This is a genomic window from Nonomuraea jiangxiensis, assembly GCF_900099965.1.
GTDB classification, from domain to species: Bacteria; Actinomycetota; Actinomycetes; order Streptosporangiales; family Streptosporangiaceae; genus Nonomuraea; species Nonomuraea jiangxiensis.
Genome location: NZ_FNDJ01000048.1, coordinates 1 through 54,447 on the forward strand (window position 1 = coordinate 1; position 54,447 = coordinate 54,447).

At 69.2% G+C, this 54,447-nt stretch carries 47 protein-coding genes and 5 pseudogenes; 31 read left to right on the plus strand and 21 right to left on the minus strand.

Annotated features, from left to right (window positions below; all coding sequences use genetic code 11):
- The 3 genes from BLS95_RS51420 to BLS95_RS51430 all read right to left on the minus strand — a co-directional run.
- Positions 1-214 (minus strand): VOC family protein (locus tag BLS95_RS51420; protein WP_342742855.1); only part of this gene is annotated, 214 nt, incomplete at its 3' end.
- A 258-nt stretch (positions 215-472) separates the two neighbouring features.
- Positions 473-694, minus strand: coding sequence for a hypothetical protein (locus BLS95_RS51425; protein WP_090946956.1), 222 nt, complete (start codon positions 692-694; stop codon positions 473-475).
- A gap of 337 nt (positions 695-1,031) precedes the next feature.
- Positions 1,032-1,982 carry a zinc-binding dehydrogenase gene (locus BLS95_RS51430; protein WP_342742856.1) on the minus strand — a complete coding sequence of 317 codons (951 nt, stop codon included), beginning with the start codon at positions 1,980-1,982 and terminating at the stop codon, positions 1,032-1,034.
- Positions 1,983-2,050: 68 nt separating this feature from the next.
- On the opposite strand from BLS95_RS51430, the gene BLS95_RS51435 reads away from it, so the two are divergent.
- Positions 2,051-2,701, plus strand: coding sequence for a TetR family transcriptional regulator (locus tag BLS95_RS51435; RefSeq protein ID WP_090946958.1), 651 nt, complete (start codon positions 2,051-2,053; stop codon positions 2,699-2,701).
- 884 nt (positions 2,702-3,585) lie between these two features.
- Here the strand turns inward: BLS95_RS51435 and BLS95_RS51440 are convergent.
- Positions 3,586-4,425 (minus strand): TIGR03620 family F420-dependent LLM class oxidoreductase, encoded by an 840-nt coding sequence (locus BLS95_RS51440; protein ID WP_090946959.1) that lies wholly within the window; start codon positions 4,423-4,425, stop codon positions 3,586-3,588.
- 91 nt (positions 4,426-4,516) lie between these two features.
- Between BLS95_RS51440 and BLS95_RS51445 the strand changes: the two genes are divergently transcribed.
- The 3 genes from BLS95_RS51445 to BLS95_RS51455 all read left to right on the plus strand — a co-directional run bounded on the left by BLS95_RS51445 (position 4,517) and on the right by BLS95_RS51455 (position 6,428).
- The gene (locus tag BLS95_RS51445) at positions 4,517-5,377 is read left to right on the plus strand and encodes a LysR family transcriptional regulator (RefSeq protein WP_090946960.1); all 861 of its coding nucleotides are present in this window, start codon (positions 4,517-4,519) and stop codon (positions 5,375-5,377) included.
- A 182-nt stretch (positions 5,378-5,559) separates the two neighbouring features.
- Positions 5,560-5,892 (plus strand): hypothetical protein, encoded by a 333-nt coding sequence (locus tag BLS95_RS51450; protein WP_143044272.1) that lies wholly within the window; start codon positions 5,560-5,562, stop codon positions 5,890-5,892.
- Complete coding sequence (locus BLS95_RS51455) at positions 5,889-6,428, plus strand: TetR/AcrR family transcriptional regulator (RefSeq protein ID WP_090946962.1); 540 nt, start codon at positions 5,889-5,891, stop codon at positions 6,426-6,428. The genes BLS95_RS51450 and BLS95_RS51455 overlap by 4 nt, the downstream gene beginning before the upstream one ends.
- A gap of 113 nt (positions 6,429-6,541) precedes the next feature.
- Here the strand turns inward: BLS95_RS51455 and BLS95_RS51460 are convergent, their stop codons facing one another.
- Positions 6,542-7,378 carry an enoyl-CoA hydratase/isomerase family protein gene (locus tag BLS95_RS51460; protein WP_090946963.1) on the minus strand — a complete coding sequence of 279 codons (837 nt, stop codon included), beginning with the start codon at positions 7,376-7,378 and terminating at the stop codon, positions 6,542-6,544.
- 305 nt (positions 7,379-7,683) lie between these two features.
- Between BLS95_RS51460 and BLS95_RS51465 the strand changes: the two genes are divergently transcribed.
- The 6 genes and pseudogenes from BLS95_RS51465 (at position 7,684) to BLS95_RS58750 (ending at position 11,757) form a co-directional block, all read left to right on the plus strand.
- Complete coding sequence (locus BLS95_RS51465) at positions 7,684-8,889, plus strand: MFS transporter (protein WP_090946964.1); 1,206 nt, start codon at positions 7,684-7,686, stop codon at positions 8,887-8,889.
- 245 nt (positions 8,890-9,134) lie between these two features.
- Positions 9,135-9,362, plus strand: coding sequence for a hypothetical protein (locus tag BLS95_RS51470; RefSeq protein ID WP_143044273.1), 228 nt, complete (start codon positions 9,135-9,137; stop codon positions 9,360-9,362).
- Positions 9,363-9,521: 159 nt separating this feature from the next.
- A pseudogene (locus BLS95_RS58735) lies at positions 9,522-10,037 on the plus strand (NB-ARC domain-containing protein); the annotation flags it as partial.
- Positions 10,038-10,478: 441 nt separating this feature from the next.
- Positions 10,479-10,646 (plus strand): annotated as a pseudogene (locus tag BLS95_RS58740) (IS256 family transposase); the annotation flags it as partial.
- Positions 10,568-11,391 (plus strand): annotated as a pseudogene (locus BLS95_RS58745) (alpha-L-rhamnosidase-related protein); the annotation flags it as partial. The pseudogenes BLS95_RS58740 and BLS95_RS58745, both read left to right, overlap by 79 nt.
- 45 nt (positions 11,392-11,436) lie before the next feature.
- Positions 11,437-11,757, plus strand: a complete 321-nt coding sequence (locus tag BLS95_RS58750; RefSeq protein WP_245765792.1) for an alpha-L-rhamnosidase C-terminal domain-containing protein — start codon at positions 11,437-11,439, stop codon at positions 11,755-11,757.
- A gap of 119 nt (positions 11,758-11,876) precedes the next feature.
- On the opposite strand, the gene BLS95_RS51485 is transcribed toward BLS95_RS58750, so the two are convergent.
- Genes BLS95_RS51485 through BLS95_RS51495 form a run of 3 tightly spaced genes read right to left on the minus strand, consistent with a single transcriptional unit; the run spans position 11,877 to position 15,392 of the window.
- Complete coding sequence (locus BLS95_RS51485; protein ID WP_143044274.1) at positions 11,877-13,340, minus strand: hypothetical protein; 1,464 nt, start codon at positions 13,338-13,340, stop codon at positions 11,877-11,879.
- Positions 13,341-13,373: 33 nt separating this feature from the next.
- Entirely contained in the window at positions 13,374-14,507 is a 1,134-nt protein-coding gene (locus BLS95_RS51490) for a metallopeptidase domain-containing protein (RefSeq protein WP_090946968.1), read from the minus strand.
- 3 nt (positions 14,508-14,510) lie between these two features.
- Positions 14,511-15,392, minus strand: a complete 882-nt coding sequence (locus BLS95_RS51495) for a hypothetical protein (RefSeq protein WP_090946969.1) — start codon at positions 15,390-15,392, stop codon at positions 14,511-14,513.
- A gap of 158 nt (positions 15,393-15,550) precedes the next feature.
- Here BLS95_RS51495 and BLS95_RS51500 point away from each other — a divergent pair, with 158 nt between their 5' ends.
- From BLS95_RS51500 to BLS95_RS56540, 5 genes are all read left to right on the plus strand, one after another.
- On the plus strand, positions 15,551-16,321 hold the full coding sequence (locus BLS95_RS51500) for a helix-turn-helix transcriptional regulator (RefSeq protein WP_090946970.1): 771 nt from the start codon (positions 15,551-15,553) through the stop codon (positions 16,319-16,321).
- Between the two features lie 324 nt (positions 16,322-16,645).
- A complete protein-coding gene (locus BLS95_RS51505) occupies positions 16,646-17,170 on the plus strand; it encodes a pyridoxamine 5'-phosphate oxidase family protein (protein WP_090946971.1) in 525 nt (174 codons plus the stop codon).
- A gap of 610 nt (positions 17,171-17,780) precedes the next feature.
- The gene (locus tag BLS95_RS51510) at positions 17,781-18,287 is read left to right on the plus strand and encodes a GNAT family N-acetyltransferase (protein WP_090946972.1); all 507 of its coding nucleotides are present in this window, start codon (positions 17,781-17,783) and stop codon (positions 18,285-18,287) included.
- A gap of 722 nt (positions 18,288-19,009) precedes the next feature.
- Positions 19,010-19,909, plus strand: coding sequence for a hypothetical protein (locus tag BLS95_RS56535; RefSeq protein ID WP_176993872.1), 900 nt, complete (start codon positions 19,010-19,012; stop codon positions 19,907-19,909).
- Positions 19,910-20,102: 193 nt separating this feature from the next.
- Complete coding sequence (locus BLS95_RS56540; protein ID WP_176993873.1) at positions 20,103-20,399, plus strand: hypothetical protein; 297 nt, start codon at positions 20,103-20,105, stop codon at positions 20,397-20,399.
- Positions 20,400-20,428: 29 nt separating this feature from the next.
- On the opposite strand, the gene BLS95_RS51520 is transcribed toward BLS95_RS56540, so the two are convergent.
- Positions 20,429-21,046 carry a CGNR zinc finger domain-containing protein gene (locus BLS95_RS51520; protein WP_090946974.1) on the minus strand — a complete coding sequence of 206 codons (618 nt, stop codon included), beginning with the start codon at positions 21,044-21,046 and terminating at the stop codon, positions 20,429-20,431.
- A gap of 93 nt (positions 21,047-21,139) precedes the next feature.
- On the opposite strand from BLS95_RS51520, the gene BLS95_RS51525 reads away from it, so the two are divergent.
- Both BLS95_RS51525 and BLS95_RS51530 read left to right on the plus strand, forming a co-directional pair.
- Complete coding sequence (locus BLS95_RS51525; protein ID WP_090946975.1) at positions 21,140-21,889, plus strand: metallophosphoesterase; 750 nt, start codon at positions 21,140-21,142, stop codon at positions 21,887-21,889.
- Positions 21,886-22,503: a LysE family translocator gene (locus tag BLS95_RS51530; RefSeq protein ID WP_090946976.1), complete on the plus strand. Its 618-nt coding sequence runs from the start codon at positions 21,886-21,888 to the stop codon at positions 22,501-22,503. Before BLS95_RS51525 ends, BLS95_RS51530 begins: the two co-directional genes overlap by 4 nt.
- 429 nt (positions 22,504-22,932) lie before the next feature.
- Here BLS95_RS51530 and BLS95_RS51535 read toward each other — a convergent pair whose 3' ends face one another.
- Both BLS95_RS51535 and BLS95_RS58755 read right to left on the minus strand, forming a co-directional pair.
- Entirely contained in the window at positions 22,933-23,154 is a 222-nt protein-coding gene (locus BLS95_RS51535) for a hypothetical protein (RefSeq protein WP_090946977.1), read from the minus strand.
- Between the two features lie 441 nt (positions 23,155-23,595).
- Entirely contained in the window at positions 23,596-23,793 is a 198-nt protein-coding gene (locus BLS95_RS58755) for a hypothetical protein (RefSeq protein ID WP_143044276.1), read from the minus strand.
- A 140-nt stretch (positions 23,794-23,933) separates the two neighbouring features.
- On the opposite strand from BLS95_RS58755, the gene BLS95_RS58760 reads away from it, so the two are divergent.
- Both BLS95_RS58760 and BLS95_RS58765 read left to right on the plus strand, forming a co-directional pair.
- Positions 23,934-24,377 (plus strand): MFS transporter, encoded by a 444-nt coding sequence (locus tag BLS95_RS58760; RefSeq protein WP_245765789.1) that lies wholly within the window; start codon positions 23,934-23,936, stop codon positions 24,375-24,377.
- Positions 24,377-24,571 (plus strand): hypothetical protein, encoded by a 195-nt coding sequence (locus tag BLS95_RS58765; RefSeq protein WP_245765790.1) that lies wholly within the window; start codon positions 24,377-24,379, stop codon positions 24,569-24,571. The genes BLS95_RS58760 and BLS95_RS58765 overlap by 1 nt, the downstream gene beginning before the upstream one ends.
- A gap of 153 nt (positions 24,572-24,724) precedes the next feature.
- On the opposite strand, the pseudogene BLS95_RS60125 reads toward BLS95_RS58765, so the two are convergent.
- The 6 genes and pseudogenes from BLS95_RS60125 to BLS95_RS51575 all read right to left on the minus strand — a co-directional run.
- Positions 24,725-25,249 (minus strand): annotated as a pseudogene (locus tag BLS95_RS60125) (MFS transporter); the annotation flags it as partial.
- Positions 25,222-25,401 carry a hypothetical protein gene (locus tag BLS95_RS51550; RefSeq protein ID WP_090946978.1) on the minus strand — a complete coding sequence of 60 codons (180 nt, stop codon included), beginning with the start codon at positions 25,399-25,401 and terminating at the stop codon, positions 25,222-25,224. The pseudogene BLS95_RS60125 and the gene BLS95_RS51550, both read right to left, overlap by 28 nt.
- Positions 25,402-25,424: 23 nt before the next feature.
- The gene (locus BLS95_RS51555; protein WP_090946979.1) at positions 25,425-25,925 is read right to left on the minus strand and encodes a hypothetical protein; all 501 of its coding nucleotides are present in this window, start codon (positions 25,923-25,925) and stop codon (positions 25,425-25,427) included.
- A 1,160-nt stretch (positions 25,926-27,085) separates the two neighbouring features.
- Positions 27,086-28,039: a phage baseplate protein gene (locus BLS95_RS51560; protein WP_090946980.1), complete on the minus strand. Its 954-nt coding sequence runs from the start codon at positions 28,037-28,039 to the stop codon at positions 27,086-27,088.
- A 78-nt stretch (positions 28,040-28,117) separates the two neighbouring features.
- Entirely contained in the window at positions 28,118-28,303 is a 186-nt protein-coding gene (locus BLS95_RS51565) for a hypothetical protein (protein ID WP_090946981.1), read from the minus strand.
- A gap of 310 nt (positions 28,304-28,613) precedes the next feature.
- Positions 28,614-29,483, minus strand: coding sequence for a helix-turn-helix transcriptional regulator (locus BLS95_RS51575; RefSeq protein WP_090946997.1), 870 nt, complete (start codon positions 29,481-29,483; stop codon positions 28,614-28,616).
- A 441-nt stretch (positions 29,484-29,924) separates the two neighbouring features.
- On the opposite strand from BLS95_RS51575, the gene BLS95_RS51580 reads away from it, so the two are divergent.
- From BLS95_RS51580 to meaB, 7 genes and pseudogenes are all read left to right on the plus strand, one after another.
- Positions 29,925-30,488, plus strand: coding sequence for a nuclear transport factor 2 family protein (locus BLS95_RS51580; RefSeq protein WP_090946983.1), 564 nt, complete (start codon positions 29,925-29,927; stop codon positions 30,486-30,488).
- Positions 30,489-30,951: 463 nt separating this feature from the next.
- A complete protein-coding gene (locus BLS95_RS51585; RefSeq protein WP_143044277.1) occupies positions 30,952-34,440 on the plus strand; it encodes a LamG-like jellyroll fold domain-containing protein in 3,489 nt (1,162 codons plus the stop codon).
- A gap of 45 nt (positions 34,441-34,485) precedes the next feature.
- Complete coding sequence (locus tag BLS95_RS51590; RefSeq protein WP_143044278.1) at positions 34,486-41,373, plus strand: polymorphic toxin-type HINT domain-containing protein; 6,888 nt, start codon at positions 34,486-34,488, stop codon at positions 41,371-41,373.
- Positions 41,370-41,723, plus strand: coding sequence for a hypothetical protein (locus BLS95_RS51595; protein ID WP_090946986.1), 354 nt, complete (start codon positions 41,370-41,372; stop codon positions 41,721-41,723). The genes BLS95_RS51590 and BLS95_RS51595 overlap by 4 nt, the downstream gene beginning before the upstream one ends.
- Positions 41,724-41,746: 23 nt before the next feature.
- Positions 41,747-42,241: pseudogene (locus BLS95_RS60130) on the plus strand (polymorphic toxin-type HINT domain-containing protein); the annotation flags it as partial.
- Positions 42,242-42,244: 3 nt separating this feature from the next.
- On the plus strand, positions 42,245-42,682 hold the full coding sequence (locus tag BLS95_RS55195) for a hypothetical protein (RefSeq protein WP_143044279.1): 438 nt from the start codon (positions 42,245-42,247) through the stop codon (positions 42,680-42,682).
- 190 nt (positions 42,683-42,872) lie between these two features.
- The gene (meaB, locus tag BLS95_RS51605; protein ID WP_090946998.1) at positions 42,873-43,829 is read left to right on the plus strand and encodes a methylmalonyl Co-A mutase-associated GTPase MeaB; all 957 of its coding nucleotides are present in this window, start codon (positions 42,873-42,875) and stop codon (positions 43,827-43,829) included.
- A gap of 32 nt (positions 43,830-43,861) precedes the next feature.
- Here the strand turns inward: meaB and BLS95_RS51610 are convergent, their stop codons facing one another.
- A complete protein-coding gene (locus BLS95_RS51610) occupies positions 43,862-44,479 on the minus strand; it encodes a TetR/AcrR family transcriptional regulator (RefSeq protein ID WP_090946988.1) in 618 nt (205 codons plus the stop codon).
- 125 nt (positions 44,480-44,604) lie between these two features.
- Between BLS95_RS51610 and BLS95_RS51615 the strand changes: the two genes are divergently transcribed.
- Both BLS95_RS51615 and BLS95_RS51620 read left to right on the plus strand, forming a co-directional pair.
- The gene (locus tag BLS95_RS51615) at positions 44,605-46,050 is read left to right on the plus strand and encodes an MDR family MFS transporter (RefSeq protein ID WP_090946989.1); all 1,446 of its coding nucleotides are present in this window, start codon (positions 44,605-44,607) and stop codon (positions 46,048-46,050) included.
- A 75-nt stretch (positions 46,051-46,125) separates the two neighbouring features.
- Positions 46,126-47,277 (plus strand): FAD-dependent oxidoreductase, encoded by a 1,152-nt coding sequence (locus tag BLS95_RS51620; RefSeq protein ID WP_176993875.1) that lies wholly within the window; start codon positions 46,126-46,128, stop codon positions 47,275-47,277.
- 92 nt (positions 47,278-47,369) lie between these two features.
- Here the strand turns inward: BLS95_RS51620 and BLS95_RS51625 are convergent, their stop codons facing one another.
- Both BLS95_RS51625 and BLS95_RS51630 read right to left on the minus strand, forming a co-directional pair.
- Positions 47,370-48,182: a hypothetical protein gene (locus tag BLS95_RS51625; RefSeq protein WP_090946991.1), complete on the minus strand. Its 813-nt coding sequence runs from the start codon at positions 48,180-48,182 to the stop codon at positions 47,370-47,372.
- On the minus strand, positions 48,179-49,114 hold the full coding sequence (locus tag BLS95_RS51630; protein ID WP_090946992.1) for an ABC transporter ATP-binding protein: 936 nt from the start codon (positions 49,112-49,114) through the stop codon (positions 48,179-48,181). Before BLS95_RS51630 ends, BLS95_RS51625 begins: the two co-directional genes overlap by 4 nt.
- 242 nt (positions 49,115-49,356) lie before the next feature.
- Between BLS95_RS51630 and BLS95_RS51635 the strand changes: the two genes are divergently transcribed.
- Both BLS95_RS51635 and BLS95_RS51640 read left to right on the plus strand, forming a co-directional pair.
- Positions 49,357-50,421: a sensor histidine kinase gene (locus BLS95_RS51635; RefSeq protein WP_176993876.1), complete on the plus strand. Its 1,065-nt coding sequence runs from the start codon at positions 49,357-49,359 to the stop codon at positions 50,419-50,421.
- A complete protein-coding gene (locus BLS95_RS51640) occupies positions 50,418-51,071 on the plus strand; it encodes a response regulator transcription factor (RefSeq protein WP_090946994.1) in 654 nt (217 codons plus the stop codon). Before BLS95_RS51635 ends, BLS95_RS51640 begins: the two co-directional genes overlap by 4 nt.
- Before the next feature lie 357 nt (positions 51,072-51,428).
- On the opposite strand, the gene BLS95_RS58775 is transcribed toward BLS95_RS51640, so the two are convergent.
- Positions 51,429-51,767: a helix-turn-helix transcriptional regulator gene (locus BLS95_RS58775; RefSeq protein WP_090946995.1), complete on the minus strand. Its 339-nt coding sequence runs from the start codon at positions 51,765-51,767 to the stop codon at positions 51,429-51,431.
- A 283-nt stretch (positions 51,768-52,050) separates the two neighbouring features.
- Here BLS95_RS58775 and BLS95_RS51650 point away from each other — a divergent pair, with 283 nt between their 5' ends.
- Entirely contained in the window at positions 52,051-54,135 is a 2,085-nt protein-coding gene (locus tag BLS95_RS51650; protein ID WP_090946996.1) for a prolyl oligopeptidase family serine peptidase, read from the plus strand.
- Positions 54,136-54,447: the final 312 nt, after the last annotated feature.

A 54,447-nucleotide genomic window follows, 5' to 3' on the forward strand; every position in this document is an offset into this window, starting at 1 on the left:
GCTGCAGCCCCCGCACCGTGCCGGGAGCGGCCCCGGTGTCGGCGCCGATGACGATCGAGCAGGCCGACCCGGGCGGGGTGAGCTGCACCACCCGCACATCGCCGCTGATCTGGGTGTCGTGGTCGGCCACGAAACCGAGCTGCTCGCTGTAGAAGTGCTTCGCCTTCTCCACGTCGGCCACCGCGACCGGCACCACTTCGAGCTTGTAGTCCATGATCCGGGTCCCTTTCACGCGCCTTGTGTTGTCAACGCGTCGATCGGCCCGCCCCGGATTCGACAGCCGGAGCAGACGAATCACCGGCAGGGTCCGCCAGACCGAGAGCGGCCCGCATCTCCTCAGCCGTCATCGACTCCCGCCGCGCAAGGACCGCTCGCAGTTCGGGAGCCACCCGCACGCGCCCTGATCCGGTCTCGACGTACAGCCCCGCCGAGATGAGCCGCCGGTACGCCGTGTCGTAGTCGTCCAGGCCGGTCAGCCGGCACACCTGGCTCGGCGGCGGCAGCAGTAGGGGGCGGCGTAACCGGCCAACCAGGACAGGTACATGCGCACCCGGGAGCGGTCTCGGCCGACAGCGGCGCGCTCCAGCGCCGCGGCGTACTCGCCGAGGACGCCGTCGTAGGCGGGCGGCAGCAGGGTGGGGCTGGCGCCCGGGCGGCGCTTCGTAATCTCGGAAGCGGATCCGGGCTTGTGCACGGACTCAGATCGCGCGATCTCGGAAGTACGGGACCGCCCGGCGCGGACAAGAAAGCGTCGGGGGGCGACGACCAGTGTGGCCCACGTCAGCAGGGCTCGGGCGAAGCACGACGGAACGCAAACGTACGCTGAGTGACCGGCTCCGGAAGTCCTTCGGGTTGACGTGAGGTCAGGTGGAGGCCGCATTGGGGAGGGTTTCGGCCGTGGTGGGGCGGGCGTCACTGGCTAATAAGGAAGGAACCGCGATCCTGCGGTTCTCGTGACCGGCTCCGATCAGCGTAGACTGCATCACGCAGACCTGACCTGGTCGGAGCCGGCTCCTGAGACGGCAGGGCCGTCAGGCGAGGTCGAGCACCGCCTTGCCGTGCAGACGGCGTTCCATCAGAGCGTTCACCGCTTCGGACACGTCGTTCCAGTTGCCGCGCCAAGTGATCTCGGGGCTCAGCACACCGTCCGCGACCTGCTGGGCCAGCCAGGCCAGGTCCCGGTCCAGCCTGTCGCAGAACAGCAGCATGAACGTGACGATCGAGCGATCGTCCCGTCCTGGCCCGCTGAACAGGGCGCCGAACGGGAAGCTCTCGCCATCACCGGTGGAGTGCCCGACGGCCACCAGCGTGCCTCCCTCGCCGAGCTGATCGAATGCTTCCACGAGTTGCGGGCCGCCCACCATGTCGAGCACGCCGTCGAGCCCGCCGCCGGCGTGCGCAGGACCAGCGACCACCTCGTGGGCGCCCAGAGCGCGCAACGCCTTGCCATGCTTGGCGGGGTCGCCGGTGGAGGCGATCACATGTGCGCCGCCGAGCCGGGCGAGTTGGACGGCGTAGCGGCCGACGCCTCCGGTGGCGCCGGTCACGAGGATCCTGCGCCCCAGGACAGGCCCGATCCGGTGGAGCGCGCGCAGGGCGGTGCCGGCCGCGACCGGGATGGTGCTGATCGCGCCCGGCTCCGCGTGCTCGGGCACCACGCCGATCCAGTCGGTACGCACGGCGCGGGTCTCGGCCCAGCCGCCGCTCTCCTCCAGGGTTACGACGGGCGTGCCCACGGCCGGCCCTGACCCGTCCGCCGCCGCCTGGACCACGACTCCGGCGGCGTCCCAGCCGAGCACCGTCCCCTCCGCGGCCGTCTCGATGCCGTGTTTGACCTCGCCGTAGTTGAGCGAGGTGGCCGTGACCCGGACCAGCGCCTGGTTGGGGGCGGGCACGGGCTCGGGCACTTCCCCCACCCGCAGGCCACCGGGGACGGAACGATCAACGATCAGGGCGCGCATGGCGATCCTCTCCTCAGACATCAACCCAAAATGCCACTTAGGAGCATAAGCCTCTAGAAGGCATCTGCGTTCCCGTTACACTGAGAGCGATGACTGCCGACATCTCCCCCGCCTCCGCGCCGGGAACACTCTCGCTGCGCGAGCGTAAGAAGCTCAAGACCAGGGCCGCGCTGGTCGATACGGCCCTTGTGCTCTTCACCGAGCGCGGCTTCGACAGGGTGACCCTCGACGAGTTGTGCGAAGCCGTCGAGGTCTCCAAGCGCACCTTCTTCCGGAACTTCGCCGGCAAGGAGCAGGTTGCCTCCGCTCCGCTGGAGGCGCTGTGGAACGGCCTGCGGGACGACGTCGAGCACCTGTCGTTCGGCCGCGCGCCCGTCCTGGAGGTGTTGCAGGAGGCGTTGCTCGTGGCGCTCGCGCGCATGGACGATGGCGGCCCCTGGGTGACCCGCGTACGGCGGAGCCGGGAACTGGCCGAGCGCACGCCGTCGATCGCCGCGTACGGGCTTCAGTACTGCGAGGTCACCAGCGCCGCCATCGAGGCGACCTTGCAGCGCAGGCTGGGCCTGGACCCTGCCGACCCACGGCCGAGGCTGGCACTGGACCTGGTGGTCGCGTCATTCCACGTCGCGCTGCGGGCCTGGACAGCCAAACCCGGCGCTCCTACCCACGCGGCTCTCACGGCCGAACTGCGGTCGGTCTTCGCGGTCCTCCCCGGTGCACTCACCTTCAGCATGGCCTGACAAGCGGGTGCAACGCGAAATCCGCGATAGGGGGCGGCTCACCGTAGCTGAAGGGAGGTTCAGGCCAGATCCCCTGGCCGGCGGCGAGACCCCCGACTCTCGTAGTCCCGCCGCCCCAATGAGAGCCCAACCTCGGCCCCGCGTGCTGCGACCGAGCATGCGGCACAGATCTACGCGCCGCAGTCTCCCTCGCCAAGGCGCAAGTGGACTTCCATGTCCTCCAGCCGAAGCGGCGTACGTTGTCCTACTGGTAAGGGGACATGATGGCCACGTCGGCGCGATGCACCGCCTCGCCCTCGCTGCGTAGCTGGTTGAACACCAGGGACACGTCCAGCGTGGTCTGGTACATGACCAGGTAACGCGGAAACCCAGGCCCTCACACTTCCCACCGGGTGTGTCCGACAAGGTCACCCACCGGACTCGCGTTGGCTGACCCCTCGTCGGCCTGTCCCGGCGGCACGGGGTAGACCACGATCCTCACAGGGGTCCACCACGACGGTGAGGGTGCGCGCCGTCGTCGAAGGAAAGAGCAGGAGCGCCTGATCCCAGTCGACATCGGCGGTGCGATCGTTATCTAGGGTTGCCAAGCAAAATAGCTGGTCAGCCGCTTGAATGGCTGTCAGGCACGTCAGGCAAGTGGATGGCGCTGACGTCAGGTGTGGTGGGCCATCTTGATGGCTGAGATCAGCCTGCCGCCGGCGTACTACCCCGCCGTCCTTCCCAGCCGCCGAAGGTCGGCAGCAGCTCCTCCAGCTCCGTCATGGCGTGGGTGGTGTTGATGCGGATGCAGCCCCCGCGTGGAGACTGCTTGGACACTGTTGGGACGGACCCGCACCGGAGGTTGTGGTGCTCGCAGACGTGGACGCCGACGCGTTCCCGCCCGGTCACTCGGGCCTGATGGCCAGCACGGCGTCGGAGACCGCTCGGAGGGTGGCGATGGGGTCGTCGCCGAGGGGATAGACGCCGACGTGGTCCGCGCCGGCATCGAGGTGCGCGGTCAGGCCGCGCGCGAGGTCGGCCGGGTCGCCGTAGGCAAGCAGTGCGTCGATGACGCGGTCGCTCCCGGTGCCGGAGAGGTCCTCGTCGGTGAAGCCCAGCCGCCGAAGGTTGCTCGCGTAGTTGGTGACCTGCAACGCCTTCCCGGGTGGTGCGGCCCGGGCGACGGCGCGGGCCCGCTCGACGTCGGGCTCCGCAAGCGCGAAGTGGCCGGGAAGTAGCAGCTTGCCCGCACCCAGGACCTCCCTCGCCCGCCGGGTGTGCTCGGGCGTGACCATGCAGGGGATGGCACCCGCGGTGCGGTCGCGGGCCAACCGCATCATTCTCGGACCGAGGGCGGCCAGCACCACCCGCTCGGCCGGGACGCCGCCCAGCGCCAGTTGGTCCAGGTAGGACACCAGGGTGTCATATGGCGACGCCCACTCGGCGTGGACCTCGCGGTGCCCGACCCCGACGCCGAGAAGGAACCGGCTGGGGTGCCTGGCGACGATTCGGTGGTAGGAGGCGGCGACGGTCTCGGCATCGGCGGTCCACACGTTGACCACGCTCGTGCCGACCACCAGCCGGGTGGTGGCGTCGAGGAGCTTCTCCGCGAAGGCGAGGTCGGCCGGTGGCGATGCGTCCAGCCAAAGCGTGCCATAGCCGGCCCGCTCGACCTCCATCGCGCTCTGCGGGCTCACCTCATGCTCGCGTAGGTGGGCGCCGAGCAGACCCAGATCGATATCCATGATCCGATCCCAGCACCACGCCCATTCGGAACCAGGACCAGTTCCGACGCGCTCGATAACCTGGAGGCATCGTCGCAGAACAGGGGGCTCGGTGGAACTGCGGTCACTGCGCTACTTCGTTGCGGTCGCCGACGAACTGCACTTCGGGCGGGCCGCCGAGCGGCTGCACATCGCCCAGCCCGCGGTCAGCAGGCGGATCGCCCAACTGGAACGGGAGCTGGGAGTCCGGCTGCTGGACCGTTCACCGCGCCGGGTTCGGCTCACTGCTGCGGGAAACCGGGTGCTCGCCGCGGCGCGTGATGCGCTGGCGGCCGCGGATCGGGTCCAGGTCGCCGCCGGTGCGCCGGCGGGCACCATGCGCATCGGTACCGCCGCCGGGTTCACCGCTCGCCTGGAACGCGGGATCGACGCGCTGCGCGAGCACTCCTCGGCGCTCGGCGTCGACGTCGTGCTGGTCGACCTTCCACTGGCGGCTCGTCTGGACACCGTGCGACGGGGGGAGATCGATCTGGCACTGGCCCGGGGGGTGCGTTCGGCACCCGGGCTGCTGCCGACGTGGGTGGAGCCGCTGTTCGCGGTCGTGTCCGTGCAGCACCTCGCCGCCGGTCGCTCGACAGTCGACCTGGCCGATCTCGCCGTCGGCGAACTGCGGATCCCGTCGCGGGACCACGGCCTGTTCCTGCCGGAAGCCTTGAAAGCCGCGATACGGAAGGCCGGGGCCGAAACTCGGGTCGGCCGCCTTGCCGGGACGGTCCAGGACACGATCGTCGAGGTCGGTTTCAATCCGCGTAGCTGGACCGTGCTGCCAGGCGACCAGGTCGCGGAGATCCGCTCCACCCGGGTGCGGGCAATCCCGTTCACCCCGCAGACCACGATCACCGGCAGCGTCGTGGTACCGGTCGACCTCCCGCACACCTGCGTCGCTGCCCACCAGGCAGCCTTCGGAGATTGACCCGTCCACAGCAAGATGCGAACCCGGGCTGGTTCGATCGTTATCTTGGGTTCTTGGCCCCTTCTCGCAGGTCAAAGCGAGATGATCTTGTCGGGCACGTAAGGCATGCTACTGAACCGGGCAGCGTGCCAGCTGGGCCGTCGTGGTGTACTTGTCGAATGCGGAGTCATCATGGAGGCGGTGTGACCTGGCGGGCGATGCGCTGGCACGGGGAACACGAGTTTCCTCGACGCGCTGTGTACTCCGGCTGGCTACGGCGACGACGGGCCGCGCTGGATCCGCGGCGGCATCGGCTGTTGCTCGACGCCGGCTCCACGCTCGTTGAACTGGCCATGTTCGCGTCCCTGCTCGACCAGCGGGTGCCGGACCGGCCTGGCGGACGGCCGGCGCCGAGTCGCTGTGCGACGACGCTACGCGTCACCCGCGTGCACCTCGCCGGTCGCCTCATCGGAGACGTCACCGCGCTTAGCGACCGCATTGTCGCGCTGGTTGGCGACTCGAAAGCGCTCGCATGACCACGGACCGGCGGGTCCGGCGGACGCGATCGCTGCTGCGCCAGGCGGCCATCGAGGTCATCCGTGAGAAGGGCTTTCGTGCAGCCCGGGTACGCGACATCACCGAGCGGGCAGACGTCAACCGAGCCACCTTCTATGCGCACTACGCCGACAAGTACGCGTTCGCCGAGGCAATGGTGCGCGATGAGATCCGGCACCGGTTCGCCACCAGGCTCCCGGCTACGCCTGCGCCGCTCGCCGACCTCGTCCACGCCCTGGCGGTGCTGCTGTGGGAGGATTCCAGCCGGGCGGACGGCTGCCGACGGAACATCGACGTTCTGCGCCCGCTGATCCAGCGCGCGGTGCGCACCGAGGTGTCTCGCCTGCTCGTCGAACGGTGCGCGTGCGAGTCGACCGTGACGGCGCACATCGTCGGCTCGACGATCGTTGGCGCGGTTTGTTGGTGGCGGGAGAACGGGTTGCCGGACACCCCACCCAACCAGGCGGCCGACGAGGTGACCCGAGCGGTGTTGTACGGGCTGAGGCCGGCGTCATAGCGACCCGGGTACTTCTGCGGTCATGAGCTGCCCGCCTGCGGGCGGCGTACAGGATGCCGCTGAACGCCGCCACCTCGCGGTTCCGTGCACATCATGCCCGTTCACCAGCGGGCTCACCATTGAAGCTCCTCCCCGACCGGTGGGCGGCCCGCCCGTGGGCCGTCGAGGAACAGCGCCGCAGCCTGGCTCTGCAGCTGGAATGGGAAGTCAGTGACGACCCGCTGCTTCCACGGTCGGCTGACGATGGCGTGCGTCATCCGGCGCGCGCCACGCGGACGTCGCATGATCATGTCAGCGAGCTCCCATGCCCGGTCCACCAGGCGCTCGCGCGGCACGATCTCCGTCACCATGCCGTACTCGAGTGCCTGCCGCGCATCCACCGCCTGGCCGGTGTAGACATGGTACGCAGCTCGCTTGGTGCCCATCAGTTCCTGGAACGTGAGACTTTGCCCGTCACCGGGCGCGGTCGACACCAGGAAATGCGGATCGAAGAAGCGTGCGTCCTCGGTGCAGATCGTGATGTCACAGGCGAGCGCGATCTCGGTATGCGGTCCGGGCCCGTTGACCGCGGCGATCGTCGGGACGTCGATGCCGAAGACGAAGTTCTGCAGCAGCTTCGCCGCGTCCTCGTACATCTTGGCAATGTCGTCAACCGTCCGATCGACATGCCCGTCGGCGCTGCGCCGCGCGTCCAGCCAGTGGTCGCCGGTACCCGTGAGGATGAGCACCTCGTTCTCCGGGTCGTTACCGACCTCCAGCCATGCCTGCCCCCAGGCGTTGTGACCGGCAAACGTCTGGACGTACGAGTCGCCGTCGGTGTGCATGCGGAGCTCGAGGATGCCGTCGCGGCGGCGCATCACGAAGAAGTCGCGGTACTTCTCCGCGTACTCGGCGAAGTCGGGTCGGCTGACAAGGCCCGCCCATCTGGCTGTGTTCAACTGATCGGTCATGCGATCATGATCCTCGCGTGCCACAGCCGGCTCAATCCTCAAAAACCAGCCCGTGACGGATACCCGACAAACCACAGAAAACGTCGGATTCGGACCGTACGGAACGCTCATCGGCGATGGCTCACCAGTCAGTAAGTAAGTAAGTACGAGCCCAGCGTCTCTGTCCGGACATTGTCGTGGTGACCGGCCGCAATGAGAATCGATGGCGTAAACAGCGGTCACAGGCACGGGTTTCGGTACATGATCGAAATCATGGATCTTCCCGTACACCTATCGCCCTCCAGCATGTCGGCTAGTGAACCGGCATGAGCGCTGCCCCCGACCGCACCGTGGGTGTGCTGCTGACGTCGCAGGCGTTACGCGGTCTCGGGTACGGCGTGGCCGCCGTCCAACTCGGCGCTCTCATGGGCAGCGATGGGCTGTCGGCCACCGAGGTCGGTCTGGTGCTGGCGGCAATTCTGGTCGGCAGCTTCCTCGCCAGTCTGGTCCTGGCGCGGTGGGGCGACCGCCTCGGCCGCCGCCGTGCCTACGCGGGCCTGTACGCCGCCCTGTTCCTGTGCGGCCTGGTCATCGCCACCGGCCTGCCCTGGTGGCTGCTGGCCGTGGCCGCCTTCAGCGGAGCGATGTCAGTCGAGGTCATCGAGTCCGGGCCGTTTACCACGCTGGAACAGGTCATGCTGGCCGACACCGGCCGCCCCCACAAGCAGATCGTGCGGGGATTCGGCCTCTACAACGCGATCGCCGCCGTCGCCGGGACGCTCGGCGCGCTCCTGGGGAGCCTGCCCGCCGACCGGGGACTGCTCGGCGGCATCCTGGCTGGCACAGCCGCCGGCGGAATGCTTCTCACCCTCCGGCTGCCCGCCACCCTCGAAGCTCCGGCACCGGCCCTGGCACCCGGACTACCGCAATCGCGCATATTGGCCCGCTCCCGCGGCCCGGTGGCCCGCCTGGCGGGCCTGTTCGCCACCGACAGCCTTGCCGGCGGGTTCGTCATCCAGGCCTACGTCGGCTACTGGCTCGCCGTCCGCTTCGAGGCCACCACCCACACGATCGGGATCACCTTCGCCGTGGCCGGGATCCTCCAGACCTCCTCGCTGCTGGCCGCACCACGGGTGGCCAACCGGATCGGGCTGCTGCCCACGATGGTGTTCACCCACCTGCCCGCCAACGTCATGCTGGCCGCAGTACCGTTTGCCCCCTCCCTCCCGCTGGCGATCGCCCTCCTGCTCGGGCGTGCCTGCCTGTCGTCTATGGATGTGCCGGCCCGGCAGGCGTATGTGATGGCGATGGTCCCGCCCGAGGAACGCACCGCCGCCGCCGCGATCACCAACACCGCCCGCTACCTCACCAGACCCCTGGGACCGGCGCTGGCAGGCGCGCTGCAATCGGTCAGCCTGGCCGCGCCGTTCCTGCTCGCCGGGGTCACGAAGATCGGCTACGACCTCGCCCTGTGGCGGACCTTCCGCCACAGGCAGCTGCCCACCGATCCCCCGCCCGACCGGGCGCACTGAACCCCTCGATCATCCAAGGACCTCCTCCACCGGGTTCGGTCATCGGAGGAGCTTTCTGCGCCGTCGCAGGCAGCACGAACGCGTGGTGATCGCGAACTCTCTATCGCGTATAACAAGCCACTACCTGCGATAACGCCAGCGCTCTCCTGCGGAACCACTCCTCCGGGGAGCCGCTGGTCGCCCGGGCTTATCTGCGACAGTCAGGCACATCGCGTGATCTTGCTTGAGGTTCCATGATGGCCGGTATGCGCAGGCGCCTACCGGTATGGGCCGGGCGTGCGGTCGCGGTGGCGGCCGCCACCGGGCTGGCCCTCTATCTGGTGCGGGTCGGTCTCGACGATGCCGACAAGCTCGCCAGTGTGATCGGCCTGTTCATCGCCTTGGCCGGGCTGGCCACGGCCGGGTACGGGCTGGCACCGTTTCCCTCCGCAAGGGCAAGAACAGGATCGCCCGCAGGCGCCGCCCCTGGCTGAGCGATCGCTTGCCGTCGAGGGCGGCAACCCGGGTATCGCCTCGACCGGAGCGGCGGCGGTCAACCTACAGCTGCACGCCGAAACCTCCGGACACGCCCGCTCCTACCAGGGCGGCCGTGACCAGACCATGTGAGCGGGGTGGCGGCGCCGCTGCGGTTGGTGAACCTGCCCCGGCGCAGGCGCACGTTCGTCGGCCGCGGCGATGAGCTGGCCGAGCTGGAGGCGGCGCTGCGCGGCGGGGGCGAGGTGGTGGTGGTCGCCGTGCACGGCCTGGGCGGGGTCGGCAAGTCCACACTTGCCGCCCACTACGCGCTGATGCAGGCCACGAGCCGAGATGACGAGCGCCTCAACCCGGTGTGGTGGATCACCGCCGACTCCGGCCCGGCGCTCGAGGCGGGCCTGGCGGGTCTGGCAGTGGCGCTGCAACCGGAACTCGCCACGGTCATGCCGTTGGAGGCACTGGCCGCGCGGGCCACGGCCTGGCTGGCCGCGCACGAGGGATGGCTGCTGGTGCTGGACAACGTGGTGGAAGCGGCCGATGTGCGGCCGATGCTGGAGCGGACCCTGACCGGGCAGGTGCTGGTGACCAGCAGGCTGAGCGAGGGTTGGCACGGGCTGGACGCCCGGCTGCTGCAGTTGAAGGTGCTGGACGAGCCGGAGGCGATCGAACTGCTGGCCCGGATCGCCGCTCCGCCCCTTGCGGCTGACGCCGTTCCAGCCCAGGCCGGGCAGGGCCTGACCGAGGACCTGGACGGGGCGGCCGCGTTGGTACGCGAGCTGGGTTTCCTGCCGCTGGCGGTCGAGCAGGCGGGCGCCTACCAGCACCAGACCCGGCTGACCCCGCACGCCTACCTCGGCCTCCTCAAACACCAGCCGGCCGTGATGTACGACCGGGCCGCGCGCGGCGCGAACGCCGAGCGGACCATCGCGCGCATCTGGAGGCTCACCCTGGACCGGCTGGCCGATGTGCCACTGGCTGGACCGGTGCTGCGAGTGCTGGCCTGGTACGGCGCCGAGCCGCTCCCGCGCACCCTGCTGGAGAGCCTGAACGCCGGCATGGCCGAGGTGCAGCACGCGCTGGGCGAGCTGGCCGCCTACAACATGATCACCCTGAACCGCGGCCACTTCCCGAACGAGACCGCCGCCCTGAAGTGTGTGTTCATGGCCCTGATGAGCCTCGATCCCACCGGGCAGGGCCGCAAGAGATGGACCATGCGCTGGAAGGCACCTTTGAACGCCTTCCAGATCGCCTTCGAAGGCCGCCTCACCCCTGCCAACTTCTGAACACTTCAACACCAAGATCAGCCGTTAAGGTGACACTCCCATATGGGTCGTCTACTTGGGGTGCCGTTAACGCGGCTGTCATCAGCCGCTATGTCAGCGACATCGGCCTGCTGCGCGAGCAGTACCCGAGCATGAGCGCCTGGGTCGATCAGATCGCGCAGGTGGCGGGCGAGACCTTCCTGTGGAACACCGGATTCCAGTACGGGGACTGGCTGGACCCGACCGCCCCGCCTGAGCGGCCCTCCGAGGCGCAGATCGACACGGGCCTGGTCGTCACCGCCTACCTGGCCCACTCCGCCGGACTGGTCGCCGAGATCGCAGGCTGCTCGGTCACGTCGACGACGCTGCCCGCTACCGGCGACTGGCCGATCAGGTCAAGGTCGCCTTCGAAACCGCCTATGCGACGCACGACGGCAAGGTGACCAGCGACTCCCAGACCGCCTATGCCCTGGCCCTGCGGTTCGGCCTCCTGCCGGGCACCCGGCGCGGGCCCGCGCCGTCGAGCGCCTGGTGGAACTCGTCCGGGAGAACGGGCACCGCATCGGCACCGGCTTCGTCGGTACCCCGCTCATCTGTACGCTCTCACGGATGCGGGCGCTGTCGACGATGCGCTGTCGACGATGCCTACCGGCTGCTGCTACAGACCGAGTGCCCCTCCTGGCTGTACCCGGTCACCATGGGTGCGACCACGTTCTGGGAGCGCTGGGACAGCATGCTGCCCGACGGCTCCATCAACCCCGGCGAGATGACCTCCTTCAACCACTACGCGCTCGGCGCGATCGCCGACTGGATGCACCGCACCGTCGCCGGCCTGGCCCCGGCAGTCCCCGGGTACCGCCGGTTGCTGGTACGGCCACGCCCGGGCGGAGGCCTCACCCATGCCCGCGCCGGCCTCGCCACTCCCTACGGCCGGGCCGCGGCCGGCTGGAAACGCGATGGTGAGCAACTGACCCTGGTCGTGGTGGTGCCCTCCAACACCACCGCCGCGGTCCACCTGCCCAGCGATCCGGACGAAGCCATCGAGGTGGGCGCGGGACGCCACGTCTTCCACTGCGGGTCCGGTCAGGCGGCCGGGGGATCCGCCATCATGACTTCGAGCACACAGGTCTGACCTTGCATGGGCGACTGCTCGGCTGTTCCCCGACGCGGATCCGGCGGCGGCCTGGGCCGTCTCCCAGCCGGGCCGGCGGGCCGGCGGGCCGGCGTCGGCCCAGACCAGCCGGGGCCAGGTCAGGGCCGGTCGGGGGCGCGTAGGTAGGCGAAGGCGAAGTGGGCGTCGGCCGGTCGTCGCGCGGCGTCGTAACAGTGCACGACGATGCGCAACCTGCCGGGATAGCTGTAGGAGTTCCACGACAGGGCCCGGCACGAACGCGCCTGCGGGCCCACGGCGGTGACGTCGACCAGGTCGGCGGGGTAGGTGTAGGGGTTTCCGACAGCCTGGTAGTTGAGGTCGTACACGCCTGGGGCCGTGCGCGCGATGGTCGGCGACTCGCCGGTGCTGCTCCACGAGTGCCGGGTGTCGATGCTCGGTGCCGCCGGATCACCCGTCGTGCTCGCGTACGCGGCCGGCACGGCGGGATCGTGGTGGGCGCCGACGCCTTCGGTATAGGACAGCAGCCACGGTGTGCCCCGTGGCCGGAAGTCCGCGCCGACGCACTCAACGCCGATCCGCAGGGCCGTACCGGTGTCCTCGACACCCGACGGGCGGCATCGGGCGCGCGCGCTGTTGAGAGCGGTGATCCGCGCGTATCCGGTGGCGTCGTAGGCCGAGCCCGCGGCAGTCACCTCGTAGCGGCCCTCACCGATCACGCGCACCTCCACCGGGCCCGAGGCGGAGTTGAACGTGTCCTCGTTCACCAGCGGCACCGCGTTGCCGAAACCGCCGATCGCTTCGTAACGGGCTTGGAGCTGCGGCCGGGCGCCGGGACTCGGCCCGCTCGCCCAGACGGCGAACGGCAGGTTCTGGGCCGTGCCGGCGCCGTCGAAGCAGGCCACGTCCAGCAGCTTGTCGGCGTCGTTGCGGGTCACGGAGTCGAGCTGGCACCAGGCGGCGTCGGTGTAACCCCAGGAGACGCCCGCGCCCGCGTGCGCGACGCCCGGAGTCGCCCCCAGGCCGGGCATCGTCACGGTGTAGCGGCCGGTTGCCGTACGGACCATGGTGGCGTGCCTGGCCGCTTGCGCCGGATCGTCGCCGCGCCTCCAGGTGCCCCATTGCCAGGACGGGTCGAGCGTGACCTCCTCGCCGACCGGCGCCTGGTACTGGAGGGCGCGCGTGGAGGCGTACCCCCAGCTCGCCGCCGGCGGCGCGACGACCCGGACGGTGACGTCGCACCGGGACGTGTACTGCGGGTCGGCGAGCCAGGTGGCCTGCGGCCACAGCCGGTAGGCGCCGGGTACGGCGTTCGCCGGGGTGGTGATGAGCAGCCGGCCCACGGTGGTCGCCTTGGCGTCCAGGTCGGCGGTGCTCCCGCTCCATGACCAGCCGGGCTCGAGCTGCCCGGCCAGGCCCAGGCCCACGGCGCCGGCCTGCTCGCCGGTGTTCTGTAAGGGAAGTCGCAGGGCGACGGTCTGTCCGGCGATGACCTGAACGTCGCGCCGCCGGGTCGCGGTGGAGCGGTCGAAGCAGTCCACTGCGGCGCCCGGGCCCGGCACGTCGAAGTAGGCCGTCGTCACCGGCCCGGCTTCCTGAACCATCCGGACCGCGACGTTGCTGGGCGTGCCGTCGCGTCAGGGGCCGGTCATCTCCCGCTGCGGCGTGTTGGGGTCGCTCGCGTCCCAGGCGTGGTAGGTGCACGAGTAGTCCGGGCACGGGCCCTGCAGCTTGATCGGATAGGCGTCGGGTGCGTTGTTGTAGTACTGGCTTTCGTCGACGCGCCACACGGCCAGGCCGTTGTCCTGCACGTCGGCGTCGTAGGTGCCGAGGCGCCGCCACCGGTTCTCGATCAGGAGGTAGTCGTCGGTGCCGCGGTCGGGGTCGTACAGCAGGAACGCGGTGTTTCCGGTGTCCCAGGCGGGGACGCTGTAGTAGCCGTCCCGCGTCACGATCGTCGGTTTCGCCCAGCCCAGGTGCGTCTTGTGCCAGGAGCCGAGTTCCACGTACCACTCGTTCTCGGAGCAGGTGTTCCCCATGACGTCGAAGCCGTGGATGGGATATCCGTGGAAGTCCCGGTACAGGCCGAAGGCGGCATGCACCATTTCGTGGTCGAGAGTGATCTGGTTGACCGCGCTGTTGGCCCAGATGTTGGTCCGCCCGTTGAGGTCCATCCCGTCGAGCGCGGGCCCCGGGAAGACATCGCGGGAGGCGCCGCATTCTCCGGTGTACCCGCCGGTGTCGGAGGGCACCGCCTGCAGGATCACGATCACCACCTCGTCCTGGCCGAGCCGGCGGTCGCCGTTGCGGTCGAAGGCCGAGTAGTCCACCAGGGGGTCGGCCACGTTCACGCCGTGGCGCATCATCTGCTCGTCGGTGAGTTCGTTCCATTGCGCCAGGGTGAGCCCGTAGTCGACGGTGACGATCCCGTCGTCATGAACGCCGGAGCTCTCGCGGGCGCGGGTGAAGTCCACCCGGCCGCCGGAGCTCTGCACGAAGTAGTCGCGTACGCTTGGGTAGCCCCCGAAGTACCGCCGCCCGATCCAGGCGTCGTCCTTGGCCGCGGGCCACGGCACGTCGGTGAAGCCGCCGCGGATGATCAGGATGGGGCGGCTGGTGGCCGCGTTGACCGGCTGGTACCACGGATAGTGCGGCGTGTGCGGATGGGCGAAGTCCGGCAGCGGGTCGGGATAGTCCATCGCGGCCACCAGGCCCACGATCAGCGTCATGATCACCGATGCCACGAACTTCCTGGCGAGCGGGTACGACATGGCCTACTCCTCCGAGGTCCAGCGCCAGACGGTGTAGGAGATCCTGAGCGGGGCGTCTCCGGTCGGAATGGCGGCGAACCGGATCGCGACGAGGTTGCCCTCGGAAGTGCGGGCGCAGGCCCAGTCGCCGGCCGCCATCTTGCCGACCTCTACCTGGTCGTAGTCCCGGGCGATCAGGGCCTGCGCGCAATCGTCGGGGCCCGGGCGCGCGTCAACGGGGGTGATCGGATACTTGCCGCCGCCGGCCGTCCATAACGAGCGGTACGGGCTGACGTACCACAAGTCGCTGGCCGCCGGGTCGATCGTGCCGGCGCGGCCCGATTCGACATCGAGGTAGTCCTGGTCGCGCAGGGACGCCTCGGCCTCGCGGATCTTCTCCCCGGCCTTCCGCGAGGCCACGGGCGACGGTGAGGTCCCGGTCGAAGGTGAGGTCCCGGTCGATGGAGGAGTCCCGGTCGATGGTGACGCCGTGGGCGGAGTGACGGGTGCGGTGGTGGCTCCGGGCGTGCCGAGGGACGAGCCCGGCACGGTGACGGCGTCCACGGGAACGGGCCGAGGGCCCTCGGAGACCGCGTCGGCGTAGTACCGCTGAGTCATCGCGCCGGTCAGCCCAGCCCCGACGGCAATCAGCGCGAGCATCACCATGACCCGCACGTTGACGGGCCGCCCGTAGAGCTGGATCATCCCCAGCAGCCCGGTGAGCACCGACAGCAGGCCCGCGACCAGCACCCCGTGCCGCGACTCGGTGGTGAGCAACTGCGCGACGGCCGCCACGTCGGCGACCGACCCGAGCCCCGCCAGTGCGGTGGCCCGGCGGACGGCCCCGCGGCCGGACTCGTCGTCCTGGTCCGCTGAGGCGTGCGACCGCCGCTCCGTGGTGTCCACCCACCGACCTCCGTACGCCGAAATCCGTGTCCGTTTACGGCGGACCACAGCGTCCCAGGAAATCAGCCGAATCGGATATACGAAGAAGTTCGTAGTGCCTTTTCGCCGCCATTCAGCATTCCTGTGCAGAACCTCGTTCGATCCTGCACACTGCGGTTATGACGGCCTTGTCGGGACACGACGCCAAACGCCTCCACGACCTGGCGATGGCGATCCTCACCGAGCGCGAGCCGGTGCGGGTGTGGCCGCTGCTCATGGAGCGGCTGACCGCCGACCTGCCCGTGGACCTGGCCGTTCTCATCGACCTGGACTGGCGGGCCGGCACTGGTCACGCCCAGACCGGTTCACCCGACTGGCTGCACGAGGCGCCGCTGGACGCGCTGATCCACGCCCACATGCGGGCCCACCCACTGCTGCGCCACTACGCCTGCACCGCGGACCGCACTCCGCTGACCCTGGACGAGGTCGCCGACGACCGCTGGTGGAAGAGCGAGGCCTACCACGCGGGCAAGGCGGCCATCGGGATCGACCGTCAGCTGGCGCTGCCGTTGAGCTCCCGCCCCGGACAGATCCGCGGGGTTATCATGAGCCGCAGCGGCCGGCGGTTCACCGATCGGGACCTCGAATACGCCGAACTGGCTCGTTCCCTTCTTGACACGGTGTCCGCGTACGAGAAGGTCGCCTTCGGCATGCCGGAACTCGGTGATCCATCCGAATACGGGATCACCCCCCGCGAAATGGCGGTCCTGGCGCTCCTGGACGAAGGACTGACCGCGCATGCCATCGGAAGCAGGCTCCAGATCGCGGAGAAGACGGTGATCAAGCACAAGGAGAACCTCTACCGCAAACTCCGTGTGCACGATCGCGTCACGGCGCTCAAGAAGGGACGCAGTCTCGGCCTGCTCCCCTCGGTGCCGGACATGGACTGACATGGCGGAGGCGGGGTTTCCAGCTCACCGAGCAGCAGCGCGCGGGACCGGCCGATGACGGCGGCCGGCGGTGACGGGGGGCGCTGGCGGCGGGTGGCGGCACGTACGGCCACGCTGAACCGTCCCCAGAGATAGAGGCGATCGCTCCTCGCTGGCACTAACCGGGAAGGTCGGTGCTGCACTGGAGGGTGGCGCCCCGGCGGTTTTCGCAGGACGGCCGAAAAACATGACACAAGGCGTCGGGTTTCAGAGCGATCATCGGTTCACCGGTCAGTGCCGATGTGAGTGTGGGCCGGGGCCTCACAGATATAGACAAGGACCTCAATGCGCGAAACCCCCGAGGAGCTCAAGGAACTTCAGGCTCTCCTCGAAGCCTCCCTTTCCCGCTCTACCTTGCACCTCCGCTCGATCGTCACCGAGAACACCCTGACCGCGGAGCAGCTCACCCGGATCCTGACCGGAATGTGCACCCTCGCCCTGTCTACCGTGACGGCGAAGGGCGAGCCGCGGATCAGCGGTGTGGACGGGCACTTCCTGCACGGCAAGTGGCACTTCGGCACGGCGCGCGGCGCCGCCAAGGCCCGCCACCTGGCCGCCCGCCCCGCCGTCAGCGCCGCGCACATGCGCGGTGAGGACCTGGGCGTGTTCACCCACGGCACGGTGGAGATCCTCAACCCTGAGGACAGCGAACCGGCCGAGGACTGGCCGGACCTGCTCGCCTACTTCAAGGATTTCTACGGCGACTTCTCCGACTGGGACAACGACGTGGTCTACTACCGGCTGCATCCGCACTGGATGACCGCCTACGCCCCCGGCGTCGACAAGCTCACTTCGGTGCTGCGGTCCTGATCTGCAGCACGGGCCGCATCGAAACCGGCCACGTGCTGAGGCGTCTGGTGCAGTGAAGCGCCCGGCTTCGGTGGAGACTTGATCTCTTGAGAGGATCGAGTCCATGCCGGGCAAGTCCGGGGGCGAGTAACGCGGGGACAGCCATTGGCGGTGAGATGGATCATGGTGCGGATCGTCACCGCTGGCCTGCGGAAACACCAAAGAGTGCATTATCGCGTCGGGCTATCCCACCATGTCCGGGGCCGAGAAGCTGACTCAACACGGTTGATCGTGCATCGCACTGACCTGGTCGAATAGCCCGTACCGCCAATGGGTGTCCCCGTGTTCCCCGACCCCGTTCACGGACGAGGGACTGCGGGCTGCGCTGCTGAGGCGTTGCCGGACGTTGAAGATCGAGCCGTCGGGGCGGGTGGATCGGATCGTGGGCGCGGGCCGGGCGCGGTTCGAGCGGGAGTTCTGCCTGCTTATCTGCACCTTCCAATGGTTGAACCCTCTGGGGGCATTTCGGGTCTTTCCGCTGGTCAGCGGGTCGTTGTAGAGCGGCGACGCGGAGAACGTCGCAACGCTTACTGCCGCCCTCGTGCGCGGCTTGGATCGATAGAGTTCCGGTATGCCCCATCTGATCGCGCCCACCGTGCAGCTGCATCATGCCTGGCTTGACGCGCATGCCGAATGGGGACCCGGCCTCCACGAAGACGGCTTCGGACTGACGCCGACCGACGAGGTTGACTCGCCTGAAGGGTTCGCGGCCTGGGTAGCGCGGCTGGGCAAGGAGTCGGATCGGGCCACGTGCCGGTGGATCGTCGAGAACGACCAGGTGCTCGGCGGGATCGCGCTGCGGCATGAGTTCACCGACTTCGTGCGGTGGGCCGGTCACATTGGGTTCGGCATCCGGCCGACTGCGCGACGGCGTGGGCTGGCTGCTTGGGCAATGGGCCGGATACTCGACGAAGCGAAGGCACTCGGCATGGATCGGTTGCTGGTTGTCTGTGCGACCCACAACGTCGGCTCGGCGAAGACGATCGAGCGTGCCGGCGGCGTCTTCGAGGAGATCCGGGACACCGAGCATGGCCCCGTGCGACGGTACTGGATCACGATCAGTGAGAAGAGCGCATGACGTATCCGCAGCCAGCCGCTCACGATCGCACGCGCCTTGATGGAGTAGATCTTGCGTGCATCGGAACTTATCTGCGACGTGGGCACGTTGGCTGATCTTCCCAGCATGTTGCCTCGAACGTGTGTCCCGGGGGTTCGGGCCGGAGTCCCAGGCTTCGGCGAACGTGGCAGGTTTCTTCGGGCAGGCCCCACGACTCGCGACCCCAGCCCGGAAGCGGGGGAGCTGGCCGGCCTGGCGGTGTGGTACCCGACGGCCACCTTGCCCCGGCTGGTCCGGTAAGGCGAGCCGCCGGGGCCGCTCGCAGGAGGTCATCGGGCAGGCGTGGGCTTCCACACGGAGGTAGTCGTCGTCACTTACCCCGGAAGCGTTCCGGCCAGTGGGGTTACCAGCTCGGTCTCGACGTGCTCGACGACGGCGCCGCCGCGACTGGCCGCCGTCCCCCGCCGATCGCGTGGCCGCAGGGGCAAGAGGCGCGTTGCCGCGGTAGCGCAGAGCTGGACCGCTGATGCTCTTCAGGTTGCGGGCCCTCCCCCGCCCCCTGTGACGGCCCGCAGCGCCTCTGCAAGCCGAGGTTTCTCGGGTCTTCCCGCCGGTACGCCCTGATGGGACACTGCGGACGGCGACCGGCCGATAACCGTCCGGGCCGCCGTCACGCGACCCGGGGAGGGGCCACGATGGCGCCAGAATCACGTCCGGCCACCGACGACCAGCTACGGGGAGCCGTGGGCCAGCCCGCGGGCCAGTGGGCCGACGACACCGATCGAGCGCTGCGGACCAAATGGGACGATCCCAAGAAGCTCGAAGCGATGCTGAAGGGCGTCCCCGCGGGAGAACGACGCACCTGGTGGGTGCAGCAGCTGGTGAGGTACGCAGGCGAGCGCACCGCGACGTTCCATCTGGCGGTGGATGCACGCCGACGCGAACTGGCCGAGCAGATGTTCGCCCTGCTGCAGGCGATGGAGCCCCGGCCGGCCGAGGCCGAGGTTGCCAGACCGACCGCGGAGTTCCGCAGCATGGTCGCGGGTCTGGCCCCGGCCAGCACGGCCGGACGCGACCTGCTCGCGATGGCCGCGGACATCGACGCCGCCCTCACCGAGGTAGTCGACCGCGCACCGACCTTGGACGAATTACGCACCGGCAGGATCGTCCAGCTCACGTCCGCATGCGAGGGGCCGAGGACGGATCTGGCCCACGTGGATCAGATTGTGGCCGGCCTCACAGCGATGGATACGCCCGCCCTCGCGAAGGCGTTCGTCGAACTCGACGTCAACGCGCCGGCCCTTCAAGCGCTTCGGGCTGCCATTCCCGACGAGCGCCACGTCGGCGATCAGGCGGATCAAGCCTTGCGGGGGAAGCTGGATCGCTGGTCAATCTGTCTCCTGTGCACGGGGTTTCGGCAAAGCAGGCCGGAGGCCCATCTGCTGTCCCGGCTCGGGCCGCCCGAACTGCGCCCCTGGCCGCCACCTTCACCCGCACCGCCACCCGGCTACGGCACCTGCTGCACGCCCAGCGCGCGTTCGCCTCCGAAGCCTCCCACCAGCTCAAACCCCGCTGACCGCGCTGCGGCTACGGCTGGAGAACTTCGAGCCCTACCTGCACCCACGCCAGGAAGTTGCAGGTGAGAAGGGGCTTTGGAGTAATCTGGAGGCCCTTTCTCATGTCTCGAAGTCGATGGGAGCCAATCGGGGAGCCATCTCAGTCGGATTCTCTACCCGTGGTGGCTGTCGCCGAAGACGGTGTTCATCGTTTGGGCACCTTTGGTGATCACCGGTCTGAGCTGGTGCCTGTAGACCGTTTCCGTGACGCGGTGCCCGCGTGCCCGACGAGATCGGCGATGGTCTCGATGGGTACGCCCTGGTCACTCATGATGGAGACGAACGAGTGACGCAGTTCGCGGGAACTCCAGGTGGTTCCGGGTCCCGCTCATTTGGTGATCTTGCGGAATGCCCGTCGTACGTTCGAGCCGTTCAACGGGGTGCCGACGCTCGTGCAGAACACCAGTTGATGATCTTGCCAAGCCTCGCCGGCCTTGAGCTCGAGCACGGCATGGCGGGCGTAGTGCTGCCGGAACGCCTGCGCCGCGAGCTTTGGCAGTTCGAGCGTGCGGCGTGACTTGCGGGTTTTGGTGTCCCCGAGGCGGGTCAGGACCCGGGCAGGTCTCGGGCGGCCGTGGCGTTGTGACGCTGGTAGTGGCGTGCCGCCCGGGCGCGGTTGCCGCATGACGGCTTGCACCACTCCTGCCGCCCGTGGCTCTTGACGAAATAGCGTACGCAGCGCGGCGCGTTGCAGGCCCGCAACTGCTCACGCTGCGGGCTGCTCAGGAAATCGATGGCGGCCCGCGCCAAGCCGGCGATCAGCCGGACGTTGGCGTCGCGTTCGGCCGACAAAACTCCCGTACGAGGTGTCCCACCCTCGGGCCAGTCAAGTTGCGGGACGATTGCCTCACGGGCAGCCGCGGCGTTGAGGTGCTTCAGCGCCTGCTCGGCGGGCATCAGCCGATGGGCGTCGGCCCGGCTGGGCGGCGCCGGGCTGACCGCCTGCGCGAACAGCGCCCGCACGGCCCGGCGCAACTCGACGATCTCGCTCCTGAGCTCCTCGCCCATCGTGAGCCCCGCGAGGTCGACGTGGCCGGCCAGCAACTCGGCCTGCTGGTGGATCCAGCGGGTCGCGCTCTGCAATGTCGCCAGGTCGTCGGCGACACCGCCGTTGCCGTCGTGACGGATCGTGCTCGCCAGTTCCAGGGCCGGCCAGCGCTCCACTCGAACCTCCCGGTTGCTTACGTCCCCTCCATTACCTTATGGTCTAACGCTAAATCTTATTTAACCATTAGAGACCCGGTGGGAGATCGGACGATGACGTTGCTGCTGGCCCAGATCAGCGACCTACACCTCGACGGCACCGACAGGGCGACCCGGCGCGCCACCCGGGTCATGGACTATCTGAGGGCCCTGCCCCGCCCGGTCGACGCCCTATTGGTCACCGGTGACATCGCCGATCACGGTGAGGAGGCCGAGTACGAGCAAGCCGCCGAGATCCTGGCCGCCCCCTTCCCGGTGCTCACTTGCCCCGGCAATCACGACGTCCGCCCCGCCTACCGCAAGGCACTGCTACGCCGGCCGCCCGGCCCCGGCCCCGTCAACCAGGTGCACCACATCGCCGGCACCGCCATCCTGATGTGCGACTCCACCATCCCCGGCCATGACGAGGGCCGCCTGGACTCCGAAACCCTCGCCTGGATGCACACCACCCTCGACGGGCTCGCCCCGGACACGCCCGCGCTGATCGCCTTCCACCAGCCGCCCGTCGAACTCCACCACCCGTTGCCCGACTCCGGCCGGCTGCAGGAGCCTGACGCCCTGGCCGCGCTGCTCCACGCCCATCCCCAGGTCGTCGCCGTGCTCACCGGCCACGCTCACACCGCGGCCGCCTCCACCTTTGCCGGCCGCCCCGTGATCGTCGCACCGGCTGTCACCTGGACCCTGCGCCTGCCGTGGGAGGGCGACCAGCCCGCCGACCGCGAGCAACCGCCCGGCCTCGCCTTCCACATCCTGGACGACGACCTCCGCCTCACCACTCACTACCGCGTCGTGCTCCCGGCGTGATCCACCCGTACACGGTCACTGCGTTCCTTCTGGCGATCCTGCCCATCATCGCCACTCCGGGCGCCAGCCTGACCCTGCTGATCCAGCACGTCACGACCGGCGGTCGCCGCCAGGCTCTCCCCATCATCCTCGGTACGGTCAGCGGCCTGTACGCGCACGCGACCCTGGCCATCGCCGGCCTGTCGGCGCTCGTCATGCAATCCAGCCAGGCCTTCGCCATCGTCAAACTCCTCGGTGCGGCCTACCTCGTCGGCCTGGGCCTGTGGACCTGGCGCTCCACCACCCTGGCCTCACCTCCCACGCTCACGGAACAGCCGAAACGGGCCGGCTCCGTCTACACCCAAGCCCTGCTCGCGAACGTACTCAACCCGAAGGCCGCCTCCATCTACCTGACCTTGGTCCCGCAGTTCATCCAGTCCGGCCGTCCCATCGGCGGCCAGATCCTCGCTCTGGCCACCGCCCACGCCCTGCTGATGGCGGTATGGCTGCTGACCTGGACGACCCTCATGCACCAAGGGGCGTACTTCGCGCGCAAGCCCCGCTTCAAGCGTGCGGTCGGCAAGGTGGCGGCGGTGGTGCTCGTCATCGTCGGCGTCCGGACCGCCGCGACGTAGGCGACGTCGTGGTCGGCGGCGTCAGGACGAGATCGTGATGTGCTCGGCTGATCCGGGAAACGATCTTTCTCATCTCGGGAAGCGATCTTCTCGGCCTCTCTGTTGTCCCAGGCCGCACCTACTCGTGAACACCCCTCCCGACACCATTCACCCCATCCTGGCCCGCTTCGAGCGGATCGGCTGGCTAGAGTCACGGCTCGAGGACGTGGACCCGCATGAGGCAGGCAGGCCGCGCCGCCGCTACCACCGGCTGACTTCAGCCGGTGCCGAGCAAGCACAGCTCGCACTGGCTCGAGCACATACCAACGTGACAGAGTTGTTCAACCTCCGCGATCGTCCGCCCGGGCGGACGCCTTGACCTTCTCGACGCCCCCCATTCAGGAGCGCTGATGGACTGGCACGAACGTTTGCGCGACCGGCTGGCCGACCCTAGCAACGGCCTGCCGTACCAGATGGCCTATAGAAGGCCACCCGCTGCCACCCGGAAGACAGCTGTACGCCCTGGCCGACGTCTTGGGCGTTGACCCCGGTGACCTGATGGTCGATCTGCGGAAGCAGTACGCGTACGAACAGGAAGTCGAGGCGGCTGTGGATCAGCTCGTAGCCACCGTCGAACCCCGGCTCGGCCTTCCTCCTGCCGCGCCGGATCAATGAGAGGAGACGACGAGGCTCCGATCGCGGGTGTGTGCTGCCCGAGGTGGCCCTGCGGCGTGATCGAGTTGGTCGGCGGCATCCGGTCACGCCGGTAGGCCAGGTGCGTCGCATCCGCGTAAGCGGCCGACTTATCACGCTGGCCTGTGCCGTCCAGAGTACGCGCCGTCTGCTGGCCGAGAAGGCCCCGGCACCCTCCGCTCTTGTTCCGCCGCCGCAGCCCCGACTGCGGCGCCGCCCACCTCGACGAATCGACGCGGCTCTGGACGTGCTCGACGGAGGCGACGAGCGGTATCGAAGCACGGCATTCCTCGCGCGTGTGCCTTCGGCTGGCAGTCGACACACCGCACTCAGCTGGTCCGCGCTGTCGTCGCCCAGATGCGTGCTGAAGCCGTGCGCGTCACGTGGGGGAAAGGGCGGGCACTGCGAGCATGACCTCGGTTACCGTGATGGACGTGGGCCGCCCGCCCGTACGAGCAGGCGCATGATCTGACCGGTGCTGCCGGACCTGGTGGTGTGGCGCGCCCCGGCCCGGTACGACCGTTGACGGCCCGCGGCCCAGTCGGCCACCACTCCCACCCGGAGGTTCGCCAGAGTGACGACCCGGCCCACTCCGCTGACGACCGGCGATGTGCTCAAGAAGCGCGCCCAGGACAAAGAGCGTCGGGAGCTTCGACCCAGCCGCAGCGGCAGGCCACTTGGCCGCGACGTCTACCCTCACCACGACTGACGCGCGCCCACCCTCAGCCTTCTGGGCCGGCTGGCAGCTGCTCACCGCGTTGAGCGCCAGCCTGGACTTCTCGGTCGGTGCCGCCGGCCTGACGGTCGCGTTGCGGGGCGTCGAGAGCTTCACGAGCTGGTGGACCACTTGCCTCATCTGGAGCGGTCTGAGCGTGCTGGTCTTCCTCGCGGCCGCCGCCACCGTGCCGCCGTTGCCGTCGCAGAACGCGGTGTCGGTACGGGAGGTCTTCGGGCTGCCGCTCAGGAACGTGCCGCTGCCGCTGGTGTTGTTCACCGTCGTGATGTTCGTGCTCGGGCATTTCGGGGCGTACACGTTCGTGCGGCCCTTCCTGGAGCAGAACGCGGCGGCGATGCCCGTCTTCGTCACCGTGGTGCTGATGTTCTTCGGCGCCAGGGCGCCCTCGGCAACTTCGGCGACGTCCTGGGCGTACGCAACAGGTACCAGGCCACGGCGGTGCCGCAGGCCAGGATCGCGCCGCTGATGACGAACATCGTCCTGGCCCCCAGCGCGGCCCCCACTGCGCCGGAGAAGGCCAGGGACAGCACGGACACCGTGTTCGGCACGATCGACATCAGCCCGACGAACCGGCCCATCAGGGCGTTGTCCACCTCGGACTGGGTGAGGGCGCCGATGCCCGTCTGGACGGCCACGGTCAGCAGCCCGAAGACGAAGTAGACGGCAAGCAGGCCGGCGACCGTCGTGGTCACCGCGATGCACGCGATCAGCACCCCCAGCGCCGCCATCCCGGCGAGGACCAGGCCAGGTGTCCACGACGTACGGGGTCAGCATCACGGCCATCGGCGTAAGCGCGAAGGTCAGCGCGCCGAACACCAGGAGTACCGCGCGCAGGGCAGGGGACGCGCCGACCGCGCGGAGCCCTTCCGCGACCGCCGCCCACGTCGAGCGGTGCCGCCCGGCGGGAACGGCCGGCACGTGCCGGATCGCCAGGACGAGCGCCGCCGACAACGCGAACGTGACGGCGTCGGCGGCGAACGACACCCAGTACGTGTGCATGACCGCGACGAGCACACCGGCCAACGCGGTGCCGGCCAGCTCGGCCGTCACGGTGACGGTCTGGATGAGGGAGTTGGCGCGCACCTGCTCGTCCTCGGGGACGATGACCTGCGTCAGCGCGGCACGTGCGGGCTCGAAGAAGGTGCCGGCCACGGCTTGCAGGAACGCGATCGCGTAGAGCACGGGCAGGGCGGACGAGGTCGTGGCGGCCAGTGCCAGCGCGGCGCGCAGGACGGTCCTGCACCCGTCGCTGGCGACCATGATCCAGCGCCGGTCGCCGCGATCCACGTAAGCGCCGGACAGCAGGCCGATCACGATGCCCGGCACGGCCAGGACCATGGCGAGCCGCCCACCGCCGCGACCGAGTGCGTGCGTTCGGTGATCAGCAGGATGAGGGTCAGGGAGGTGAGGGCGTCGCCGAACGTGGAAACGGCATGCGCGCCCCACAACAGGAGAAATTTCCGGTTTCTGGTGATGGTGTGGTGTGGCATCCGGGTCACTTCAAGAAAAGGGGTTACGCCAGGACGCCGTGCAGGATGAGGTTGGCCAGCCCATCGGTGGTGACGCTGGCGGCTCCCGCGTCCCAACCTCCCCCTCGGCCGAGTGCCATCACGATCGCGAGCACCAGGTTCGCGGCGGTCTCCACGGGTGTGCGCAGTGCGTCGGCGTCACCTTCCAGCATGGCGGCGGTGGCGGCGTGCAACCGCTCGTACGAGGCGGTCCTGCTCGCCGACAGCCGGGCCCGGTCCTCGTCCGACAATGATCGGTGGTCACGTGGCCGGGCCTGGCCCGCCAGGCTGACGGCGCTGACGACAGGGCCGGTGCGCTCGCCCTGGGCGCGGATGACCTCGATGAGGGCGATCAGGCGGTCGCGCAGCGGCTCGGACGGGTCGATGGCCGCCAGCTCGCCCACGACGTGACGGGGGTCGGTGACCTCGGCGAGGCAGGCGGCCAGGACTTCGTTCTTGTCGGCAAACGCCCTGAAGACGCGAGCGCATGCGCTGACAGAGCGCACACGTACAAGGAGAGCCTGACCTCCAGCTAGGCCGATGCGATGTTAAGCCGCCGAGTCGGCACTCTGCACCCTCGCACGCACACGCCGGGGGCATGGGGGCTGGTTTGTCCGACTACGACGCTTGGGATGTCATGGCACGCCGCGGGTTCGGCGTCAAGTTCGAGGCCGACCTGCACCCCCCGTGACCGCAGGGGCCGGTTCATTGAGACGAACGCCGTGGTGTCGGTGTGGGGCGGCGGCCGCGGCACCGTCGTCAAGAACGTGGGAGGCGGCCGGCTTGAGGTCCGTATGCAGGACGGCAGCGTCCAGCGGATCCACCGCAACTACCTGACCGTGCAGAAGCGGCCGGGCGGCGGCGCCCCGACGAGCCAGGCCAGCGCCAACTCGAAGGCCATGCAGCCACTCCGGTCGTCGGTGGGGTTCGGAACCACGGGCCGCCCGTACATGACTGGACGCGCCAGCACTCCGTGGTGGAAGTGGTCACCGACGACATGTCGTTCCCGCCCCTCGGTTCCGAGCCAACCCTGTCTGACCCGGTGGAACACGTGGATGTGAGCTTCAGTAACATCGGCGAGCGGCGATTACTTCACTTTCCTCGGCGCATGCCGGCGCTGATCGAGTCGTGGATGCACCTTGAGATCGACCCGGCAGACCGTTCCTGCCTGCGGATTCTCGCCGAGCGGACTCTGCTTCGGCCTGATGCGGGACGTGGATGTGCCTCAGGCGGCGTGCGACTGCAACCTCGCTGACCTGGCCAAACAGGACAGGGCAGCTTGCTGACACGTACGTCCAAGACAATAGACGCGCGGATGAGGCACCTCGCGCTCGCCGCCTGTCCATGGCATCCGGCCGGCGCCGCCGGATGGCGGAGAAAGGCAGGCATGCCCGTGGAGACGCCTCGTCCCAACGATGATCGGTTTCGCCCGCTGAGGACCGGCTTTGCCGTGATCAGGTTCGTCCTATGGCTGAGCTGGCTGATCTGGACGGTGATCGATCAGTCCACCCGCTAGCGGGTGGAACGGGCCTCCTACTGCCTGGGTTGCCCTCCTGCCGGTAGGAGGCCCGTGCCCTCTCACTTTAAGCGTTCGGCGCAGGCGCGCCTCCCGCACGTACGCGTCCGCGCCGAAGACGCCAAGGCCGCCGACAAGGTCAACCCCACGTCAGATCAGCTCGGTCTTGTAGAAGATGCTGGCCTTGCGTGCCCTCGCCACGCCCGAGGCCAGGCCGAGACACAGGCGGGGAGCGCCGGAGACGATCTGGATGCCCATGCCCTCGGGCTCGCGGTAGTCCAGGGACTTGCCGGCCACGCTGCGTGCCCGCTGGACCTGCTCGCCCGTGCGCAGGTCCAGGCAGGTGACGTAGGTGTTGCCCGGCGCGGGGTTGGCGTCGCTGTAGGCCGTGCCGGTCAGTATGTAGACGAAGCTCCCGTAGGCCGCGTACCCCTGGAAGGTGCCCAGCCCCGACGGCTGGGCCATGTCGGACAGCGGCGTGGGTGAGCCCCCCTTGACGTCCGCCAGCGTGTAGACCGCGTAGCGGAAACGGCTCCCGTCCCAGTAGCGCATGACCAGCCGGTTCGTGGAGGGGTCGATCGCGCACGTCGTGTTGTCGGAGCCCGCGATCGGCTTGTACTTGGTCAACGCCGACGACGAGGTGGTCAGCGTCTGGCCGTTGACGAACTTGAACCTGGCGAGCTTCGTGCCCCGGAAGCTCGCGCCGTCGCTCACCCCGTCCGTCTCCGTCCACAGGTAGGCCGACGTCCCCGACGGTTCGACCCCGAACTGGACACCGTGGCCGAAGCCCATCAGGTACATGTGGCCCAGGATCGTGTCGGTGAGGCTGAGCTTGGACAGGCACAGGTGACCGGCCGCGTTGGAGTCGGCGCCGTTTTTCACTTGGAGCGTGTAGATGTGACCGTTGCGGTTGTCGAAGGCGATCGACTGCAGGACGGTCTCGTCGTACAGGGCCTTCTTCCAGATCAGCGAGGTTGACGGGGCGGTCAGCTGGAACCGGCCTTCCGCGGCCTTCGCGGGCGTGGTCGCCAGCGTGGCGGTCGCCGCGACACCGGCGCCGAGCTTGAGGAGCCCTCTGCGGGAAACGCGTACATGAGAGGCCATATCTTTTGATCCCTTGTTGATAGTTGTGCCGGGGTCGCCGGGCCGAGGGCGACAGCCACGATGGGCCCTATGGCCTGCTCACTCGATGGGCCCGGTGACCTGCTCGAACCGCTTGTCAGCGGGAAGGTTGCCGAGGCCGGCCACTTTCGGGTCCGGAGCCGTCGTCCTCAGCAGCGCGACGAGGGCCTCGGCGGGCTGCCCGGCCATCGTGGAGGCCACCGTGGAACGCGCGGCGGTGGCGGCGGCCCTGGCTTCGGAGGTCACCTTGCGCGTGTGGTGCCTCCCCTGATCGGAGGCAGGCGCCACCTGGCCACGCGGCCGACGCATGGGCCGTTGTTGTACAGGGCGTACTGGGCGACGTACCGCGTTTTCGGGAAATCCCAGGATGAAGAAGTCGGGTTGGCGGTGACGCAGGGGGTTACAGGCACGGTGAGCGCGAGGAGGATCACCATGGGAATCGGCGCACGTGCGGTGCTCCGCTGACGGGGAAGACTCAGGGTATCGATCTTGAAGCTGGGGCGCCAGATCTGTCGGGATCGGGCGGTTTCGCGCTGCTCTCGTACGTTCGGCTGTTTCAGCTCGTCGCCCAGGTCGGATCTTGGATCCTGCCTCTCGCGCTGTTCGGTCGGTCGGCGGCGAGGCGGTCGAGTGCCGCCTGTGCGGGGCTGCCCGCCGGGGCGGTGTAGGTGATGAGCTGATGGTCGATCGTGCCCGGCAGGAGTGCGCAGACGTAGTCGAGGGTGAGTCTGCCGACAAGCGGGTGGTCGAACTCCTTGCGCCCGATGCCCGGCCCCTTCACGTCGTGGCGGTTCCACCAGGTGCGGAACTCCTCGCTGCGGTCCGCCAGTTCGCTGATCAGCGCTTTGGTCGCCTGGTCGTCCGGGGTCAGGCCGGTGGCGGTGCGGAGCTGGGCGATGGCGTGGCAGGCGATGGTGTCCCACTCGACGTAGTACGTCCGCGCGCGTGGGTCGCAGAACGTGAACCAGGCCAGGTTGCGGTGCGCCGGAGGGGTCGCGTCGAAGTCGATCATCAGGGCGGTCGCCATCGTGTTCCAGGCCAGCACGTCGAGCCTGCCGTTGAGGACGTACGCGGGCACCGGGTCGATGACGTCGAGGAGCCGGCGGACGCTCGCGTTCACGGGTGGCGGGGCCGCGCGGATCGGTGGGGCGGGCTCCGCGCGGGCGAGCCGGTAAAGGTGGTCCCGCTCGTCGTCGTCGAACTTCAGCGCGCGGGCCAGCGCATCGAGGACCGACGACGAGGGCCGTACGTCGCGTCCCTGTTCCAGCCGCATGTAGTAGTCGGGGCTGATCCCCGCGAGCATGGCGACCTCCGCGCGGCGCAGACCTGGCGCGCGGCGCCGCTCTGAGGTGGGCAGACCCGCGTCCTCGGGCTGAATCCGGGCGCGGCGGGTGCGGAGGAAGTGCGCCAGCTCACGAGTCGCCATGGTGACAGTCTGCCGGGCCGACGGCATCGGCGCGCCGCGGATCCTAGCCCTGCCGTGCCTAGTCCCGGCGTTCCTGGTTCTTGGTCGGCTGGTCACAAGCGGCTCCTGGTCGGCCGTGGCGCAGGCGGGCACGATCGAGGTGAACGGCTCATCCGCGAGAGGCGCTACCTGCGGCACGGCATTCGGCTCGGAGGCCGGTCGGCCGCGCCACGCACGGATGACCAACCGACTCGCGGCTCTTCTCCTGGAACTGAGAGGGAGCGCTTCGAGGACCGAAGAACCTCATCTGGACGACCGGTACCCAGTTCGACTTCTACGACCAGAACCCTGCGGTCACCACGGCCGTGGACGCCGCAGACGCCCACTTCCGCGCGACCCTGTGAACCCCGGGCGCGTCCGACCACCGTCCGAAACACAGCAATCCCAGCTGAAAGGACCTTCATGACCGCGAAAGACATGACCCGCCGATCGACGGTGGCCGGCGTGCTCGGGGCCCTCGCGCTCGGGGCGACACCGGTGACGGCCACGGCGGCCGCCGCGACCCCACGAGTACGGGACATCTCCGTGGAGGATCGGCAGGCGTTGGTGGACACGATGAACCGGTACGGCAGATTCACCGACGATCAGGACTGGGCCGGCTTGGCATCGATCCTCGCCGACACGATCGACCTCGACTTCACCTCGTTGTTCGGCGGGAATCCCGAGAAGGTGACGAGGGCCGAGCTGGTCGCGCGGTGGCGTGGCCAGAGCGAGGGCCTCGACAGCACCCAGCACCTGATCGCCGGCATCCTGCCCACGGTCAACAGGGACACGGCGACGGTCGTCGCGAACCTGGTGGCCGTACACCGGCGAGTCACCGCGACCGGCGGCCCGCTGTGGACGGTCGGCGGCACCTACCGGTTCGGCCTGCGGCGCACAGGCGGAGGATGGGTCATCGACAGCATGACGCTGCACGCGGCCTGGGTTGACGGAAACCAGGCAGTGGTGACCGGAGGGACACGGTGATCGCCTGAGGAGCCGAGGCCCACTCCCCGGCGCGTGATGGTCACGTACTGGCTCGGCGCCGCACCGATGCCCGGCGTCGGAGCAGCCGAACCTGGGGTGGGCGAGGCGGGTCGCTGCCGCGGGTCTTGTCCGCGACGGGCTGGGAGCCCACAACCACCGGAACTCGTCGCTTGTGGCGGACAGTTCGCGTACGAGTGCGGGAGCGCAGGGAAGCCCGTAACCCCGAAGACGATCGCTTGCGTCGCGACGACAGCCACCTCCCATCAACCCCACGGAGCGACCGGGAACCTCGGCCGAACGCGAGCGCCGACATACCTCAGGGGTATGCGCGCATACCAGGTCGGACTTTGCGCCCAGCCCTCCGCCGAGCGAGCCTGAAGATCGACTCTCCTTCTCGATTCCGAGATGCAGTCTGCTGTCCGGCGGCCGATCGGGCCGGTCCGGCGACGAGGAAGGACGCCGGATGGCGATGATGTTGCGACGATGTGTGTTACCGGTGGCGGCCGGGCTGATCGTGGTTCTCCTAGCCGCCGTTCTTCCGGGGTTTCCCGCCCTGGGCGACGTCCGGCGCGCGGCGCGGGTCTCCACGGGGGTCGCCGATTCGGTCGGGGTCGAGGAGGCGCAATCGGCTGCCCGCCGGGACGACCGGCGGGTGGAGGCGATGGCCCTGCGGACCGAGACCCGGCAGGTGTTCGCCAACCCGGATGGCACGTTCACCTCTGAGACCTCGGCGCTGCCCGAGCGGGTGCGGCGGGGCCAAGATTGGGTGCCGGTGGACACCACTCTCCGGAAGGAGTCCGACGGTTCGATCCGTACCGTCGCGACGCCGCTGGAGCTGGTCTTCTCCGGAGGCGGGAACGCGGCGCTGGCCCGCATCGGCGACGGCGCACGTTCGGTGGAGATGAGCTGGCCCGGCCCATTACCCGAACCGGTGCTGGACGGCAGCACCGCCACCTACCCCGAGGTGCTTCCCGGCGTGGACCTGAAGATCACCGCGTGGGTGCTCGGCTACTCGGAGGTCCTGGTCGTCAAGACCCGGGAGGCGGCGAAGAACCAGGCGCTACGCAAGCTCAGATTCGGTACGCGCGTCACCGGCGTCACGCTGCGCGAGACCGACACCGGCGGCATCGAGGCGGTCACCAGCGCAGGCACACCTGTGTTCCACTCCCCCACGCCGATGATGTGGGACTCCTCCGGCGGCGTCCGGGAGGACGTCCGCATGCAGGCGGTCTCGCCGCCGGTGGACGGCCGTCGTGCGGCGATGGGCGTCGAGGTCACCCCCGGGCAGGTCGCGGTGCTTCCCGATCCGGCGCTGCTGACGGGTTCCGAGGTCGAGTTCCCGGTGTACATCGACCCGCAGTGGTCGGGCGCGAAGCAGGCGTGGACGTACGTCGACCGCGCCTTCCCGCAGCAGGAGTACTGGAACTCCGGCCACCAGCCCGAGGCGGGCAACTACGGCGGCGGCGTCAAGCGCTCGTTCTGGCGGATGGACAGCGACAACGTCAACGGCAAGCACATCCTGAAGGCGACGTTCCGCATCACCCAGGACAAGTCGTGGGGCTGCACCTCCAGCCCGCAGGCGGTCGAGCTGTGGCTGACCGGCGGCATCTCGACCGCGACCACGTGGGCCAAGCAGCCCGCCTGGCGGGAGCGCCTGGACACCGTCGCCTCGGACGCCGGTTACAGCTCCTCCTGCCCCGACGAGAGCATCGAGTTCGACGTCACCAGCGCCGTCACCTCGGCGGCGGCCAGCGGCTGGTCGTCAACGACATTCGGCATGCGCGACGGCGACGACATCGACAGCTCCACCTACGGCTGGAAAGGGTTCCAGAACTATCCCCGCCTGGTGATCGACTACAACACCCGGCCCGCCGTACCGACCGGGATCGGCACCTCGCCCGGCACGCCGTGCGCCACCGGCGCGGGCCGGCCGTACGTGAACGCCGGCGACGCGGCGAACCGGCTGCGGCTGAAGGCGAGGATCTACGACCCGGACAAGACCAACGACCAAGTACGGGCCGAGTTCTCGTTCCGCCGCCTCAACCCGGACACACAGCAGTGGGAGGACAGAACCTCGACCCTGCCAGGCGACGGCAAGACCGGGTACGTCGCCAGCTCCCAACCCGTGGACCGGGAACTGCTGCTGCCCGTCCTGGCCAACGGCTGGACGTACTCCTACCGGGTGCGCTCCTACGACGGCACGGACGCCAGCGCGTGGACGGGGTGGTGCGAGTTCGCCGTGGACACCACGGACCCGGCGACGCTGCCGCAGGTGGCCTCGCCCGTGTATCCGCCGGACACGCCCGACGACTGGAAGGGCGGTGTCGGTTCGGCGGGGGCGTTCACCTTCACCCCGGGGACCGGGGACACCGACGTCGCCGGGTTCCGGTACGCGCTGGACGAACCGGCCCTGGCGACCCCCGCCACCCAGGTCGCGATCCCGGCGGGCCAGACCTCGGTGACGGTGCAGATCGCTCCCCGCCATGACTGGCTGAACACGCTGTACGTCTTCCCGGTGGACCGGGCGGGCAACGTCGGGCAGCGCTACGCGACCTACGACTTCTACGTGCAGGCCGGCCGCGACGCGGTGGGGCGGTGGCGGCTGGACGAGACGTCCGGCACCGGCGCCGCCGACAGTGCCGGTGCCAACCCGGTCACCCTCGCCGGCGGCGTCCGCTGGACCGGGGGGCGGGTCGGCGGGGCGCTCCAGCTCGACGGCGCCACCGTCCATGGCACCACGGCGGGGCCGGCAGTGCGCACTGACGCCGGGTTCACCGTGGCGGCCTGGGCCCGGCTGGAGAACGACGGCGTCGACTCCACCGTGCTCAGCCAGGCCGGCACCCGCGCCAGCGGTTTCCAGCTCTCCTACTCCGCCGCCGACCAGCGCTGGGTGTTCAACCGGCACGCCACCGACACCGACGACACGCAGATCGTCCGCGCCATGTCGAACACCGCGCCGCGGCTGCGGGTGTGGACCCACCTGGTCGGCGTGTACGACGCGCCCGCCCGGCAGCTCCGCCTCTACGTCAACGGGGTGCTGCAGTCCACCGCCGCCTTCACCGCCGCCCCGTGGCACGCCGCCGGTGCCTTCCAGGTCGGCCGCGTGCGCTACCAGGGCGCCTACGGCGGGCACTTCGCCGGCCGGCTCGACGACCTGCAGGTGTGGGACCGCATCCTGTCCGACCATCCCCGCACGGTGAACGACCTCGGGCTGACCAACGAGATCGCCGCGCTGGCCACCCAGCCGCCCACCCAGCTCGCCTGGTGGAAGCTCGACGAGACCGCCGGGACCGCGGCGGCCGACTCGGCCGGAACCACCCCCGCCACCCTGTCCGGCGGCGCCACCTGGACAGGTGACGGCCTCGGCGGCGGAGGGGCGCTGCGGCTCAACGGCACCGACGGTTTCGCCGGCACCGGCGCCACGCCAGTCCTGCGCACCGACCGGAGCTACGCGGTCGCCGCCTGGGTACGGCTCGCCGACCCCGGCGACGGCACGACGGTGCCCAGCCGTACGGCGACCGCGCTCAGCCAGGACGGCTCGGTGCGCAGCGCGTTCTTCCTCGGGCTGCGGAGCCACACCAAGAACGGCGTGTGGGCGCCCTACTGGTCGCTCAGCGCGGTCAGGGCGGACGTCGCGCAGGGCACCGAGTGGCTGCACGTGACGTCGGCGGAGCCGGTGGACTCCACCGCGATCGGTACGTGGGTGCACCTGGCCGCCGTCCACGACGAACCCGCCGGCCGGCTCCGGCTCTACGTCAACGGCCAGCTCGAGGACCAACTGCCCTTCGCCGGATGGCACGGCGGCGGGGGGCTGCAGATCGGCCGGGCCAAGAGCCTGGCCGGCCTGGTCGACCACTGGCCCGGCGACATCGACGACGTGCGGGTCTTCACCGGCACGCTCACCGACCGGCAGGTCGCCGACCTCGCCGCCGGCGCCACCACCGGCGCCTGACCATCGCCTGTTCCCGTATCACACCTGGTGTTCATGGAGGTTGTCGTGGTCAGTCGCAGATGGGAGCGCCACCGGGGACGGTGGGCGCGGCTCGCGGCGCCCGTCGTGCTCGTACTCGTCGCGTCGCTGCTGGGAGCCACCCCGGCCGCGGCGGGCGACCCCGCATGGGACCCCGCCGAGGTCCAATCGCAGAGATCGGTACCCGGACGCGAGACGACACCACTGCGGCCCCTGGTCGACCCGGCCGAGGCCGCCGAGGCGACGGCCCCGCCGAAGGTGACCTGGCCGGCCGCCGCCACGGCGACCGTCACCCTGGCCGGTGAGCGGTTCCGCGCGTCCGGCGAGCCGGTCCGCGCGGGCGCCCTCCCGGTCTGGGTCGGCCCGCCCGAGCAGAAGGCGGGCGAGCGTTCCGCCCAGGCCGTACCAGGTCAGGTGCGGGTGCGGGTGCTGGACGGCCAGACCGCGGCCCGCGCCGGCATCACCGGGCTCGGGCTGCAGGTGGCCGCCCCCGAGGGCGCGGGCCGCGTCTCCTTACGGCTGGACTACTCCGGCTTTCGGCACGCCTACGGCGGCGACTGGGGCAGCCGGTTACGGCTCGTACGGCTGCCCGCCTGCGCTCTCACCACCCCGCAGCAGCGGGGATGCCGGGGAGGGACCCCGCTGCCCACGGGTAACGACGTCACGGCCGGACGGCTGACCGCCGACGTGGACGCCACGGCGGAGGGCACCCTGCTCGCGGCCGAGGCGGCGCCGTCCGGCCCGGCGGGTGACTACAAGGCCACGTCCCTGTCGCCGTCGGCCACCTGGAGCGTCAGCCCGCAGACCGGCTCGTTCGCCTGGTCCTATCCGCTGCGCATCCCGCCCGCCCCCGGAGGGCCGGTCCCCACCCTCGAACTGGGCTACTCCTCCGGCAGCGTGGACGGCCGCACCGTCTCCACCAACAACCAGTCATCGTGGATCGGCGAGGGCTTCTCGTACTGGCCGGGGTTCATCGAGCGGCGCTACCGCCAGTGCGCCGACGAGGGGGTGACGCCCAAGCGGAACGACCTGTGCTACCGCTACAACAACGCGGTCATGTCGCTCAACGGGCACGCCACCGAGCTGATCCAGGACGACGACACCGGCGCGTGGCAGCCCAAGAACGACGACGGATCCCGGGTCGAACGGCTGACCGGCACCACCAACGGCGACGACAACGGCGAGCACTGGCGGGTCACCACCCCTGACGGCACCCAGTACTACTTCGGCCTCAACCGCCTGCCCGGCTGGCAGAGCGGAAGGAGCACCACCCGCTCCACCTGGACCGTCCCGGTCATGGGCGACGATTCGGGCGACCCCTGTCACGAATCGGGCGATCTATCCGGGTCCTACTGCGACCAGGCGTGGCGGTGGAACCTGGATTACGTCGTCGACCCCCGCGGCACGGTGTCCACCTTCTGGTACACCCCGGAGACCAACCACTACCGCCGCGACGTCACCTCGCTGACCGACGGCGTGCCCAACGGCACCCCTGACGACTACGTCCGAGGCGGCCACCTCGACCGCATCGACTACGGGCAGCGCTCGGACGCCATCTTCACCAGCCAGGCCCCCGGCCGCGTGCACTTCACCACCGCCGAGCGGTGCATCCCGAACGAGGACTTCGACTGCGCCGCCGCCAAGCTCACCGCCGCCAACGCGTTCCGCTGGCCGGACGTGCCCTACGACCAGATCTGCGACGCGGGACAGGAGTGCACCGACAACCACTCGCCCACCTTCTTCACCCGCAAGCGGCTCACCGGCATCCGCACCGAGGTGCACGAGAACGGCGCGTACAAGCCCGTGGACACCTGGACGCTGACCCAGCAGATGCGGGCGCCCGGCGACGGCACCTCGGCGTCGTTGTGGCTGGCGTCGATCAAGCACACCGGCCAGGTCGGCGGCTCGGCCGCGCTGCCCGAGGTCAGGTTCGGGGGCGTGCAACTCCCCAACCGGGTCGACGCCACCGAAGGGCTGCCGCCGCTCACCAAATGGCGCATCTCGGCCATCGACAACGAGACCGGCGGCAGCCTGTCGATCGGCTACTCCGGCCGTGACTGCGCGGCCGGCGACGAGCCGGACATCGACACCAACGCCCGCCGCTGCTTCCCGCAGTACTGGTCACCCGCCGGAGCGACCGAACCGGAACGCGACTGGTTCCACAAGTACGTCGTCACCCGCATCGAGGAGATCGACCGGACCGGCGGGGCACCCGCCGAGGTCACCGCCTACGACTACCTCGGCGGGGCCGCCTGGCGCCACGATGACGACGACGGCCTGACCGACGAGAAGTACAAGACGTGGTCGCAGTGGCGCGGCTACGGACGCGTCCGCGTCACCCACGGCGAAGGAGACGTACGCAGCCAGACCGAGTACCGCTACTTCCGTGGCATGGACGGCGACCGGCAGGACGACGGCGGCAAGCGCCAGGGCACCGTCACCGACTCCGAGGACGGTCAGATGGAGGATGCCGAGCACCTCCAGGGCTTCCTCCGCGAGGAGATCAACTACGACGGGCCTGGCGGTGCGATCCTTTCGGCCACCGTCAACGACCCCTGGTCACGCAAGACCGCCGAACGCGTCCGCTCCTGGGCGACCTCCACGGCCCACCTGGTCAAGACCGGCGCCACCCGGATCCGCAAGCCCCTGTCCGGCGGCGGCTGGCGGCGCACCCTCGTCGAGACCGCCTACAACGCCGACGGCCTCGCCACCCAGGTCGACGACCGGGGCGACCTGTCCGTCCCCGCCGACGACACCTGCACCCGCACCACCTACGCCCGCGACACCACCCGGTGGATGCTCTCCTACGCCTCGCGCGTCGAGACCGTCGCCAAGCCCTGCGCGCAGGACCCGGACCGTCCGGCCGACGTGATCTCCGACGTGCGCCGGCACTACGACGGCAAGGCGTGGAACACCGCCCCCAGCCGTGGCGACGTGACCAGGAGCGAGAAGCTCGCTGACTACGTCAACGGCCAGCCCAGGTACGTCACCGTCGCCACCTCCCGCTACGACTCCTACGGCAGGCCGCTGGAGACCGCCAACGCCGCCGGCCACGCCACCACCCAGACCTACACCCCCGCCACCGGCGCGGTCACCAAGGTCGTCCAGACCGACGCCCTGGGCGCCCAGACCGTCACCGAAACCGAGCCCGCCTGGGGCCAGCCGACGGCCACGGTCGACGTCAACGGCAAACGCACCGAGATGACCTACGACCCGCTCGGCCGGCTGACCGGCGTGTGGCTGCCCGGCCGCAGCCGCGCCGCCAACGCCCAGACGCCGAACCTGAGATTCGCCTACCAGATCCGCGCCGACGCGCCCACCACGGTGTCCACGTCCACCCTGCGCGACGACGGCGCCACCTACACCACCGGCTACGCCATCTACGACGGCCTGCTGCGGCCCCGCCAGACGCAGCAGCCCGCCCCCGGCGGCGGCCGGCTGGTCAACGACACCGTCTACGACGACCGTGGCCTGGCCGCCAAGACGAACCAGGACTACTACAACGAGCAACCGCCGGGCGCCACGCTGTGGACGCCGAACAGCGACGACGACGTCCCCGGCCAGCAGGTCACCACCTACAACGGCATGGAATGGCCGACCGCCGAGATCTTCCGCGTCAACGGCACCGAACGATGGCGCACGACCACCAGCTACGACGGCGAACGGGTCAGCGTCGATCCACCCGCCGGTTCCACCCCGACCACCCGGATCGCCGACGCCCGCGGCCGACTCACCGAACTGCGCCAGTACAAGGGCGAGGCTCCCACCGGCGCCTTCGACGCCACCCGCTACACCTACACGCCCGCCGGCCAGCAGGCCACCATCACTGACGCCCAGGGCAGCACCTGGACCCACCATTACGACCTGCGGGGCCGCCGGGTACGGGTGGACGACCCGAGCAAGGGCACCACCCGCATCGCCTACAACGACATCGACCAGGTCGTCACCACCACCGACGCCCGCGACAGAAGTCTGCACACCGTCTACGACGCGCTCGGCCGCAAGACCGCGGTGCACGAGGGCACCGGCGCCAGCGGGACCAAACTGGCCGAGTGGACCTACGACGTGCTGCCCGACGGCACCCGGGCGCACGGCCAGTCGGTCTCCGCCACCAGCTTCGTCAAGAACGCAAGCGGCGGTACGGACGCCTACACCACCCGGGTCATCGGCTACGACCACGCCTACCGTCCCACCGGCAGCCAGGTCGTCATCCCCGCCGCCGAAGGCAGGCTCGCCGGCACCTACACGTCGACCACCGAGTACAACTCCGACGGCAAGCCCCGCCGTACCGGGCTGCCCGCCGCCGGCGACCTGCCACAGGAAACCCTGCTGTACGGCTACGACGAACTCGGCAACCCCACCACCCTGCGCGGTCGCACCACCTACGTCACCTCCACCACCTACTCCAAGCTCGGACAGGTCCTGCAGACCATGCTGTCCGACGGCGGTAGGCGGGTAGCCCATACCAACGAGTACGAGCATGGCACCAACCGGCTGATCCGGGCACTGACGCAACGCCAGACCTCACCCGTCTCCGTCGCCGACGTCCGCTACGGCTACGACGACACCGGCAACTTGACCCGCGTCGCCGACGCCCCGGCAGGCCAGACGCCGGACGTGCAGTGCTACACCTACGACCATCTGCGGCGGCTCACCAACGCGTGGACCGGCACCGACCAGTGCGCCACCGCCCCCACCGCGGGCAACGCCGCCACCGTCGTCGGCGGCGCCGCGCCCTACTGGCAGTCGTTCGCCTACGACGTCGTCGGCAACCGGACCCGCCAGACCGTCCACGACCCGGCCGGGGACACCTCGAAAGACGCCACCGCGACCTACACCTACGCCGGACAGGACAAGCCCCAGCCGCACACCCTGACCTCGGTCTCCTACCAAGGCGGGCCACGCGACGGGCAGAGCGACGCCTACTCCTACGACGCCACCGGCAACACCGTCCAGCGCGGCGACGGCCACACCATCGACTGGGACGCCTTCGGCAAACCCGTCAAGTCGACCGACGACGGCAAGGTCAGCACGTACGTCTATGGCCTCGACGGCAACCGCCTCCTGCGCCGCGACGACACCGGCACCACCCTCGCCCTGCCCGGCATGGAGCTACGCCTGGCCAAGCAGACCGGCGCCCTCACCGCGACCCGCTACTACGCCCACGCGGGCGTCACGGTGGCGGTACGCACCGCGAGCGGGCTGACCTGGATGCGCACCGACCACCAGGGCACCGCCCAGATCGTCATCACCGCGGACGACACCCAGGCGGTCATCCGACGCCGTGCCCTGCCGTTCGGCGGCCCCCGCGGCGACGCCCCCGCGTCCTGGCCGGGCGAGCGTGGCTTCGTCGGCGGCGTCATCGACGCCGCCAGCGGTCTCATCAGCGTCGGCGCCCGCCTCTACGACCCCGCCATCGGCCGCTTCCTCTCCGTCGACCCCCTCTTCGACCAGTCGGACCCGCAGAGCTGGAACGGCTACGCCTACGCCAACAACAGCCCCGTCACCATGTCCGACGCCGACGGCCTCGACCTCTTCGACCTCGGCGGCGGCGGTGGCGGCAAGCCACCCAAGGGCGATGGCGGCAAGCCCCCCAAGGGCGACGGCGGCAGCGGTGGAGGCGGTGGCGGTGGAGGCTACTACTCCCCGCCACCCGCACCGCCCGCTGCCGCGCCGCAACAGTGCGGCTGGAGCTGCCAGATCGGCAACTTCTGGGACGAGCACCAAGACACCATCATCAGCATCACCGTCAACGTCACCGTGACGGTCGTCGTCACCGGCGCCTGCCTGGGCGCCACCGGCGGCGCGGGCAGCATCGGCTGCATGGCCCTCGGCGGCGCCGCCGGCAGCCTCGCCGAGTACGCGCTGTCCACCCCGCGTGACGAGCAGTCCCTCGGGGGCGCGCTGACCGCCACCGCCGTCGGCGCGGTCACCGGCGCGGCCGGCGGCTACCTCGGCCGGGCCGCCGCCGCCATCGCCGGTCGGCTCGCCACCACCACCGCGGGCGCGGCCGTCACGAGCGCAGCCACCCGTGCCGCCGCGAGCACCCGCAATGCCGTCGCCCGGATCACCGGCCGTGGCTCCGGCTCCAGGACCGCTTCAGGGACCGGTACGGGAACCGCCGCCACCACCCGCTCCACCGCGAGCACGCGGCCGACCTCCCGCAGCGGCGGCGGCTCCTGCCCCTCGAACAGCTTCGTCGCAGGCACCAAGGTCCGGATGGCCGACGGCACGGTGAAACCCATCGAGCGGGTCAAGGTCGGCGACAAGGTCCTCGCCACCGATCCCCGCACGAAATTCACCGCCGCCAAACCCGTCACCGCCGTCATCCTCGGTAACGGGGTCAAACACCTCATCGGCCTCACCGTGGACACCGACGGCCCCCGAGGCACGGCCACAGGGACGATCACCACCACGGACCGGCACCCCTTCTGGCTGCCCCACCAGAGCGCGTGGGTCGACGCCGAACGCCTCCGCCCGGGCATATACCTCAAGACGCACACCAGCGCAAAGGTGCGCATCGTCGCCACCACCGCCTGGACGGAGCCGGAACGCGTCTACAACCTCACAGTCGCCGACCTCCACACCTACTATGTGCTCGCCGGGGCCACACCGGTCCTCGTACACAACTCCAGTCCCTGCGACCCGCCTCTGAGGTCGCTGCACCCTCGCGGATCGCTGAACGACAGTACGCTGAGCTTCTGGCAAAATCAGGAAACCGAGGACATAGTCTTCTCCCTAAGGCCAGGGGCGTCCGAACCGCTGATCGTCAAGCCGGACGGGCTGATCATGAACGGAAACCACAGGATCGACATCTTGCGGTCGCGTGGGTACGACGTCGATTCATTGCCGCGAGAGACCTATGGCGGTCGCAGTCCCATGACAGACGAGGATTTCTGGAACATGGAGCAATGAACATCGGAGACCGAGTACGAACAGTACTGGGCTCGCCCCGAAAGGAGAAGTTCCTGCTGGCCCTGGGTCATCGTCTGGGAATCGCGGCACGCGGCGTCTTCACCGGTGACGCCTCCCAGGCGGCCCGGCAGGCGCAAGCCTGCAACGAGATGATGATCGCCATCTGGTCGCAGATGTGGGCGATGAAGACGGCAGGGCCGACCGGACATCCGGATCGCGAATTCCTCGCCATCCTCCTCGAAAAGGCCGATGCGGGGGATGCACGGCTAAATCTGCTCGATGCGCTCAACAGTGCCTTGCTCTCGATGGGCGGCGACGACCTATCGGAGCAGGAAACGGCAGGCTCATAGACTGAACCGACCGGCACCCCTTCTGGCTGCCCCACCAGAGCGCGTGGGCCGATGCCGAAGACCTCACCCCGGGCACCTACCTCCAGACGCACACCGGCGCGAAGGTGCGGATCACCGCCACCACTGCCTGGACGGAGCCGGAACGCGTCCACAACCTCACAGTCGCCGGCCTCCACACGTACTACGTGCTGGCAGGCGACCGGGCGATACTTGTACACAACGCTGACCCATGCGATGAGGCGAACAATATTGCCAATCATGCCAACGAGAGGTTCATGGAGGGCGCCCTCGACCATCGGGTCAGTGGAGTCCCTGCGAACAAGCTGGCGGACTACGTCGATGATATTCTTGAGGGAAGGCGTACTAATGTCGATAGTCGATACCGGCTGAGAGATGGGCGCTCGGCTCACTATGACAATGACACGGGTGCTGTAGTAATCGAAGATCCTAACGCTCCGCATAGCGGTACTGTATTTACTCCCCAAAGAGGGCGTGATTACTTTGACGACCTGGAGTAGTCTGTGCCGACCATCATCCGCGCTCCACTTGGAGTGATCCTTGAACTCAGTCGAGACGAGTTCTCGCTTGTCTTTCAGTTGGTCAAGGAAATAGGGCAGTCCGATTGGCTTCAAGGCCGGCTCGACTTGCTCATTGGAGACTCCGATGCACTACCCGTTCTGGCGGACCTGATTCGGACTGTTCGGCGCGAGATATTGACCTCACAATCAGGAGAAACGGGATCACTCGAAGCCGTCGAAGGTGATCCAGGCCCCACCAGTTTGCGCCTGCTGGGTGTAACGATCGCTGGAGCCGTGAGACTGGAGATGTCGCAATATTATTTCAACCTCTTGCGGCGAGGTGGTTCGGCTATCGTTAACAGCTTCAACGAGAATGAATTGCATAGCAGGACCGGATCTTCAAAAGAATACGCTCTTGCTTTCTTCGCCGGGCTCGATTAGGGGGATTTTGGAAGTCCCGCCGGATGCTTCGGCGGGTTTCGAGGGCGGGCTCCCTCCTGCTGTCCGGCAGTCCACAGGTGCGCCGAGCAGCAGGGAGCCGCGCCTCTTGGCCGAACCGCCAGTCGTCAAGATCCCGCCGGGCAAGGCCGGCTACCTTCGCAGGCAGCGGACCCGTGTTATCGCCGCTCCGATGCCCGCCGCGTACGGCCGCCTCACCGACATCCCCGATCTGATCCGCCGCGTGCGCGGCGGAGACATGCGAGCTGTCGCTCGGCTGATCTCCGTCGTCGAGAACGACGCCACGGCGCTCGGCCAAGTCGTCGCCGCCCTTGCCCCTGATGCCGGGCGTGCCTGGGTCGTCGGGCTCACCGGGGCGCCCGGAGTGGGCAAGTCGACGTCGGTCTCGGCGCTGATCACAGAGCTGCGGGCGGCCGGGCGGCGGGTGGGCGTCCTGGCCGTCGACCCCTCATCGCCGTTCTCCCGCGGCGCGCTGCTCGGCGATCGCATCCGCATGCGGGCTCACACCGCCGAGAACGCCGTCTACATACGTTCCATGGCCTCTCGCGGGCATCTGGGCGGCCTGTCGGTCGCAGTCCCGCAGGCGGTCCGGGTCCTGGAGGCGGCCGGTTTCGACACGGTTCTCATCGAGACCGTCGGGGTCGGCCAGGGTGAGTTCGAGATCGCCTCCATGGCCGACACCACGATCCTGATCCTGGCGCCCGGGCTCGGTGACGGCGTGCAGGCCGCGAAGGCCGGGATCCTTGAAGTGGCCGACGTGTTCGCCGTCAACAAGGCCGATCGCGAGGGCGCGGATCTGGTCGCTCGCGATCTTCGTCAGCTGGCGGCGACGAAAAACGGCTGGCGGCGGCCGATCGTCATGACCGTGGCGGCTCGGGACGAAGGATTCGACGGCGTGCTCGCCGCGGTGACCGGGCACCGGCGCTGGCTTGAGGAGACGGGCATGCTCAGCCTGCGGCGACGCGGACGTGCGCGTGCCGAGATCGAGTCGATCGTGCTCGCCTCGGTACGGCTCCGGCTCGCCTCGCCGCGGGGCTCGGTCCTGCTGGGCGAGGCGGCGGCACGGGTCGCCCAGGGCGGCGCTGACGCCTGTCAGGCCGCCAGGGAAATCCTTGAGTCGCTGCTCTGACACGGTATCTGGAGCCGCGCGACCAGGCAGGCCTACGGGTGAGCGGGGGAGCCGGGATCTGGACCGGTGATTGTGGCCGCCGCCTTACTGATCATCGACTTGACGTACGCGGCCGACTCGGCGGGGGTGAGCCCGGCGACGGCCGCGCGGGCCTCGGGGGAGGTCGCCAGCCGGATGATCGCGACGAGTTGGATGGCGTGCAGGCGTATGTCCGGGGTCGGCGGGGTGCCGGCCTCACGGGCGAGTTCGGCTGTGATCTGGTCCTCGAAGTCGGCCCATAGCCGGAGCAGGCCCGACTGGAGGGACATGGACTGGCCGTAGCCGCGATGGAATCGCTCCAGGCCGGAGCCCTCCTGGTCGTTCTCGATCATCGTGATCAGCACCTCGGCCGTCGCCTTGGCGGCCGAGGTCCCGACGGGGCGTTCGGCCAGACCTGCGAGCACGGCTTCGATGAGGCTCTTGTCGGCGAAGGCAAGGTCTTCCTTGGAGCGGAAGTAGACGAACAGGGTCTTCACCGACACGTTGGCGGCGTCGGCGATCTCCGCGACCGTCACCGCGTCGAAGCCGCGTTCCTCGAACAAGCGCTCCGCGGCGTCGATCAACGCCTGGCGCGTGAGCTCCTTCTTGCGTTCCCGCAGCGACGATTTCATGCCGACAGCGTATCCCAAAGCCACAGTGGGTCACATTTTTCAGCGCTGACAATTTGGGGGCTTGACTCATATAGGTGAGTGACTTACTTTTCTCTCGTACTTACCGTAGGGGGAAGGTTCAGGCCATGCCGGCAACGCCGCATCCGCTCACGCATCGGGCGATCATGACGATCCTGGTCCCGCTGATGCTCGTCCTGTTCATCACGAACCTGGATCAGACGATCACCGCGGCCGCGCTGCCGACCATCGTGGCGGAGCTGGGAAACGCCGGTCAGATCTCGTGGGTCGCCTCCGCGTACCTGCTCACCAGCGCCGTGACGACGCTGCTGTTCGGCAAGCTCGGCGACATGTTCGGCCGCAAGCCGATCTTCCTGATCTCGATGGTGATCTTCACAGTCGGTTCGGCGCTGGCCGGCGCGGCTGAAAGCATGCTCTGGCTGATCGTTTTCCGTGGCCTCCAGGGAGTGGGGGGCGGCGGGCTGAACTCGCTGGTGATGGCGATCGTCGGCGACCTGGTGCCGGCCCGCCAGCGCTCCCGCTACCAGGCGTACACCGGGATCGTCGCGACCCTCGCTCTCATCGCCGGCCCGTTCCTCGGCGGCCTGTTCTCCGACACGCTCTCCTGGCGCTGGATCTTCTACATCAACATCCCGATCTGCGTGCTGGCGATCGTCATGACCGCCCTGCGCGTCAGCCTTCCCCGTCCCATCGGGCGTACCAGGCGGGTCGACGTGGCGGGCGGCCTGATCGCCGCAGTGGTGACCACGGCGATCCTGCTGCTCACCACCCTCGGCGGCACCGAGCACCCGTGGAGTTCGCCCCTGATCGTGGCACTCATCGGCCTCAGCGTCGCCGGGCTGGCCGCCTACATCCTTGTCGAGAGGCGGGCGGCCGAGCCGATCACCCCGTTGAGCCTGTTCCGGTCGAGCGTCTTCACCATCTGCTCTATCCAGTTCGGGTTCGTCGCCGTGGTCCTTTTCGTCGCGATGTTGTACGTTCCGCTGTTCCTGCAGACCATCCAGGGATACTCCGCCTTCGCGGCCGGCCTGTTCCTGATCCCGATGCTGCTCGGTCTCGTCGCCGCCACCGCCGTCGCGGGCCCGTTCATCGCGAGCACCGGCAGATACAAGATCTACCCGGTGATCGGGTCCGCGGTGACCGGCGTGTCGATGTGGGTGCTCACGTTCGCGGACGCCGACACGGCGGCGTGGGCGATCGTGGCACCACTCGTGTTCGCCGGAGCCGGAATGGGGTTGATGATCCAGGTGGCCCTCCTGGCCGGGCAGAACGCGGTCGAAAACCGGCACCTGGGCACCGCGACGGGAGCGCTGAACTTCTTCAAGAGCATCGGCGCGGCGTTCGGCGCCGCCATTTTCGGCGCCATCCTCGTCGCGGCTACCGGCCCGAACCCCACTCCGGCCTCGATGACATACGCCTTCCAGACGGTGTTCCTCTGGTCGGTCCCCTTCATGGTCGTTTCCTTCGTCCTCGCACTCGTCATGCGAGAGAAGCCCCTCTCGGAGGAAATGATCGAAGTCGCCGAAGGCAAGGTCGAGGTCCCCGAATACTGACCCGCCTCCCCAATCCACGGAAATTCATGCCGGGAGTTCGCCGGACGGCCTACTCCCCGAACTATGAGGACACTCATGCCCACGACACACGCTCTGAGCCAGCTTGAGATCGTCATCCTCGGCGCAGGCCCGGTAGGCCTCGCCGCCGCCCGGCTCCTGCACCTGCGGGGCGTCCGCCCCCGGGTGCTTGAACGTGACGCCGATCGTGACGCGCGGGACCAGGGCGGATCACTGGACCTTGGAGAGGACAGCGGGTTGGCCGCCCTCGCCGCCGCCGGCCTGATGGATGAGTTCGAGTACGCCGCGCGGCCGCAAGGGCAGCACACCAACTACTTCGACACCCAGGGTGTCCTGCTGTTGTCCACCGACGAAGACGACGAGGACGAGTTCCGGCCGGAGATCGACCGGCTTGAGCTGCGCTCCCTGCTCCTTGACTCGCTCCCGGACGGGACCGTGGAGTGGGGCCGGACCGTCAAGGCGGTGGAGCGGGCAGGACACCGCTGGCGGATCGTCATGGAAACCGGCGAAAGCGTCGAGGCCGATCTGGTGATCGGCGCCGACGGCGCCAACTCCAGAGCCCGCGCGATCGTCACCGGCCAGGCCCCCACCTACACCGGGGTCACCTTCATCGCCGGTGAGATCGCCCGCCCGCTGCCCGGCTCGTATGCCGCCGAGATCGTCGGTGAGGGCTCCGGTCTCGTCATCGGCCACGAGAAGGCGTTCCTCTGCCAGCGCAACGGCGACGGCTCGATCCGCGTCTACTTCGCCCAGCGCCGCCACGAGGACCCGAGCCGCGCCGCGGGATCGACGTTCCACGATCCCGGTTTCATCCGCGCCGAACTGGACCGCGAGTTCCAGGACTGGTCGCCCAGGATGCGCAGCGTTCTCGACGAGGTAGAGACGACCTTCGTCTGGTGGCCCCTCTACACCGTCCCTGTGGAGCAGCGCTGGCGGCCGCGCTCCGGCCTGACCCTGATCGGAGACGCCGCGCATGTGATGCCTCCCTTCACCGGGCAGGGCGTCAACATGGGCCTGCTGGACGCCCTGGAACTCGTCACCGTTCTCACCTCGGGTGAGCATGCGGACCTGGACTCGGCGATCGGCGCGTACGAGTCGGCGATGCTGACTCGGATGGCGGAGGCCGTTGCCGCGTCCAACGGCGTGCAGGACGTCCTGCTGTCCCCGCAGGGCCCCACCGCCCTGCTCGCCATGGTCGCCCATCCGTGAACGGTTCCCTTCGGTCGCTCCGCGGTGTGCCCGCATCGGTTCTCGCCGATGCGGGCACACCGCCGGGGTCGCCCCGATGGTTACCGCAGTGGTCAGACGTCGCGCCGCCGCAGGGCGAGGGCCGCCCCGGCGGAGATCACGACCAGGTAGGCCGCGAAGACCGCCACGCCGCCCCACACCGGCAACATCCCGTCGGGTGGCAGCACGCTGGTGAAGGACAGACCCGCGTTGGAGGGAAGGAAGGGCGCGACCGCCTCGTAGATCGCCGGTGGAGCCAAGGCGAGCAAGGAATCGCCGATCAGCAGGACGCCGCTGAGCGTGGCTGCGGCTGCCGCGGTGTTGCGGAAAAGCAGGCCAAGACCGACCCCCATGATCGCCGTTCCGGTGAGATAGAGGGCGGATGCGATGACGGCGCGCCGGACGCCCGGATCGTCCAGCGTGGCCGAAGGCAGGTCCACTCCGGCGAAAATCGGCTGGGAGATGAGGAAGGAGGCCAGCAGGGCCGGCAGAGTCGTCACAAAGGAAGCCACGGCGACGACGGCGATCTTGGCCCACAGCACGGGAAGCCGTTGCGGAACGGCGGCGAGGGTGCCGCGAATGGATCCGCTCGCGTACTCACCAGTGATCACCATGACGCCGAGCGTGCTGACGACGAGCTGGCCCAGCGCGGGGCCGGCCAGCGACAGTGCCACCGGGTCGAAGGATCCCTCCAGCGCCTCTTTGGCCTGAGGGTTGGTCACCACCAGCGCGTTGACCAGGCCGAAGGCGAAGGTCACCACGGCCGCCGCAGCCAGGGTGAGGAGGTTGAGGCGCAGCGACAGGAACTTGACGAGCTCGGAGCGGGCCACCCGCAGGAGGGTGACCCGATGGATCGTCGTGGAGACGGGACCGAGGGTGGTGGTCATGCCGCGCTCCTGTCCCCGAGCAACTGCCCGGTGGAGTATTCGAGGGAGCCGTGGGTCAGCTCCATGAAGGCTTCCTCAAGCGAGGCGGTGACGGGGGTGAGCTCGTGCACGACGTAACGAGCCTCGAAGGCCCGCTCGCCGATCTCCCTGGCGCTCAGCCCGGCCACCACCAGCAATTCTCGGTCGCTGTTGTGGTAGGTCATACTCACGTCGGGGCCGCTGAGCAGGCTCACCAGCTGGCCGGCGTGCGGGCTGCGGACGCGTACGCGGGAGCCGGAGGCTCGCGCGGTGAGCTCCTTCATGGAGGTGTCGGCGATGAGCCTGCCCTTGCCGATGATGACCAGATGCTCGGCGGTGACGGCCATCTCGTTCATCAGGTGGGAGGAGATGAAGACGGTGCGCCCTTCGCGGGCCAGATCGCTGAGCAGGTCGCGGATCCAGCGGATGCCGTCAGGGTCGAGGCCGTTCATCGGCTCGTCCAGCATGACGATCTCCGGGTCGCCGAGCAGGGCCGCGGCGATGCCGAGCCGCTGGCTCATACCGAGCGAGAAGCCACCGGCGCGACGTCGGGCGGCCGAGCTCAGCCCGACCAGGTCGACGACCTCGTCGATCCGGCTGGCGGGGATGGCGTGAGTGGCGGCCAGGGCGCGCAGATGGTCGTAGGCCGAGCGGCCGGGGTGCACCGCCTTGGCCTCCAGCAACGCACCGACCTTGCACAGCGGGCTGGCGGCGTCGCGGTAGTCACGGCCGTCGATCCGGATCCGCCCGGAGGTCGGCCGGTCCAGGCCGAGGATCATGCGCATGGTCGTGGATTTCCCGGCCCCGTTAGGCCCCAGGAATCCGGTCACCACACCGGGCCGAACGGTGAAACTCAACCGATCCACCGCGATCTTGTCCTGATATTTCTTGGTGATTTCCTCAATTTCTATCACGGCCTCGACGTTATTCCATCCGCTCGTTTCCCGATTCGGCCGGAGCGAGTCATCGCGAGTTACTCCAACAGGCGTGATATCGAACTGAATACTCCATTTGGAGTACGGCTGACCTCGGCCGTCAGGGGGAGGGCAAGAAAATGGGCGGACGATAGGCTGGGCCGCCGATGAATAGAGCGGCTTTTCTTGGGCTGGCGCGGGCCGACGGTGTGGCCGTGTGCTGCTATCTTGCACTGTTCACGATGCTGCCGACCTTTGAGCCGGAGGTGGAATCCGACGCCGGCATGGGTTTCGTCGCCGTCGCCGGACTGGTCGCGATCGCGGTGCGACGCCGCGTGCCGTATGTGGCAGTGGCCGTGATGCTTTCGGCACTCCTGTCGGGATATGTCCTGGGTACGGGGGTCATCCCGTACCTGATCGGGCTGGGCATGGCCCTTTACACGGTCGGGGTTCAGCGCCGTCGGCGGGAGTCGTGGCTCACCGCCGTCGCCGTCCTCGCCGTTGTCGTGACGGCGGACCTCCTCGCCGGGTGGCAGGACCTGTGGGGGACCCTGGTGTGGGCAGGGCTCACGCTGACGGGCGGCGCCCTGGTACGCAGTCAGCGCGCCTATGTCACGGCGGTCAAGGACCGAGCCGCCCGGGCCGAGCAGGCGCGGGAGAGCGAGGCGGGCCGGCGGGTGGCAGAGGAACGGCTGCAGGTCGCGCGTGATGTGCACGACGCCATCGGGCACCGCATCGCCGTGATCAACGTGCAGAGCGCCGTCGCGGCGCAGCTGCTCAGGTCCAGCCCCGAAGGCGCGGCCGAGGCGCTTGAGCATGTCAGGCAGGCGAGCGCGAACGCCCTGAACGAGCTCGGCGAACTGCTCGACGTGCTGCGTAACGGCAGGAGCGAGACGCACGCGGCCGGCCTCGAGTCGATCGGCGAGCTGATGGACGGCTTCCGCGCCGCCGGCCTGGCGGTGGACGTGACCATCGAAGGCCGGCCCTACCCTTTGCCCCTTACGACGAACCAGGCCGCCTACCGCATCGTCCAGGAGTCACTCACCAACGCGCTCACACACGGAGCGGGCGGCACGGCCAGCCTGTGCGTTGCCTACCGTCCCGGATCCGTCCGCATCCAAGTCGGCAACCCATTGCGCGATCCGGACGCCGCCCCCGTCGTCCGGCCTGCCCCGCTCCCGGTCGGGGGCAGCGGGATCATCGGCATGCGGGAGCGGGCCGCGCGGGCCGGCGGCACGCTGCGCACCCTCGTCGGGCACGGGGTCTTCACGGTGACCGTCCACCTGCCTTCAGGGAAGACACGATGATCAAAGTGCTGCTGGCCGACGACGAGGCGCTCCTGCGCGCCGGCATCCGCATCCTGCTGGACACCGCCCCCGACATCGAGGTCGTCGGGGAGGCCACGACTGGCCTGGAAGCGGTGAACCAGGCCCGCGCCACTCAGGCAGACGTCGTGCTGATGGACATCCGCATGCCCGACATGGATGGCATCGAAGCCACCAGGGCGATCTGCGGGGACGAGAGCCTCGCGCGGGGCCGCGTCATCATCTTGACCACCTTCGAGCTGCACGACCACGTCCTGGCCGCCATCCGAGCCGGGGCCAGCGGTTTCCTCGGCAAGAGCGCCAACCCAGAGCAACTGCTCGAAGCCGTGCGGGTCGTCGCCGGCGGCGAGTCGCTACTCTCAGCGAGGGCGACGGCGCATCTGCTGGAAAGCGTCCGTCAGATCCCGACGCACTCCGCACTTCCTCGGATAGACCTCGCCGGCCTGACCGCCCGCGAGCGTGAGATCGTCGAGCTCGTCGCCCGAGGGTTGTCCAACGAGGAGATCGGGGCGCTGCTGTTCCTGTCACCGCTCACCGTCAAGACCCATGTGTCGCGGGCGTCGATCAAGCTCGACGCCCGCGACAGGGCTCAACTGGTAGCGATCTTCTTCCAGGGCAACGACAATCCCTGAAGCGAGAAAATCAACGTCGGCCTCTGCGAGCACGGTTAGGCGCGCGAACCGGCGTCTGTCCGCGAGGTCCCGTGCACTGACCGGCTCGGTCCCAGCCGTACCCCAGCTGCGTACATGCCGCCACCGCTCCCCCGGCAGGACGACCCCGGTCGCGGATTCGGCCGCTGACGGTTCAGCATCTGAAGGATTCGCCGATCCCCCCGCTCCAGTGGTCGACGCCGCGGTCTTCCAGGAAGTAGGTGCCAGTACTATGCCAGCTAAGCCGAGTTGGCCTGCAGACCTGGATCCACCACTGAACCACCTCACTCCCGAGCGCAAACTTTGGGAGTGGGGCGCCATCGACATGCACCGCATCCTTCATCGCGAGCGTGAGACGCCATCCCACTCGAACAGGTCCCTGGCGGGGACGCTCAGCGCGTCGGCGATCTGGAACACCTTGTCCATGTGCGGGCTGTACATACCGTTCTCGATGCGGTTGATAGTCTTCCGGTCGACATCGGCGCGTTCGCCAAGTTGCTCCTGCGTGTGACCTGCATGATCACCAAAGGTCTGTACCAACGTTGGTACAAATCGCGGTAGAGGGGTCTTCAGGCAGCCCCGCGGACGTGCGAGTATCCAGCCGCACCCCCGATGCACTGTTGCCGTCGCCGCCCGAACAATACCCGGTCGCGCGGCCGGTCCAGCAGGTGTCACCATCTGCGTTGATTTGGTTGCAGTCCGATGAACGGTGCGGTACGTCGAGGACGATCTCGGGGTGTGGATCGAGCGCTATCTCCATCTCGCGGTGCGCGGAGTCCGCTCTCCGGAAGTCACGGGCAAGATCAGCCGCCATCTGGAGCGGCTGCGCGCCTGGATCACCACCAGGCTCAGGCACGAGCGCGTCTCGGCGGATCATCGCCCGCGAGATGACCGCCTGGCGCGATCACCTGGCCGCCGCCGGGCGGCACACGGAAGACGGCAGCAATATGATCATGCGCATATGAGCGACATCACCGAACCCCCGATCGCCCGGGTGGACGTCGTGCGCGAGACCCTGCACGGCATCACCCTTGAGGATCCCTACCGGTGGATGGAAACCGAAGGTGAGGAGTTCCACCACTGGCTGGACGGCCAGGCCAGGCACGCCCGCGAGTACCTGGACGCCCTGCCGCACCGCTCTCGCCTGCTGACCCGGATCCGCGAACTGGGCGGTGCGCTCACGCGGTACTTCGGCCTCGCGATGGCCGCCGACAGGGTCTTCGCCCTCGTACGCGAGCCGGACGCCCGCGTGCCGGTGCTGACGGTGACCGAGGCCGACGGAGCGAGCAGGGTCCTGTTCGACCCCGGCACGGTGCCGGGCGACGGGCATCACACCATCGACTGGTACGTGCCCTCCCCCGACGGCCGCCACGTCGCCTGCGCCGTCTCCGCCTCCGGGTCGGAGGACAGCTCCATCCACGTGATCGACGCCGACTCCGGCGCCCTCCGGGAGACGATCCCGCCCACGACGCGTTTCGCCTTCCTGAGCTGGCTGGAGGACAGCCGGTCGTTCGTCTATCACCGCTACGTGGAGCAGCACCGCTTGGACAGCCGCTCCTTCCTGCATCACCTGGGCGCCGACCCGGCGCAGGACACGGTGGTGCTGGCCCGCGGCCTCAATCCCCACGTCGAGCTGACCCCGCGGGACCGGCCTTTCCTGGTGGTACCGCCGCGAGGCGAGTGGATGCTGGCGATCGTCTCCCACGGCGCGCTCAGCCCCTGGCCCTGGACCAGCGAGCAGCTGAGCGACTGCACGGTGTACGTGGCGCCGCGGACCGGGCTGGCCGACCCGGACGCCTGCCCGTGGCGGAAGGTCGCGGGCGCAGCGGACGGCGTGACCGCCTTCGCCACCAGCCACGACACCCTCTACCTGGTCTCCCATCGGGACGCGCCGCGCTCCCGCGTGCTGGCCGTTCCGCTTGCCGCACCCGATCTGTCCCGAGCCCGGGTGGTCGTGCCCGCGGGTGAGCGGGCGGTGGAGACGGTGCGGGTGGTGGGCGACCGGCTGCTGGTGCGCGATCTCGACGGCGGCGTCAGCCGGGTACGGCACGTGCCCCTGTCCGGCGGCGAGCCCGCCGACCTCCCGATGCCGATGGACGGTGCCATCCTGGAGTGGACCACCCACCCCGAGCGGCCCGAAGCTCTGCTCCTGGTGGCCGGCTGGACCGACGCGCCACGGCTCTACCGCTACGACGGCCAGTCCCTCCAGGACACCGGGCTGGCGCCCCGCTCACCGGTGGACTTCGGCGCCGTACACGCCCGCACCCTGTACGCGCCCGCGCAGGACGGGACGCCGATCCCGCTCACCGTCATCCACCACAAGGACCTGGAGCTGAACGGCGACAACCCGGCCATGCTCACCGGCTACGGCTCCCACGGGTTCATCGACCTGCCGGAGTTCCGTCCCGAGATGCTCGCCTGGTACGAGCGTGGCGGCGTCTACGCCGTCGCGCACCTGCGCGGCGGCGGTACCTACGGCCGCGAATGGCACGAGGCCGGGCTCGGCCCGCGCAAGGAGGCCACCATCACGGACTTCATCGACTGCGCCGAACACCTCATCGCCCTCGGCTACACCCGTCCGGGACGGCTGGCCGCCGAGGGCGCCAGCAGCGGTGGCATCCCCACCAGCGGCGCGCTGGTGCGCCGCCCCGAGCTGTGGGCGGCCATGGCGATGCACGTGCCGACGGTGAACGCCACGCGCAACGAGTTCACCGAGAGCGGGCCGATCAACGTGCCCGAGTTCGGCAGCATCACCACCGAGGAGGGCCTGCGTGCCCTTCTGATCATCGACGCCTACCTGCGGGTTCACGACGGCGTGCCGTACCCGGCGGTGCTGCTGACCACCGGCCTGCACGACGCGCGGGTGCCGCCGTGGCAGCCGGCGAAGCTGGCTGCTCGCCTGCAGGCGGCCACGGCCTCCGGCCGGCCGGTGCTGATGCGCGTCGAGGAGCACGGCGGGCATGGCGCCGGCTCGACCAGAGACCAGGAGCAGGCACTGCTCGCCGATGTGCTGGCCTTCATCCTGCACGCGTCCGACGGGTCATGATGACGACAGACATGTCGGGTACGGCACACGCACGCGCCTCCCTCGACTCCCGGTCGTCGAAGTCGTGGTAGCCCTAAGCGCTGTTTCTTAGATCTTCTGACTGATCGTGGTCGAATCGTCACGATGGGAGTATGGGGCGCTTAACCAACGCAGAGTGGGAGCGGCTCGAACCGTTGCTACCCGAGGGCGGTCAGCTGCACCAACTCCGCCACAGCGCGCTGCAGCCCCCGCACCGTGCCGGGAGCGGCCCCGGTGTCGGCGCCGATGACGATCGAGCAGGCCGACCCGGGCGGGGTGAGCTGCACCACCCGC

What these genes read in the sequence shown, in the direction of transcription:
- BLS95_RS51510 (WP_090946972.1), top strand. Translation starts at nt 17,781, where the DNA reads ATGCCCCATCTGATCGCGCCCACCGTGCAGCTGCATCATGCCTGGCTT.
- BLS95_RS51560 (WP_090946980.1), bottom strand. Translation starts at nt 28,039, where the DNA reads ATGGCCTCTCATGTACGCGTTTCCCGCAGAGGGCTCCTCAAGCTCGGC.
- BLS95_RS51620 (WP_176993875.1), top strand. Translation starts at nt 46,126, where the DNA reads ATGCCCACGACACACGCTCTGAGCCAGCTTGAGATCGTCATCCTCGGC.
- BLS95_RS58750 (WP_245765792.1), top strand. Translation starts at nt 11,437, where the DNA reads ATGCACCGCACCGTCGCCGGCCTGGCCCCGGCAGTCCCCGGGTACCGC.
- BLS95_RS51640 (WP_090946994.1), top strand. Translation starts at nt 50,418, where the DNA reads ATGATCAAAGTGCTGCTGGCCGACGACGAGGCGCTCCTGCGCGCCGGC.
- BLS95_RS51610 (WP_090946988.1), bottom strand. Translation starts at nt 44,479, where the DNA reads ATGAAATCGTCGCTGCGGGAACGCAAGAAGGAGCTCACGCGCCAGGCG.
- BLS95_RS51470 (WP_143044273.1), top strand. Translation starts at nt 9,135, where the DNA reads ATGCGCAGGCGCCTACCGGTATGGGCCGGGCGTGCGGTCGCGGTGGCG.
- BLS95_RS51440 (WP_090946959.1), bottom strand. Translation starts at nt 4,425, where the DNA reads ATGGATATCGATCTGGGTCTGCTCGGCGCCCACCTACGCGAGCATGAG.
- BLS95_RS51455 (WP_090946962.1), top strand. Translation starts at nt 5,889, where the DNA reads ATGACCACGGACCGGCGGGTCCGGCGGACGCGATCGCTGCTGCGCCAG.
- meaB (WP_090946998.1), top strand. Translation starts at nt 42,873, where the DNA reads ATGCCCGCCGCGTACGGCCGCCTCACCGACATCCCCGATCTGATCCGC.
- BLS95_RS51490 (WP_090946968.1), bottom strand. Translation starts at nt 14,507, where the DNA reads ATGTCGTACCCGCTCGCCAGGAAGTTCGTGGCATCGGTGATCATGACG.
- BLS95_RS51615 (WP_090946989.1), top strand. Translation starts at nt 44,605, where the DNA reads ATGCCGGCAACGCCGCATCCGCTCACGCATCGGGCGATCATGACGATC.
- BLS95_RS58765 (WP_245765790.1), top strand. Translation starts at nt 24,377, where the DNA reads ATGACGAACATCGTCCTGGCCCCCAGCGCGGCCCCCACTGCGCCGGAG.
- BLS95_RS51550 (WP_090946978.1), bottom strand. Translation starts at nt 25,401, where the DNA reads ATGCCACACCACACCATCACCAGAAACCGGAAATTTCTCCTGTTGTGG.
- BLS95_RS51460 (WP_090946963.1), bottom strand. Translation starts at nt 7,378, where the DNA reads ATGACCGATCAGTTGAACACAGCCAGATGGGCGGGCCTTGTCAGCCGA.
- BLS95_RS51580 (WP_090946983.1), top strand. Translation starts at nt 29,925, where the DNA reads ATGACCGCGAAAGACATGACCCGCCGATCGACGGTGGCCGGCGTGCTC.
- BLS95_RS51485 (WP_143044274.1), bottom strand. Translation starts at nt 13,340, where the DNA reads ATGGTTCAGGAAGCCGGGCCGGTGACGACGGCCTACTTCGACGTGCCG.
- BLS95_RS51625 (WP_090946991.1), bottom strand. Translation starts at nt 48,182, where the DNA reads ATGACCACCACCCTCGGTCCCGTCTCCACGACGATCCATCGGGTCACC.
- BLS95_RS51595 (WP_090946986.1), top strand. Translation starts at nt 41,370, where the DNA reads ATGAACATCGGAGACCGAGTACGAACAGTACTGGGCTCGCCCCGAAAG.
- BLS95_RS58775 (WP_090946995.1), bottom strand. Translation starts at nt 51,767, where the DNA reads ATGGTGACACCTGCTGGACCGGCCGCGCGACCGGGTATTGTTCGGGCG.
- BLS95_RS51465 (WP_090946964.1), top strand. Translation starts at nt 7,684, where the DNA reads ATGAGCGCTGCCCCCGACCGCACCGTGGGTGTGCTGCTGACGTCGCAG.
- BLS95_RS51575 (WP_090946997.1), bottom strand. Translation starts at nt 29,483, where the DNA reads ATGGCGACTCGTGAGCTGGCGCACTTCCTCCGCACCCGCCGCGCCCGG.
- BLS95_RS51635 (WP_176993876.1), top strand. Translation starts at nt 49,357, where the DNA reads ATGCTGCCGACCTTTGAGCCGGAGGTGGAATCCGACGCCGGCATGGGT.
- BLS95_RS51435 (WP_090946958.1), top strand. Translation starts at nt 2,051, where the DNA reads ATGACTGCCGACATCTCCCCCGCCTCCGCGCCGGGAACACTCTCGCTG.
- BLS95_RS51500 (WP_090946970.1), top strand. Translation starts at nt 15,551, where the DNA reads ATGACGGCCTTGTCGGGACACGACGCCAAACGCCTCCACGACCTGGCG.
- BLS95_RS51650 (WP_090946996.1), top strand. Translation starts at nt 52,051, where the DNA reads ATGAGCGACATCACCGAACCCCCGATCGCCCGGGTGGACGTCGTGCGC.
- BLS95_RS51430 (WP_342742856.1), bottom strand. Translation starts at nt 1,982, where the DNA reads ATGTCTGAGGAGAGGATCGCCATGCGCGCCCTGATCGTTGATCGTTCC.
- BLS95_RS51585 (WP_143044277.1), top strand. Translation starts at nt 30,952, where the DNA reads ATGGCGATGATGTTGCGACGATGTGTGTTACCGGTGGCGGCCGGGCTG.
- BLS95_RS51505 (WP_090946971.1), top strand. Translation starts at nt 16,646, where the DNA reads ATGCGCGAAACCCCCGAGGAGCTCAAGGAACTTCAGGCTCTCCTCGAA.
- BLS95_RS51525 (WP_090946975.1), top strand. Translation starts at nt 21,140, where the DNA reads ATGACGTTGCTGCTGGCCCAGATCAGCGACCTACACCTCGACGGCACC.